The organism is Herbiconiux flava (assembly GCF_013409865.1).
Lineage (GTDB): Bacteria > Actinomycetota > Actinomycetes > Actinomycetales > Microbacteriaceae > Herbiconiux > Herbiconiux flava.
Map to the genome: position 1 here is coordinate 1,400,523 of NZ_JACCBM010000001.1, position 53,948 is coordinate 1,454,470.

Consider the following 53,948-nt stretch of genomic DNA (forward strand, 5'->3'; position numbering starts at 1 on the left):
GCCGCTCCCGTCAGAGCGCTGACGTCCGTGATGGGCGAGCTGAGTTCGGCTGGTAGTACGCGCCCTGTCGCGGACTACCAGCCGAGCGAAGTCGGGCAACACGGACGTCAATTGGCCTGGAGTGTTCTGGAGGTGGTCCATGCCGACGGTCAGTGATGTCTTCGAGCAATACCGTCCTCTTATCCTTGGGCGTATCAGCGCGGGAACTGCCAGGGCTTACATGGTCGCCTGGCGCCGACGAGTGCTTCCGTCGTTTGGCGACCGCGACGTTCAGCGAGTGACGACCCTCGATGTCGAGCTCGAATTTAGTTTGTGGACGGGGGCATTCTCGACTCGAGTAGATGCTCTTGCGATGCTTTCCGCAATATTTCGAGTTGCAGTCAAGGGCGGCCTCGTGAAGGCGAATCCGTGCATCGGTGTGGAGCGCCCGCGGATGCAGCACAATGATCCAACCTCCCGAGCGCTCAGCTTGGTTGAGATCGATCGCTTGTTCGCAGTGATTCCAGAAGAAGGTCCTTATCGACGGTTTATTGAGGCGATGTTGTACACGGGGTGTCGACTGGGGGAGATCGCTGGGCTCGTTTGCTCCGACATCGACCTCCAAGATCGCACAATACGTGTGAGCCGGACCGCCTCACCTGGGTTCAGTGGGGAACTGGTAGTGGGCCCGACCAAGGGGCGGCGCGTACGCACCGTGCCACTACCAGAACCGCTGATACCGTCCGTCGTTAGGGCAATGCGCGGTGGAGGGCCCCACGACATCCTGTTCCCTGGGCCACGAGGTGGAACCATCAATTCGAAGAACCTGTCGAGGGCGCTGAGGTGGTCACAGGTGCGTGAATCAGTAAAGACATTTCCGCCCGGTGAGCCGAAGTTGCACTGGCACGACCTTCGGCATACCGCTGCCACGATGATGTTTCGCGCTGGGCTCTCTGCGCCAGACGTGCAGGCCATCATGGGCCACAGCAATTTGACAGTGACGCAAATCTACGCCAGGGGAGGGGCGGACTCGGCACGGCGGGGAGCCGCTGCGCTTACCAACCTCTACGAGAATCGAATGGGTCAACCTGGCCCAGATATTCGGCGACCAGATTCCGCGAGTTCTGAATGAACTTTCCGGGCAAAATAAAGGCCCTTCCCCATGTAGAAGCTAGGGGAAGGGCCAGTGGCTCCGACGGGCGTCGATCCCGTGACCTCACGATTTTCAGTCGTGCGCTCTACCAACTGAGCTACAGAGCCGAAACGGCGGATTGCGCCGCTTCTAGCGAAAAGCCCTTCCGACTGGAAGGGCTTTCACGCCATGGCGACCCTGACGGGACTTGAACCCGCGACCTCCGCCGTGACAGGGCGGCACGCTAACCAACTGCGCTACAGGGCCTTACTTGTGTTCCTATTGTATGTGTTCTCGCACTGGAGCTTGTGACCCCAACGGGATTCGAACCCGTGCTACCGCCGTGAAAGGGCGACGTCCTAGGCCGCTAAACGATGGGGCCGCGGCGCGACAACTCGTCGAGTATGCCACATCTCCGGCACAGTCGCCAATTCGGCCGAAGTTGTCACATGCGCTCGTATGTGCCGAGCTCGCGCGAACGGCCGAGCTAGATTCAATGGGATGACTTCTCGCCCTCTCCCTACAGGCGTCATACGAGCTCGAAGCGCTCTCGTGGCAGCTCTCTCCGCCGTCGCCGTCGCCGCCGCGGTGGTCTTCGGCGCGGGTGTCGCTCCGGCGTTCGCCGACGACTACCCCACGTGGGACGACGTGAAGAACGCCCAGGCCGATGCCGAGGCGAAAGACCAGGAGGTCACGCGCATCCAGGGCCTCATCTCCGAGATGAACGCCCAGGTCTCCGCGGCCCAGCAGCTCGCCACCCAGCGCGGCAGCGAGTACCAGAAGGCGCAGGAGGCCTTCGACACGGCGAACTTCGTGGCGGCCGAGCTCGAGCAGCAGGCGACGGATGCTCGGAGCACCGCCGAGGCCTCGAACCGTCAAGCCGGCCAGCTCGCCGCGCAACTGGCGCGAACCGGGGGCAACGACCTCAGCCTCAACCTGCTGGTCGGCGGCGAGCAGCTCTCGAACGACCTGCTCTACCAGCTCAGCGCCATGTCGAAGCTGGCCGAGAAGACCTCGCAGATCTACGCGAGAGCTCAGCAGGACACGAACACCGCCACGGCCCTCACCGCCCAGGCCGAGGTCGCCCGCGACGAGCTGAAGGGCCTCGCCGACGAGGCGCTGCGTCTGCGCGACGAGGCGGTCGCCGCCCAGCAGCAGGCCGAGGCCGCGCTGCAGGAGCAGGAGGATCACCAGGTCGAGCTCCAGGCCCAGCTGCAGGTGCTCCAAGAGAACCGCACCGCCACCGAGGCCGACTACCAGAAGGGCGTCGACGCCCGGGCCGAGGCCGCTCGGGCGGCGGCGGCGGCGGGGCTGTCGACCCTGCCGTACATCGCGGCCAGCGGGTGGGCCAGCCCGTTCCCGGGGGCCTTCTCCTCCGACGAGTACGGCATGCGGGTGAACCCGGTGTCGGGCGCGTACATCCTGCACTCGGGCATCGACCTCGTCTACAACGGCGGAACCTGCGGCGCCACCGTCTACGCCGCCGCCGAGGGCATCGTGAACTACGCCGGCTGGAACGGCGGCTACGGCAACTTCATCCAGATCGATCACGGCGGCGGCATCGCCACCGCCTACGGCCACAACACCACGCTGCTCGTCGGCAACGGCACCTACGTCTCGGTCGGCCAGCCGATCGCCTACGCCGGCACCACGGGCAACTCCACCGGCTGCCACGTGCACTTCGAGGTGCGCCAGAACGGCACCGCCATCAACCCCCGCCCCTTCATGGCGGCGCAGGGCATCGAGTTCGGCTAGGCCGATCATGACCTGCGCGCGCCTCCGAGCCCACCGACGATTGAGCGAGTCCCGACGATGAGCACCGCGAACCCCACCCCGCCCCCCGCCCTCGCTGCAGCCCGCCGGGAGCGCCCCCGGGCGAGGCGGCCCGTGCACACCTGGGTCGCGGCCGTGGTGCTCGCGCTCGCGATCATCTGCGTCGAGGTGCTGCGCGGCGTCGAGCCCGCCTCGGCGATCGACTACCCCTCGTGGGAGGACGTGCTGGCCGCCCGCGGCAGCGAGTCGGCGAAGCAGGCCGAGGTGGAGCGCATCCAGGGTCTCGTCGCGCAGCTGCAGACCGAGGTCGAGGCGGCCCAGGCCTTCGCTGCCCAGAAGGCGGACGAGTACACGGCCGCTCAAGACGCCTACGACACCGCCACCTTCCGGGCCGACGAGCTCGACCGCCAGGCCGCCGAGGCCACCGGCCGCGCCGAGCAGTCCAACGGGCAGGCCGGGCAGCTGATCAGCCAGCTCTCCCGGGCCGGTGGCACCGACCTGACGCTCAATCTGATCGTCAGCGGTGACGCGTCCGGCGATCTGCTCTACCGTCTCGGCGCAATGAGCCAGCTCTCGGAGCAGACCGTGCGGCTCTACGAGCAGGCAGCCCAAGACCGCAACACGGCCAAGTCGCTCACCGACCAGGCCGTCGTCGCCCGAACCGAGCTCGAGGGGCTGAAGAACGCCGCCGAGGCTGCGCTGGCCGAGGCCCAGGAGGCTCAGGCGCAGCTCGAGGGCGCCCTCGCCGAGCAGGAGGCCCAGAGCATCGTGCTCGACGAGCAGCTGAAGGCGCTGCAGGAGAGCACGGCGAAGACCGTCGCCGACTACGAGGCCGGCGTCGCCGAGCGCAAGCGCCTCGAGGAGGAGGCGCGGGAGCGGGCCCGCCAGGAGGCGATCCGCCGCGCGCAGGAGGCCGCGGAGGCCGGCGGCGGCGGGGGAGGCCCGATCGCGTCCGTCGACGGGTGGACGAGCCCGCTGGCGAGCTGGCGCGTGTCCGACGAGTGGGGCCAGCGGTTCCACCCGATCTTCCACGAGTGGCGGCTGCACGCCGGCATCGACCTGGTGGCGCCCGGCGGCACCTGCGGCGTCCCGGTGTACGCGGCGGCGACCGGCACGGTGAGCCAGGCCAGCTACAACGGCGGCCTCGGCAACTCGGTCACGATCAACCACGGCGGCGGCCTCACCACCGTCTACGGCCACAACAGCTCGCTCAATGTGGGCCGCGGCCAAGACGTCGGGGTAGGCGAGCTCATCGCCTGGGCCGGCACCACGGGCTCCTCGACGGGCTGCCACGTGCACTTCGAGACCCGCGTCGGCGGCGTCTCGCAGAACCCTCGCAACTTCGTCGGCTTCTGACCCCGGCCGCAGGCGCCACCCGCCGCACCCCGCCGCGCGACCACCCCGCAAAGCAGAACGCCCCGCCACCTCGAACCGAGGGGCGGGGCGTTCTGCGTCAGAACGACGGGAAGGTCAGTGACCCTCCTCCGCGAGCTTGGTGATACCGGCCTGCACGATGGCGTCGGCCTCGGCGGCGTCGCCCCAGCCCTCGATCTTGACCCACTTGTTGGGCTCGAGGTCCTTGTAGCGGGCGAAGAAGTGCTCGATCTCCTTGCGGGTCTGCTCCGGAACGTCGGTGATGTCCTGGATGTGCGCCCACCGCGGGTCCTTGTGGGGAACCACCACGACCTTGGCGTCCGAGCCCGCCTCGTCGCTCATGTTCAGCACGCCGACAGGGCGCACCTTGACGCCCACACCGGGGAACACGGGGTACTCGAGCAGCACCAGCGCGTCGACGGGGTCGCCGTCGAGGCCGAGGGTGTTCTCGAAGTAGCCGTAGTCGGTGGGGTACACGAAGCTCGTGAAGAGCACGCGGTCGAGGTACACGCGACCGGTCTCGTGGTCGACTTCGTACTTGTTGCGGCTCCCCTTGGGGATCTCGACGACGACGTCGTACTCGGCCATGATCTGCTGCTCCCTCGTTGTGGACGACGGCGCCGGATGCGCGCCGCGAAACTGCAATAACGTTACTGGATGCAGACCGACGGCCGCCGACCGCGCCTCACCCCGGCCATCGCCGACGTGCGCCGGGCCGTGCGTGAAGGTCTCGCCGAGATCGCCGGCCGAGGCAGCGCGAGCACCGGCAGAGCGGATGCCCGAGCCGACCTCCTCGTCGCCCTCAGCGGTGGCCCCGACTCCCTGGCCCTCGCGGCGGCCACCGCCTTCGAGGCCCCCCGGGCGGGCCTCCGCGCCGGCGCCGTGATCGTCGACCACGCGCTCCAGGAGGGCTCCGCCGACGTCGCCGCCCGAGCCGCCCGCCAGGCGGAGGAGCTGGGTCTGGATCCGGTGATCGTCACGCGGGTGGAGGTCGAGGCGACCGGTGGCCCCGAGGCGGCCGCCCGCGGCGCCCGCTACGCCGCCATCGACGAGGCGCTCGCCGCGACCGGTGCCGCCGCCGTCCTCCTCGGTCACACGCTCGACGACCAGGCCGAGACGGTGCTGCTCGGCCTCGGCCGCGGATCGGGAGCGGTCAGCCTCCGCGGCATGGCGGCGGTCGCCGAGCAGCCGGGCGGAACGCGCATCCGCCCCCTGCTGGGCATCAGACGTCAGCAGACCCACGACTTCTGCCGCGACGCCGGGCTCGAGCCGTGGCACGATCCGCACAACGACAGCGCGGCGTACACGCGGGTGCGCGTGCGTCACGAGGCGCTGCCCCTGCTCGAGCGCGAGCTCGGCCCGGGCGTCGCCGAGGCGCTCGCCCGCACCGCGGAGCAGCTGCGCGAGGACGACGACACCCTGCACGCCATGGCGATCGAGACCATCGAAGACCTCGTGGAGCACGCCGAGGCCGGCATCGCCATCTCGGCACCGGCGCTCGAGGCGAATCCGGCGGCGCTGCGCAACCGGATCATCCGCTACGTGGTCGACAGCGAGTTCGGGGTGTCGCTCTCACGTGCCCAGACCCTCGCGGTCGCGGCCCTGGTGACCGACTGGCACGGCCAGAAGGGCGTCGATCTGCCAGGGATTAGAGTGGTGCGGCGGGGCGCGCTGCTCGAGTTCGCCCGCGCCTAGCACTCGCCCGCCGGCGTCCGAATCGGCACCGCGAGACCCGCAACACGAGACCCGCAACACGAGACCCGAGAGGATCTGCATGGACATCGACGACGTCCGCGACGACATCACCGAGGTGCTGCTCACCGAGGAGCAGATCGCCGAGAAGATCGCCGAGCTCGCCCGGCGCATCGAGGCCGACTACGACGACGATGACGACGTGCTGCTCGTCGGCGTGCTCCGCGGCGCCGTGATGGTCATGGCCGACCTCGCGCGCGAGCTGCGCCTGCAGCTCAACATGGACTGGATGGCCGTCTCGTCCTACGGCTCGGGCACGCAGTCGAGCGGTGTGGTGCGCATCCTGAAAGACCTCGACACCGACATCACGGGTCGCAAGGTGCTGATCGTCGAGGACATCATCGACTCCGGGCTCACCCTCTCCTGGCTGCTCGCGAACCTCCGCAGCCGCGGTGCCGCCTCGGTCGAGATCTGCGCGCTGCTCCGCAAGCCCGAGGCCGTCAAGGTGGAGATCGACGTGCGCTACGTCGGCTACGACATCCCGAACGCCTTCGTCGTGGGCTACGGCCTCGACTACGCCGAGCGGTACCGCAACCTCAAGTCGATCGGTGTGCTGGCTCCGCACATCTATTCCTGAGCAACACTCGATTTAAGCAAGCGGATGCGCTAGCCTCCTCACGGGTGGGCCGACGAAAGGCCGTCCCATGCGCTCACTGCTCAGAACCTCCCTCGCAGCCGCTCTCGCGCTGACCTGCCTCAGTGCCCTCGTGGCGGCCTCACCGGCGGCGGCCGAGACCACGTTCGCCGACCCCCGCACTCCGCACTGCGAATCCCTCACCGGGGTGCGCCAGGTCGTCGTGGTCGGTGAGTTCACGCCGCTCCTCACGCGCTGCTCCAGCCCCACCGGAGCCCCACTCGCCGTCACCACGCTGGTCGGTGAGGTCGTGCCGGTCTTCGGCACCCTCTACTACCGGGCCGACGAGGTCGGGCCGGGCTACGACAAGCTCACGGTCCATCTGGCGGGCGATCCGACCGGGCCGTCGGCCGTCATCCTGGTGGGCCTGGTCGAGCGATGAGGGCTGCTCGGCCCGGGTGGCGGGTGCTCGCGGTGCCCGTCGCCGCACTTCTGCTGGTGGGGGTGGGCCTGGGCGCGGCGCCGGGTCGGGCATCCGCTCTTCTGCCGTGGCCGACGTGCGAGACGACGGCCGACCCGCCGCAGAAGGTGGTGTCGCTGCTCACCACGCGGCTCTCGACGTGGTGCACGTCGATGATCCCGCGGCCGCTGCTGATGGTCGCCGAGCACGGCGACGCGATCATCGACGACCATGGACGGGTGAGCTATCGCTCGAATCCCGAATTCCTCGGCGTCGACACCATCTGGGCGGTGGTGACGATCGGGGGCCGCCCGTCGATGTACCGCACAGGCTTCGAGGTGGAGGTCGTCGCGCCCGCGGTGGCACGGGCCGACGCCTACGCCGTGCCCGCGGGAGCCCGGTTCGAGTCGCCGGTGGGCCTGCTCGCGAACGACGAGGTGCCGACGGAGGGCTGGCTGATCCAGCAGGGGACCACCCCGCCGGCGCTCGGCACGATCGAGATCGACACGGTCACGGGATCGTTCGTCTACACCCCGAGACCCGGCGCGGCGGGAGTCGACACCATCCGCTACCGGCTCACCGGGCCCGACGACGGCGCCTATTCGAACGCGGTGACGGTCACGCTGGAGGTGGGCTGAGGGCGGGTCGGGAGGGCGTTCGGGCACCGTTACGCCCACGGGGAACATGGAGGCGGCGCCCAGTCCGCGACGGGTACCCTTGCAGCACGACATAGGCATCGTGCCGCCGCCACCGGCACACCGAGCGTAGAAGAGTCATGAACGCGAAACGCATCCTTCGATCTCCCATTCCCTACATCCTGCTCGGCGCGATCGCGCTCTGGATCGGGTTCAGCCTCATCACCGGCGGCGGCTACCAGCAGGTCACCACGCAGGAGGGGCTCGGGTTCCTCTCGAGCGGCAAGGTCTCCGAGGCGACCATCATCGACGGCGAGCAGCGCGTCGACATGACGCTCGCGAACGCCGACGACAAGTACGGCACGAAGGTGCAGTTCTACTACGTCGCCCCGCGCGGTGAAGAGGTCGTCAACGCGGTCACCACCGCCGAGCCCGCCGACGGCTTCAACGACGAGGTGCCCCAGCCGAACTGGCTGCTGTCGGCCCTCGGTCTGCTGCTGCCGATCCTCCTGATCGGAGCCTTCTTCTGGTTCATGCTCTCGGGCATGCAGGGCGGCGGCAACAAGGTCATGCAGTTCGGCAAGTCGAAGGCGAAGCTCGTCTCGAAGGAGTCGCCGAAGGTCACCTTCGCCGACGTCGCCGGTGCCGAGGAGGCGCTGGAGGAGCTCGAGGAGATCAAGGACTTCCTGAAGGAGCCGGCCAAGTTCCTCGCGGTCGGCGCCCGCATCCCCAAGGGCGTGCTGCTGTACGGCCCTCCCGGAACCGGCAAGACCCTGCTCGCCCGCGCCGTCGCGGGTGAGGCCGGCGTGCCGTTCTACTCGATCTCCGGTTCCGACTTCGTCGAGATGTTCGTCGGTGTCGGCGCGAGCCGCGTGCGCGACCTGTTCCAGCAGGCGAAGGAGAACTCGCCCGCCATCATCTTCATCGACGAGATCGACGCCGTCGGCCGCCACCGCGGCGCCGGCATGGGCGGCGGTCACGACGAGCGCGAGCAGACGCTCAACCAGCTGCTGGTCGAGATGGACGGCTTCGACGTCAAGACGAACGTCATCCTGATCGCGGCGACCAACCGCCCCGACATCCTCGACCCCGCGCTGCTGCGCCCGGGCCGCTTCGACCGCCAGATCGGCGTCGACGCCCCCGACCTCAACGGCCGCAAGAAGATCCTCGAGGTGCACGGCCGCGGCAAGCCGCTGGCCGCCGGCGTCGACCTCGAGGTCGTCGCCCGCAAGACGCCCGGCTTCACCGGCGCCGACCTGGCGAACGTGCTGAACGAGGCCGCGCTGCTCACCGCGCGCAGCAACGCGCAGCTGATCGACAACCGCGCCCTCGACGAGGCGATCGACCGCGTCATCGCCGGCCCGCAGCGCCGCACCCGCATCATGCGCGACCAGGAGAAGCTGGTCACGGCCTACCACGAGGGCGGGCACGCCCTGGTGGCGGCGGCGATGAACAACACCGACCCGGTCACGAAGGTCACCATCCTTCCCCGTGGCCGCGCCCTCGGTTACACGATGGTGCTGCCGCTCGAAGACCGCTACTCGGTCAGCCGCAACGAGCTGCTCGACCAGCTCGCCTACGCCATGGGCGGCCGCGTCGCGGAGGAGGTCGTGTTCCACGACCCGACCACGGGCGCCTCGAACGACATCGAGAAGGCCACCGGCACGGCCAAGAAGATGGTGACCGAGTACGGCATGACCGCCTCGCTCGGCGCCGTGAAGCTCGGCAGCGCCTCGGGTGAGATGTTCCTCGGCCGCAACATGGGCCACGAGCGCGACTACTCCGAGAACCTCGCCCAGCAGGTCGACGCCGAGGTGCGCAACCTCATCGAGGCGGCGCACGACGAGGCGTGGCAGGTGCTGAACGCCAACCGCGAGATCCTCGACCGCCTGGCGGCAGAGCTGCTCGAGAAGGAGACGCTCGACCACGACCAGCTGGCCGAGATCTTCACCGGTATCAAGAAGCTCCCGGCGCGCCCGCAGTGGCTGTCGAGCCAGAACCGTCCCGTGTCGACGCTGCCGCCGGTGGCCTTCCCCACCGCGAAGGCCCCCATCGACGGCGGCGCCGTCGACGGCGGTGTCGACTCCGAGCCGGAACCGGAGTCGAAGTCGAAGCGCAGTCCGCGCATCAACCCCCGGCCCGCCACCGCCTAGGCGTCACGTGACCGTCGACCGCGGCAGGATCGAGGCCGCCGTCAGCGAGATCCTCGCCGCCATCGGAGACGATCCGGGCCGCGAGGGTCTCGTCGACACGCCTCGCCGCGTCGGGGAGCTGCTCGCCGAGCTCTACGCGGGCACGGGTCTCGACCCGGCCGACGCGCTCGGCACCACGTTCACCGCCGGTGAGGCGGGTGCGCCGGGCGGAGCGGGTGCATCAGGTGCACCGTCCGGGCGAGCGGATGCTCAGCCGTCCGGTCCCGTGCTCATCCGCGACATCGCCTTCCGCTCGGTCTGCGAGCACCACCTGCTGCCGTTCGAGGGCGTCGCCCACGTGGCGTACCTGCCCGGCGAGCAGGTCGCCGGCCTCGGCGGGGTCGTGCGCGTGGTCGAGTCGGCCGCCTCCCGCCCCCAGCTGCAGGAGCGCCTCACCGACGACATCGCGGATGCGCTGCAGCGCGGTCTCGGAGCCCGCGGGGTGCTCGTGGTGCTCGACGCCCGCCACGGCTGCGTCACGGCGCGCGGCCCCCGCCAGACCGGCAGCACCACCCTCACCCTCGCAGCCCGCGGAGAGCTCGCCGATCCGGCCGCCCGCGCCGAACTCACCGCGCTCATCGCGGCCCCGCGGCGGCCCGTCGAGGGCGGTCTCGCCGCGACGCCCTCCGAGCCGACAGGCGCCGGGACGGGGGCCGGCGCGTGACCAGCATCCTGGGCATCCTGAACGTCACACCCGACTCGTTCAGCGACGGCGGGCTCTGGATCGACCGTGACGCCGCCGTGAAGCACGCCCTCGGGATGGTCGCGCGCGGTGCCGACATCATCGACGTGGGCGGCGAATCGACCCGGCCGGGGGCGCAGCGGGTCGCGATCTCGGAGGAGCGACGGCGCGTGCTGCCGGTCGTGCGCGACCTCGTCGCCCAGGGCGTCACCGTGAGCGTCGACACGATGAACGCGTCCACCGCGGCCGCCGCCATCGAGGCCGGCGCGACGATCATCAACGACGTCTCGGGCGGTCTCGCCGACCCCGAGATGGACGATCTGATCGTCGGCAGCGACGCGCGCTTCGTCGTGATGCACTGGCGCGGGCCGAGCGACGGCATGAACGAACTCGCCCGCTACCGCGACGTGGTGGCGGAGGTGGTGTCGGAGCTCGAGCTGCGCGCCGCCCAGTTGATCGTGAAGGGCGTCGACCCCGAGCGGCTCATCCTCGACCCGGGGCTCGGCTTCGCGAAGAACGCCGACCACAACTGGGCCGTGCTCGGGCGGCTCGACCGCCTCGTCGGCCTCGGGCTGCCGGTGCTGATCGGGGCGTCGCGCAAGCGGTTCCTCGGCGAGCTCGTGCCCGGCGGGGCCACCGCGGTCGAGCGGGATCTGGCATCCTCGACGGTGGCGGCGCTCGCGGTGAACGCCGGGGCGTGGGGGGTTCGGGTGCACGACGTGTCGCTCACGCGGGGTGCGGTCGACGTGGCCGAGGCGTGGATCCGCGGACGGGACGGCGGCGCCGCGGCGGCTGCGACGGGCAGCACGGCCGAGCGGCCGGGATCGGGGCGGCGACGATGACGGCGGGGGAGGGCATCCTGGTTCACATGACGACGGAGCGGGTCACGCAGCCGACGATCGACGAGCTCGACGTGCTCACGCTGACGGGGCTCGAGGTGTTCGCGCACCACGGCGTCTTCGACTTCGAGCGCGAGAACGGTCAGCTGTTCCTGCTCGACGTGCAGCTGTGGCTCGACACCGCGGGTGCGGCCGGCGGCGACGACCTCGCGCAGACGGTGCACTACGGCGAGCTCGCCGAGGAGATCGCGGCCGCGGTGGCGGGCGACCCCGTCGACCTGATCGAGACGCTGGCCGAGCGGGTGGCCGGCGTGGTGCTCGCGCATCCGCCGGTGCGGCAGACGCGCGTGGTCGTGCACAAGCCCGACGCGCCCATCACGGTGCCCTTCGCCGACGTCAGCGTCACGATCACCCGCCGCCGCGTGCCCGTGCCACCGCCCGTGCCCGTGCCGCCGCCCGCCGCGGATGCCCGGACCGCGCCCGTTCCCACCGCGACGCCGCCCGAGGCCGCCCCGGCCGCCCCCACGCCCGCTCCCAGCCCCACGAGAACGGCCCCCGCATGAACCCCCGTCCCATCGGCAGCGTCGAGCGCCGCATCATCCGGCTGCCGGCGGTGCTCGCCTTCGGCAGCAACCTCGGTGACCGCGAGGCCACGATCCTCGCCGCGGTCGACGACCTCCGCGCCACCCCCGGCATCGTGGTCGAGAAGGTCTCGCGGCTCTACGAGACCGTCGCCGTGAAGCCCCAGGGCATCGACGTGGACGCGCCGGGCTACCTCAACGCCGCCGCCACCATCCGCACGAGCCTGCACCCCGAGGAGCTCCTCGGCGAGGTCAACCGCATCGAGCACGAGCACGGCCGCGTGCGCACCGAACGCTGGGGCGACCGCACCCTCGACGTCGACATCGTCACCTTCGCCTCGATCGTGCGCGACACCCCGCGCCTCACCCTTCCGCACCCGCGCGCGGCCGAGCGCGACTTCGTACTGGTCCCGTGGCTCGAGATCGACCCGAACGCCACCCTGCCCGGCATCGGTCGAGCGGATGCTCTGCTCACCTCCATCCCCCAGAACACCCTGCGCCCCTACGTGGGGGAGTCGCGGTGAGGCACACCCGTCCGCTCACCCTGGTGGCCTTCGCGGCCGTCGGGCTCGCCCTCGGCTTCGTGCTGGAGGTGGCGCTCGCGTCGGCGGGGCAGCCGGTGCTGATCCCGCCGTACACGCTCACGGTCACTCTCGTGGCGGCGGCAGCGATCGTGGTGGTGCTGGCGATCCCGATCGCGCGGGCGCTGCGCGGGCGGTCGACCACGCGCATCAATCCGTTCCGCGCCATGCGCACCGTCGTCCTGGCCAAGGCGTCGAGCCTCGTCGGCAGCCTGATCGCAGGGCTCTCGGCGGGCATCGTGATCTTCCTCACGACCCGTCCGGTCATCGCCGACGTCGGCTCGATCTGGCCGGGCATCGCCGCGGCGGTCTCGGGGGTCGCCCTGCTGGTGGCCGGCCTCGTCGCCGAGCGCCTCTGCACCCTCCCGCCCGACGAGCCCGACGACCCGGCCGAGGCGGGTGCCGCATGAGCCGACTGACGGCGGGCGACCCCGTCCCGCCCGACCCGGCTGCCGCCCCCGACCCCGCCACTGCGCCTGACGCCACCGCGCCGAACCCCACCGCGCCGAACCCCGCCGCGCCCGACGCGGCGCACGCGGGGGCAGACGCGATCGGCGACGGCTGGCGCGGCGTCAGCCCGAAGTTCGTGGGCGTCGAGCTCGTGTCGAGCCTCGTCGGCGGGCTGGTGCTCTGCGCCGTCACCGTGCCGTTCATCCTGCTGCGCACCTGGTTCGGCTGGCCGGCGCTCGCGGTCGCCGTCGTGATCACGATCGTCACACTGGCCCTCGCCCCGCGCCGGGTGCGGGCGATCGGCTACCGGCTGCGCGCCGACGACCTGGTCTTCCGCCGCGGCATCATGTTCCACCGCGTCGTCTCGGTGCCCTACGGACGCATGCAACTCATCGACATCAACCGCGGCCCCGTCGCCCGGGCCCTCGGCCTCGCCGAGCTCAAGTTCGTCACGGCGGCCGCCGCGACGGGCGTGGCGATCCCCGGGCTCGTCGCCGCCGACGCCGACGCGCTGCGCGACCGCCTGGTCGAGCTCGCCGAGTCGCGACGCGTCGGCCTGTGAGGCCGTGCCGATGACGGCTCCGGATGCGCGGCCCTCCGACCCCTCGGACGACACCACCCCGCCCGCCGTCGAGCCGGCCGCCGCCGCCGCGACCCCTCCCGCGGCCGAGCCCGACCGGCAGCGCACGGCCACCGAGCTCACCGACGGCGAGTGGCACCGCCTGCACCCCGCGACACCGCTGCTGCGGGGCGGCATCGTGCTGATCGCGATCCTCGGCTTCGTGCTCGCCAACTTCCGCGAGCGGCTCGTCGACTGGGTGTTCGGCGCCCCCGAGCTGCCGGGCGACCCTCTGCAGACCGCCTACGAGCGCGGCCAGATCGGCTGGCTCTCGCTGATCGCCGTCGTGGCGCTGGTGGTCGGCGTCGTCAGCTTCTACGTCTCCTGGCGGATGCACACCTTCCGCGTCGGCGACGACGTCGTCGAGGTGCGCAGCGGCGTGCTCTTCCGCACCCACCGCCGGGCCCGCCTCGACCGCATCCAGGGCGTCTCGATCTCGCGCCCGTTCTTCGCCCGCCTGTTCGGCGCCGCCCGCCTCGAGGTCAGCGTCGCCGGACAGGACGCCAAGGTCCAGCTCGCCTACCTCGGCAGCGCCCAGGCCGACGCCCTCCGCCGCGACGTGCTGCTGCTCGCGTCGGGCGCGCAGCTCGCCCGGGCGCAGGCGACGGGGGCGCCGATCGCGCTGCCGTTCGATCCGGCGGCGGTGGCCGCGGCCCAGGCGGCGGCCGGCGCGCCCGCGGGCACCGAGGGGGGCGCAGACCCGGGCGTCCAGGTCGACCCCGCTCACGAGGGGCCTCGCCCGGGCGGAGCGGCCGGCGCATCCGATCACCACCCCGGCCTGGTCAACCAGCGGATGCGCGAACTGCTCGCCCCCGAGCTCGACCCCGCCCTGGCCGCCCCCGAGTCGGTCGTGAAGATCCCGCCGGGCCGCCTGATCATGTCGCTCGTGCTGAGCGGGTTCACCGTGGTGCTGCTGATCGTCGCGGTGTTCATCGTGGTGAGCTCGATGCTCGGGCGGCGGGAGCTGTTCGTCGTCCTCATCGTGCCGGGGCTGGCCGCGGCGATCGGCTACTACTTCAACCGCTTCACGAAGTCGCTGCGCTACAGCATCGCGGGCACGCCCGACGGCGTGCGGGTCGGCTTCGGGCTGCTCTCCACGAGCAACGACACACTGCCGCCCGGGCGCATCCACGCGATCGAGGTCAGCCAGCCGCTGCTCTGGCGGCCGGCCGGCTGGTGGATGATCCGCATCAACCGCGCGGGCGCCGCCGGCGAGGGCTCGGCGCAGACCAGCACCACGATGCTCCCCGTGGGCACGCTCGACGACGTGCGCACGGTGCTCGGCCTGCTCCTCCCGTCCCTCGCGAAGCCCGCCGCCGATGCCGCGCCCACCGACGCCGACGCCGCGCCCACCGACGCCGATGCCGCGCCCACCGACGCCGACGCGTCGGCCCTCCCCGCCAGCACCCGCGACATCGTGCTCGCCGGCATCACCGCCCGCGCCGGAGAGGGCTTCACCGACGCCCCGCGCCGCGCCTGGCCGATCCGCCCGTTCTCGTGGCGCCGCACCGGATTCGCCGTCACCGACGACGCGATCCTGCTGCGCTCGGGCTTCGTCTGGCGCCACCTCTCGGTCGTCCCGCTGGCCCGCGTGCAGAGCCTCCGCATCACCCAGGGCCCCCTGCTCCGGATGCTCGACCTCGTCGACCTGGCCGTGCAGACCGTCGCGGGCCCCGTCCGCGCCACCGTCCCGGCGGCAGACCGCGTGGCGGGCACCGCCGCCTTCGAGCTCTGGGCCACCCGAGTCGTGGACGCCGCCTCCACCGACACCTCCCACCGCTGGGCCACCAGACCCATCGCCTCCCCTCCCACCCCCGAAGGAGACCCCCGATGAGACCCTCCGAGCGCACCGGCCGCCTCGGCGTCGGCATCATCGGCGCCGGCCGCGTCGGCCCCGTGCTCGGCGCCGCCCTCGCGAACGCCGGCCACGCGATCGTCGGCGTCTCCGCGATCTCCGACGCCAGCCGCGAGCGGGCCGAGGTGATGCTCCCCGGAGCCCCGATCCTCCCCATCCCCGAGCTCGTCGAGCGCAGCGAGCTGGTGCTCATCGCCGTCCCCTCGGCCGAGCTCCCCGCCCTCATCGCGGGCCTGGCGGAGACGGGTGCCTGGCAGATGGGACAGCTCGTGCTGCACACCGCCCCCGAGTTCGGCGCCGACGTGTTCGCCGCCGCGAGGGGGGCCGGCGTGATCCCGCTGGCCGTGCATCCGGCCATGTCGTTCACCGGCACCAGCGTCGACCTCGCCCGCCTCGCGGGAACCCACTTCGCCGTCACCGCCCCCACCCCCGTGCTGCCCATCGCGCAGGCCCTCGTGGTCGAGATGGGCGGCGAGCCGGTGATCGTCGCCGAGGCCGACCGCCCGGCCTACGCGGAGGCCGTCGAGACCGCCACGACCTTCTCGAGCGCCATCGTCGACCAGGCCGCCGGGCTGCTCGAGGCCATCGGCGTCGACGCCCCCGGGCGTGTGCTCGCCCCCCTCGTGCGCTCGGCCGTCGAGAACGCCCTCGCGCGGGCGGGCGGCGGCATCCCCCCGGTCTGAGCAGCTGAGCAGCCCGGGCCGGTGAGCAGCCCGGGCCGCAGAGCAGTGGGCCGCTGAGCGGCCCGGCCCAGGTAGCATCGTCGTGGCGGTCTGCGAGGCAGGCGGCCGACAGCGAAGGAGTTCCCCCGGTGACCCAGGCCGAAACCGCCGCCCTCGCCCCCCATCTCCCGGTCGTCGCCACGACGATCGACGACGTGCGGCGCCGGCTCGAGACGCTCGCGGGCGACGTCGCCGGCGCGGCGACGGATGCACGACCCCGCGTCGCCCTCGTGCCCACCATGGGCGCCCTGCACGAGGGCCACCTCGCCCTCGTCGACCGCGCGGCGGAGCTCGCCGACATCGTCGTGGTGTCGGTCTTCGTGAACCCGCTCCAGTTCACGGATCCCGCCGACCTCGAGCGCTACCCCCGCGACCTCGACGCCGACCTGGCGACCCTCGCCGGACACGGCGCCGACCTCGTCTTCGCCCCCGACGTGACCGAGATCTACCCCCGCGGCGACACCGCCACCCGCGTCACCGCCGGCAAGGTCGGCGGCCTGTTCGAGGGCCGCAGCCGCCCCGGACACTTCGACGGTGTGCTCACGGTCGTCGCGAAGCTGCTCAACATCGTCGGGCCGCAGTTCGTGCTCTTCGGTGAGAAGGATGCGCAGCAGGTCTTCCTCGTGCGCCGGATGATCGCCGACCTGAACCTCCCCGTCGCCGTCGAGGAGGTCGAGACCGTTCGCGACGACGACGGCCTGGCCCTGTCGAGCCGGAACCGCTTCCTGGACGCCCGGGAGCGCCGCGCCGCCGTCACCCTGCCGCACGTGCTCGAGGCCGCCGTCTCGGCGTCCGACCGCGGCATCGACGCCGTGCTCGCCGCCGCCCAGTCGGCGGCCATGGGCGAGCAGCTCGTCGCGATGGACTACCTCGCGGTCGTGCACCCCGACACCTTCCTCCCGGTCGACGACGACTACACGGGCCCGGCCCGCGCCATCGTCGCGGCCCGCGTCGGCGACACCCGCCTCATCGACAACGCCCCCCTCTACCTCGGCCGCTGACCCCGCCGGGGCGCCGTCTCAGGGGCCGTGCGGTGGGGTGAGCAGCCCGGTGAACGTCCAGTCGACGCCCTCGTCGACCGTGATGACGACCCGGTAGCTCGTCTTCGACTGCTCGATCAGGAAGTCGCTGCTCCCGCGCACCGAACACGTGCTGCTGCCCGTGAACGCGCCGGTGCCGGGGATGCGCACGTCGAACGGACCGTCGCCGGCGCACGAGAACGATACGTCCATCCCCATCCACTCGCGCCCCTCCACGATCGGGTAGTACGGGTTCTGCACCTCGACCTCGCCGGGGCCGGTGCCCGAGGCGCTGACGGGCGTGGCGGTCGGAGTGGGCGTCGCGGTGGGCGTGGGCGACGGGGAGGGAGCGGCTTCCGGGGCGGGCGACGCGGAGGTGCAGCTCGCGAGGAGGGCGGTGCCGAGGGCGGCCAGGAGGGCGGCGCCCGCGCGTCGGCGGGCCGTGGTGCGTGCGTCGAGCATCCGGTTCCCCCTGCCGGGTGCCCCCGCACCCCTGGCTCGACCCTAGCCGCCCCGTGCGGCCCGGTAAACTGGGGCCGACCTCGAGGAGACCCGTTCGAATGACTGACGCCCAGACGCCGCCCACCGAATCCGAGCTGACGGCCGCGGAGGCCGCCGCCGAGGCGAGCGAGCAGAAGGCCGTGCGCCTGGCCAAGCGCGAGAAGCTGATCGGGTCGGGTGCCGAGGCGTACCCCGTGTCGGTGCCGGTCACCACGACCATCCCCGCCGTGCGCGCCGCATGGGGCCACCTCGCCGCCGACGAGACCAGCGGCGAGATCGTCGGGCTCGCGGGCCGCATCGTGCACCTGCGCAACACCGGCAAGCTCTGCTTCGTGTCGCTGCAGTCGGGCGACGGCAGCCGCATCCAGGCCATGGTCTCGCAGGCGAACGTGGGCGAGGAGTCGCTCGCCGACTTCAAGGAGCTCGTCGACCTCGGCGACCACCTGTTCGTGAAGGGCGAGGTCATCTCCTCGCGCCGCGGCGAGCTGAGCGTCATGGTCACCGAGTGGCAGATCGCGTCGAAGGCCGTGCTGCCGCTGCCGAACCTGCACACCGAGCTCTCCGAGGAGACACGGATGCGCAGCCGCTACCTCGATCTCATCGTGCGCGACGGGGCGCGGCAGATGGTGCGCACCCGTGCGCTCACCAACGCGTCGCTGCGCAAGACGTTCGCCGAGCGCGACTTCCTCGAGGTCGAGACGCCGATGCTGCAGACGATCCACGGCGGAGCCGCGGCCCGCCCGTTCGTCACGCACTCCAACGCCTTCGACACCGAGCTGTACCTCCGCATCGCGCCCGAGCTGTTCCTCAAGCGCGCGGTGGTCGGCGGCATCGACCGGGTGTTCGAGATCAACCGCAACTTCCGCAACGAGGGTGCCGACTCCTCGCACTCGCCCGAGTTCGCGATGCTCGAGGCCTACGAGAGCTACGGCGACTACAACTCGATCGCCGAACTGACGCAGACGCTGGTGCAGAACGCGGCGCTCGCCGTGGCGGGCTCGCACGTCGTGACCTGGGCCGACGGCACCGAGTACGACCTCGGCGGCGAGTGGGATCGCATCAGCATGTACGGGTCGCTGAGCGCGGCGGCCGGCATCGAGATCACCCCGCAGACCTCGGTCGCCGAGCTGCAGAAGCTCGCCGACCGCGAGGGCGTCGAGGTGCACCTGGCGAACCACGGCAAGCTCGTCGAGGAGCTGTGGGAGCACTTCGTCAAGGCCGATCTGACGAGCCCCACCTTCGTCATGGACTTCCCGGTCGAGACCAGCCCGCTCACTCGCGCGCACCGCTCGATCGAGGGCGTCGTCGAGAAGTGGGACCTCTACATCAACGGCTTCGAGCTGGGCACCGGCTACTCCGAGCTGGTCGATCCGGTCATCCAGCGCGAGCGCTTCGTCGAGCAGGCGAAGCAGGCCGCCGCGGGCGACGTCGAGGCCATGCGCCTCGACGAGGAGTTCCTGCGCGCCCTCGAGTTCGGCATGCCCCCGTCCGGAGGCATGGGCATGGGCATCGACCGGCTGCTCATGGCGCTGACGGGCCTGGGCATCCGCGAGACCATCCTGTTCCCCCTGGTGAAGTAGAGGAGTCCGGCATGAGCATGTTCGGCGGCAAGAAGAACGATCCCCTCGAGCCCGGGAAGAGCGAGCGCGAGAACAACGAGGGCGGCCGCGGCGACGGCACCGGCGACCCGAACAAGCCAACGCCCACGCGCATCGCGATCTGGATCATCGTGGGCGGCGTCGGGCTCTACCTGGTGGGCTCGGGCATCTTCGGCATCCTCACGCACTGAGCCGCGACCGAGCACGTACCATGGAGGACATGGACGTCCTTCTGCCCGCGCTCTCCGCACTGGCCCCGACCGTACTGATCGGGCTCGTGTTCTGGTTCATCATGCGCGCGGTGCTCCGGGCCGACAAGTCCGAGCGTCGCGCCAAGGCGAAGATCGAGGCCGAGGAGCGCGCTCGGCTCGGCCTGCCGGCCAAGGCGTCCGCGGAGTAGCCGCCAGACCGATACGGTAGCTCTGAGGGCAACCGAGGAGGCCGCAGTGACAGGTGGAGACGTCGCGCTCATCGTCGCGCTCCTGCTCCTCCTGCTCGATCTCGCGATCCGCATCGGGTCGATCATCGTCATCCCGCGCAACCGCCGGCCGTCGACGGCCATCGCCTGGCTGATGACCATCTTCCTGATCCCCTACGTGGGCTTCCTGCTGTTCCTCCTGATCGGCTCGTACAAGCTGCCGAAGTCGCGGCGCGACAAGCAGCACGCCATCAACGAGTTCATCGTCGAGACCACCGAGGGCATCGAGCGCGTCAGCGAGAACACACCCTGGCCTCCGTGGTTCAAGAACGTCGTCGAACTGAACCGCACCCTCGGCGCGATGCCCCTCGTCGGCGGCAACAACGCCACCCTCGTGGGCGACTACGACGAGAGCATCCGTCAGATGACCGCCGACATCGACAAGGCGGGCCGCTACGTGCACGCCGAGTTCTACATCCTGTCGTATGACACGACAACGAAGCCCTTCTTCGAGGCGCTCGAGGCGGCCGTGAAGCGCGGCGTCACCGTGCGGGTGCTGCTCGACCACATCGCCTCGGTGCGCGCTCCCGGGCACAAGAAGACCGTGAAGATGCTCGACCGCATCGGGGTGAAGTGGCACTTCATGCTGCCGGTGCAGCCGCTGAAGGGTCGCTGGCAGCGCCCCGACCTGCGCAACCACCGCAAGATCCTCGTGATCGACGGTGACGTCGCCTACATGGGCTCGCAGAACGTGGTCGATCGCAGCTACAACAAGAAGAGCAACCTCCGCCGCGGGCTGATGTGGAAGGACCTGATGACCCGCCTCGAGGGCCCGATCGTCGCCGGCATCAACGCCATCTTCATCACCGACTGGTACAGCGAGTCGAACGAGCTGCTGCTCCGCGAGACGCGCGCCATCACCGACGAGATCATCGACGACGAGCCGGATGCCCTCGACATGCAGGTGGTCCCCTCGGGCCCCGGGTTCGACGGCGAGAACAACCTGCGCCTGTTCCTGGCGCTGCTCTACAACGCGCAGGAGCGCATCGTCATCACGAGCCCCTACTTCGTGCCCGACGACGCCATGCTCTACGCGATCACCACCGCCACCCAGCGCGGGGTCACGGTCGACCTCTTCGTCTCGGAGATCGGCGACCAGGCCCTCGTCTACCACGCCCAGCGCTCGTACTACGAGGTGCTGCTGCGCGCCGGCGTGCGCATCTACATGTACCAGTCGCCGTACATCCTGCACGCCAAGCACTTCACCATCGACGACGAGGTCGCGGTGATCGGCTCGAGCAACATGGACATGCGCTCCTTCAGCCTCAACATGGAGGTCTCGCTGATGGTGCGCGGCCGCGACTTCGTCACGGCGATGCGCGGCGTCGAGGACGGCTACCGAAAGGTCAGCCGCGAGCTCACCCTCGACGAGTGGCACAAGCAGCCGCTCCGCTCCACCGTCCTGGACAACCTCGCCCGCCTCACCTCGGGCCTGCAGTAGAGCCTTACGGGCGGGGCTGCAGGCGAACGGCGGGGAGGACGGGCGCCGGCAGCGGTGAGCCCTCGAAGTGGTGGTCACTCGCGCCGAAGCGCGGGCGGGCATCCGGATGCTCGGCGGCGGCCGGGGGCGACGACCCGTCAGGCTCGGCGGCACCCGACTCGCGCTGCCACGCCGCGCGGTAGGCGACGATCTCGTCGTGGCTGCGGCCGACGAAGTTCCACCACATCAGGATCTTCTCCCCGAGCGGCTCGCCGCCGATCAGCACGACGCGCACCGGCTCGTCGCCCGCGCGGAGCGACAGGGTGCTGCGCCCGACTCCGACGTAGGCGAGCTCGGTGCGGGTGGCGGTGACGCCGTCCACCGAGACGGGGCCGGCGTCGACGAGCACGCCGTGCTCGAAGGAGGGGTCGACGGGCAGCTCCACCGAGCCGCCTGCAGGCAGCATGATCTCGGCGGCGACGAGCGGGGTGAAGGTGGTGGCCGGAACGCCGGCGCCCGCGAGCTCACCGACGAAGACCTTGAGCCGGGCATCCGCCACCTGCACCTCGACGGCCTCGTGGCTCTCGAAGAACGGCTCGCTCTGGCGCGACGCCTCGGGCAGCGCCACCCAGAGCTGCACGCCGTGCAGCACCGTGGCGGCCGGCGTCGAGACCTCCGAGTGCGAGATGCCCCGGCCCGCGGTCATCAGGTTGAGCACGCCGGGCCGCACCATCGCGTGGCTGCCGACGCTGTCCCGGTGCTCGATCTCGCCCTCGAACAGCCAGCTCACCGTCTGCAGCCCGGTGTGCGGATGCGGCGGAACGACCATGCCGCCGGTCTCCGACACCGTCGACGGCCCGTAGTGGTCGGCGAAGCACCAGGCGCCCACCATCGTGCGCTGCTTGCTCGGCAGCGTGCGGTGCACGGTCATGGCACGGGGGCCGCCGAGCGGCACCTCGCGGGCGGTCACGATCTCGGGCGGAGCGGCGCTCGTGGCGGTGTCGCAGGCGGCCCAGGTCTCGTCGGGACGGCGCTCGAGGTTGCTCATGCTCGCATCCTACGTTCTGCCGTCACGCCCACGGCGAACAGGGGCTGTCTGGCCCTGCTTCGCTGGTTAGTCTCTTCCTATCGGTCGCCAACCACCGGCCCTGGCGACCAAGGAGACAGACATGTTTGAGAGATTCACCGACCGAGCCCGTCGCGTCGTCGTCTTGGCGCAAGAAGAAGCCAAGATGCTCAACCACAACTACATCGGCACCGAGCACATCCTGCTCGGTCTCATCCACGAGGGCGAGGGTGTCGCCGCCAAGGCGCTCGAGTCGCTGAACATCTCGCTCGACGCCGTGCGCGAGCAGGTGCAGGACATCATCGGCCAGGGCCAGCAGCAGCCCACCGGGCACATCCCCTTCACGCCCCGCGCGAAGAAGGTGCTCGAGCTCTCGCTCCGCGAGGCGCTGCAGCTCGGCCACAACTACATCGGCACCGAGCACATCCTGCTCGGGCTCATCCGCGAGGGCGAGGGCGTCGCAGCCCAGGTGCTCGTGAAGCTGGGCGCCGACCTCAACCGGGTGCGCCAGCAGGTCATCCAGCTGCTGTCGGGCTACCAGGGCAAGGAGCAGGTCGCGGTCGGCGGCAACGACCAGGCCCCCGACAAGGGCTCGCAGATCCTCGACCAGTTCGGGCGCAACCTCACACAGGCTGCGCGCGACAACAAGCTCGATCCCGTGATCGGCCGCGAGAAGGAGATCGAGCGGGTCATGCAGATCCTCTCGCGCCGCTCCAAGAACAACCCCGTGCTGATCGGTGAGCCCGGCGTCGGCAAGACCGCCGTCGTCGAGGGCCTCGCCCAGGCGATCGTGCGCGGCGACGTGCCCGAGACGCTGAAGGACAAGCAGCTCTACACGCTCGACCTCGGCTCGCTCATCGCCGGTTCCCGCTACCGCGGTGACTTCGAGGAGCGCCTGAAGAAGGTCACGAAAGAGATCCGCACCCGCGGCGACATCATCACGTTCATCGACGAGATCCACACCCTGGTGGGTGCGGGTGCGGCCGAGGGCGCGATCGACGCGGCGAGCATCCTGAAGCCGCTGCTCGCCCGTGGTGAGCTGCAGACCATCGGTGCCACGACGCTCGACGAGTACCGCAAGCACTTCGAGAAGGACGCGGCGCTCGAGCGCCGGTTCCAGCCCATCCAGGTGGCCGAGCCGTCGCTGCCCCACGCGATCAACATCCTGAAGGGGCTGCGCGACAAGTACGAGGCGTTCCACAAGGTCTCGATCACCGATGGCGCCATCGTCGCCGCGGCGAACCTGGCCGACCGCTACGTGCAGGACCGTTTCCTCCCCGACAAGGCGATCGACCTGATCGACGAGGCGGGCGCACGCCTTCGCCTCTCGATCCTGTCCGCCCCGCCGGAGCTGCGCGAGTTCGACGAGCGCATCGCCGCCGTGCGCGGCCAGAAGGAGGCCGCGATCGAGGATCAGGACTTCGAGAAGGCCGCCTCGCTCCGCGACGAGGAGAAGAACCTGCTCGGCGAACGTCTGCGACTCGAGAAGCAGTGGAAGGCCGGCGAGGTGCAGACCTCCGGCATCGTCGACGAGGGACTGATCGCCGAGGTGCTGGCCCAGGCCACGGGCATCCCGGTGTTCAAGCTCACCGAGGAGGAGTCGGCTCGCCTCGTGTTCATGGAGAAGGCCCTGCACCAGCGGGTCATCGGCCAGAACGAGGCCATCGCCGCCCTGTCCCGCACGATCCGCCGCACCCGCGCCGGGCTCAAGGACCCGAAGCGCCCCTCGGGCTCGTTCATCTTCGCCGGCCCCACGGGTGTCGGAAAGACCGAGCTCGCCAAGGCGCTCGCCGAGTTCCTGTTCGACGACGAGAACGCGCTGATCTCCCTCGACATGTCGGAGTACGGCGAGAAGCACACAGTCTCGCGACTGTTCGGTGCCCCTCCCGGGTTCGTCGGCTTCGAGGAGGGCGGCCAGCTCACCGAGAAGGTGCGCCGCAAGCCCTTCTCCGTGGTGCTGTTCGACGAGATCGAGAAGGCCCACCCCGACATCTTCAACTCGCTGCTGCAGGTTCTGGAGGAGGGACGCCTGACCGACGGTCAGGGTCGCGTCGTCGACTTCAAGAACACGGTCATCATCATGACGACCAACCTCGGCACGAAGGACATCACGGGCGCGCCGATCGGCTTCCAGGCCACCGGCAACACCGCGACGTCCTACGAGCGCATGAAGGGCAAGGTCTCCGAGGAGCTGAAGAAGAACTTCAAGCCCGAGTTCCTGAACCGCGTCGACGACACCATCGTGTTCCCTCAGCTCGACAAGGAGGAGCTGCTGCAGATCGTCGATCTGTTCATCAAGCGCCTCCGCGACCGCCTGCTCGACCGCGACCTCACGATCGAGCTCACGCTCGCCGCGAAGGAGCGCCTGATCGAGGTCGGCTTCGACCCCTCGCTCGGTGCGCGCCCGCTGCGCCGCGCGATGCAGCACGAGGTGGAGGACCAGCTGTCCGAGCGCATCCTGCAGGGTGAGCTCAACGCGGGCGACCACGTGCACGTCGACTTCGAGAACGGTGCCTTCACCTTCGTCACGACGTCGCGCGAGCCCGTCGCGATCGGTGCGGGCGCAGACGCCTCGGCCTCCTCGGCCGCGGCGGCCGCCGCTCTCGGCGACCTCGACTAGTCACCCCCTCGAAGGGCCGGACACCTCACGGTGCCCGGCCCTTCGTCGTTCCCGGCACGCCCCGCACCGCCAGGAGGTTACGCTGGTCGGATGCCAGAGCAGAAGACGCCCGTGACCGTGCGGCGGGCGCGCACCAGTGACGTCCCGTGGATCCAAGGTCTCGTGGAGCCCCTGGTGCAGCGACGAATCCTGCTCGGCAAGGACGCCGTCGTGTTCTACGAGGCCGTGCAGGAGTTCCGCATCGCGGTGGCTCCCGACGGCACACCCGTGGGCTGTGGCGCCCTGCACGTGTTCTGGGAGGACCTCGGCGAGGTGCGCACCCTAGCCGTCGACGACGGCTGGCTCGGCCAGGGTGTCGGCAGTGCCCTGCTGCAGCAGCTCGAGGCCGACGCACTCGACCTCGGCCTCTCGAAGCTGTTCTGCCTCACCTTCGAGGTGCCCTTCTTCGAGCGCAACGGCTACACCGCGTCGCCGCTCTCGCTCGTCGACCCCGAGGTCTACGCCGAGCTCGTGCGCTCTCCCGACGAGGGTGTCGCCGAGTTCCTCGACCTCGCCCGCGTGAAGCCGAACACCCTCGGCAACACCCGCATGCTGAAGCACCTGAGGTGATGAGATGAGCGAGCGCGGGCCTGACGGCGACGACCGCGGCAGCGACGACTCCGGCAGCGTCGGTGACGAGCGGATGCGCGGCGACACCGACCCCGCCGACCACCGCAGCTTCAACCAGCGGCTGCGCGACCGTTTCTACGGCCGGCGCCCGGCCGGCGAGACCGGCGCCGATGAGGGCCCGGCCGCATCCGCTCGGCCGAAGGTGAACCAGATGGGCTTCTTCGGGCGCGTGCAGCGACCGGGCGGCTTCGACGAGCCGCCCGAGGAGCCGGTCGAGCTCGAGGGCGAGCTGCCGTGGGAGCTCGGCGGGGAGAAGCGGGCCGACTGAGGGCCTGCGCACCCGGCTCGGCCTGACGTGGCAGATGGCTCGCGGCTGACGGCTCGCGGCAGACGGCTCGCGGCTGACCGTTCAGAGGCGCGAGGCGCACTCGACGCAGAGCGACGCCGTGGGCCGCGCCTCGAGGCGGCCCGGCGCGATCGGGCGATGGCAGACCAGGCACACGCCGTAGCTGCCGTCGTCGACGCGGGCGAGCGCCGCATCCGTCTCACCGAGGCGCAGCTCGGCGGCGAGCAGCAGGCCCCGGATGCGCGACCACTCGCTCGACAGCGTCGGCCCCTCGGGGTCGTGCTCGTCGTCGTCGGGCGACGTCTCCCGCGTGCTGCGGAGCGTCGCCATCGTCTCGGTCAGCTCGGTGATGTCGGCGCGCGCCGCGTCGTGCGCGCGCTCGAGACGGGCCCGGACGTCGTCGCTCGTGATCGCGTCCGGTCGTCAGCCCGCGGGCGCGGGACCGTCGGCGGGCTCGGCGTCGCCGATGAACTCCTTGAACTCCTGCTCGAGGTTCTCGTCGAAGGAGTCGGGCTCATCGCTCTCGTCGCCGTTCGCGCGAGCGGCCACGTTCTCGGAGTCCAGGGCCTCGGCCTCGGTGACGTCGACCTCGGGCTTCTGGCCGTTGTGCTCGAAGGACTCGGGCTCGGTGGGTTCGATGAAGGTGCTCATGCGCTCGAGCGTACGCCCGAAACATTCCGAACACATGGGCGGGATACGATCCACGGGTGTCTCCCGTCTCGCCCTACCAGGTCTGCGTCGCGTTCCTCACGCGCGCGGGTGCCGACGGCCGCACCGAGGTGCTGCTCGGTCGAAAGAAGACGGGCCTCGGCTCGGGCAACATCGTCGGTCTCGGCGGCAAGCTCGAGCCCGGCGAGACCGCGCTCGAGGCGATCGTGCGGGAGATCGAGGAGGAGTCCGGCCTCCTGGTCGAACCCGGCGACCTGACCGAGATGGGCCTGGTGAAGTTCGCGTTCCCGTACCGGGAGAACTGGAGCCAGGACTCGACCGTCTTCGTCGCCTCGCGCTTCTCCGGTGAGCCGCAGGAGTCGGACGAGGTCTCGCCCGACTGGTTCCCGATCGACGAGCTGCCGCTTCATGCGATGTGGGACGACGCGAAGTACTGGCTGCCCGCGGTGCTCGCGGGGGAGCGGGTGCTCGGCGACTTCACCTTCGGGGAGGACTGCGCCACCGTCAGCTCCCACGAACTGCACGACCCGGCGTACCACGGCCGCTGAGCCCGTACAATCGCGTGTGCCCTCCACGACCGACCTGACCGATTCCGCCGCCTCTCCGGAGGCCATCGACCCGGCCGAGCTCGCGATCGCCCTGAAGGTGCTCGCCGACATGGTGGAGCTCGACGAGGACCACCCCGACTTCGTGACCGTGCGCCGGGCGACGGCGAAGATGGTGAAGGCGGTCAAGCACAAGCGGCGCCGCGAGATCCGGGCCGAGATCGCCCAGGCCGACCGCATCGTCGTGGCCGCCACGGCCACCGGCGCCCCCGACCGCATCGACGACGAGACCCGGGGCCTGGCCATCGGCGGGTCGAGAACGGCGGCCACGGCGGGCACGCTGCTGAAGGCGCGCAAGTGCTACATCTGCAAGCAGCCGTACACGCTCGTCGACGGTTTCTACCACCAGCTCTGCCCCTCCTGCGCAGCCCTCAGCCACGCCAAACGGGAGGCCCGCACCGACCTCACCGGCCGGCGCGCCCTGCTCACCGGCGGCCGCGCCAAGATCGGCATGCACATCGCCCTCCGGCTGCTCCGCGACGGCGCCCACACCACCATCACCACCCGCTTCCCCCGCGACGCGGTGCGCCGCTTCGCGAGTCTGCCCGATGCGTCCGAGTGGATGCACCGACTGACCGTCGTCGGCATCGACCTCCGTGACCCGGCCCAGGTGATCGGGCTCGCCGACCAGGTCGCCGCCGCCGGGCCGCTCGACATCCTGATCAACAACGCCACTCAGACCGTGCGGCGGTCGCCGGGTGCGTATCAGCCCCTCGTCGACGCCGAGCTCGCCCCGCTGCCCGACGGGCCCCTCCCCGAGCTGGTGACCTTCGGCCACACCAACGACCAGCACCCCCAGGCGCTGGCCCGCTCGGTGAGCGCGCATCCGATCCTCGCCGCGGCCGCGGCGCAGGCCGACGGGCTCACCGCGGCGGCCGATGCGATCAGCGCCCGGGCCGGGCTGCTTGCGGCGCGGGCCGACGATCTCACGGCGCAGGCGCTGGCACCCGGATCGAGCTCGCTGGCTCGGCACGCGGCGGGCACCGCGATCGACGCGGGCGGGCTCGTGCCCGACCTGCACGACGTCAACTCCTGGACCCAGCGCGTGGACGAGGTCGACCCGCTCGAGATGCTCGAGGTGCAGCTGGCCAACACCACGGCGCCGTTCATCCTGATCTCCCGGCTGCGGCCGGCCCTCGCGGCGAGCCCGGCCCGGCGGAGCTACGTGGTCAACGTGAGCGCCATGGAGGGCGTGTTCGCCCGCGGGTACAAGGGGCCGGGGCATCCGCACACCAACATGGCGAAGGCGGCGGTGAACATGCTCACCCGCACGAGCTCGCGGGAGATGTTCGAGAGCGACCGCATCCTGATGACGAGCGTCGACACCGGGTGGATCACCGACGAGCGACCCCACCCCACCAAGGTGCGCCTCGCCGAGGAGGGGTTCCACGCCCCGCTGGATCTCGTCGACGGCGCCGCGCGGGTCTACGACCCGATCGTGCGCGGCGAGGCGGGCGACGACCTGTTCGGCGTCTTCCTGAAGGACTACGCGCCCGCCGCCTGGTGATGCGGCCCGGCCTCGCCGCCACACGAATGGGCGCGGGCCCGGGCGGGGCCGGGTGTCAGTCGGCGGAGGACGTCGCCGAGGCGAACTGCGCCTCGTAGAGCGCCGCGTAGGCGCCGCCCGCCGCGAGCAGCTCGGTGTGGCTGCCCTGCTCCACGATCGAGCCCGACTCCATCACGAGGATGAGGTCGGCGTCGCGGATGGTCGACAGCCGGTGCGCGATCACGAAGCTCGTGCGGTCGGCCCGGAGCGCCGACATGGCCTTCTGCACGAGCTGCTCGGTGCGGGTGTCGACCGAGGAGGTCGCCTCGTCGAGGATCAGCACGCTCGGCTTCGCGAGGAACGCCCGCGCGATGGTGAGCAGCTGCTTCTCACCGGCGCTCACGTTCGAGGCCTCGTCGTCGAGCACGGTGTCGTAGCCCTCGGGCAGCGAATGCACGAAGCGGTCGACGTAGGTGGCCCGCGCCGCGTCGAGGATCTCCTCCTCGCTCGCCGAGGGGTCGCCGTAGGCGATGTTGTCGCGGATGGTGCCGCCGAAGAGCCAGGTGTCCTGCAGCACCATGCCGGTGCGCGAGCGCAGGTCGCGCCGGGTCATCTGCGCGATGTCGACGCCGTCGAGCGTGATGCGCCCGGCGTCGAGCTCGTAGAAGCGCATGATCAGGTTGACCAGCGTCGTCTTGCCGGCTCCGGTGGGGCCGACGATCGCGACCGTCTGGCCCGGCTCCGCCACGAGCGAGAGGTGCTCGATCAGCGGCTTGTCGGGCAGGTAGCGGAACGAGACGTCGTCGAACACCAGCCGCCCGCGGTTCTCGGACGGAGAGAGGGCGGGCACGGCATCCGGAACCTGCTCCTCGGCGTCGAGCAGCTCGAAGACGCGCTCGGCCGAGGCGACCCCCGACTGCAGGAGGTTCACCATCGAGCCCAGCTGGGTGAGCGGCTGGGTGAACTGGCGCGAGTACTGGATGAACGCCTGCACGGCGCCGATGCTGAGCGCACCGGTGGCGACCTGCAGGCCACCGACGACGGCGATCACGACGTAGACCAGGTTCCCGACGAACATCATGGCGGGCATGATGATGCCCGAGACGAACTGGGCCCCGAACGACGCCCGGTAGAGCTCGTCGTTCTTCGCCCGGAAGGCCGCCTCGGTCTCGCGCTGACGGCCGAACACCTTGACGAGGGCGTGGCCGGTGAAGTTCTCTTCGACCTGGGCGTTCAGCTGCCCCGTGCTCGCCCACTGGGCGACGAAGAGCTTCTGGGAGCGCTTGGCGATGACCGTGGTGATCACGATCGTGAGGGGGATGGTGACGAGCGAGATCACGGCGAGCAGCGGTGAGGTGACGAACATCATGACGAGGATGCCGACGACGGTCAGGATGCTCGTCAGCAGCTGGGAGAGCGTCTGCTGCAGGCTCTGGGCCACGTTGTCCATGTCGTTGGTGACGCGGCTCAGCAGCTCACCCCGGGGCATGCGGTCGAAGTAGCCGAGCGGCAGCCTGTTGATCTTCGTCTCGACCTCCTCCCGCAGGGAGTAGGTGGTGCGCTGCACGATGGTGTTGAGCAGGCGGCCCTGCACCCAGGAGAAGATCGAGGCGGCGACGTAGAGCACCAGCACGAGCCCGAGCACCATGGCGAGGCGGTCGAAGTCGATGCCCTGGCCGGGCACCAGGTCGATGCCCGAGAGCAGGTCGGCCTGGCTCTGGTCGCCGCTCGCGCGGAGGCCCTCGACGATCTGCTCCTTGGTGGAGCCGGCGGGCAGGCCCTTGCCGAAGGCGCCCGCGAAGATGATGTTGGTGCCCTGACCGAGCAGCCACGGGCCGAGCACGGTGGCGACGACGCTGATGATGCCGAGCACGATCACGACCAGCACCGGCACGCGGTGCGGAGCGAGCCGTCGGATCAGCCGCTTCGCGGACGGACCGAAGGTCATCGACTTCTCGGTGGGCAGGCCCGCTCCGCCGAAGGGTCCGCCCCCGCCGGGACCGCCGCGACGCACCGGGCCGCGCTGGGCGCCGTTCCCCGAGCCGCTCATGCCGCCTCCTCCGCCGTCAGCTGCGACGAGACGATCTCGGCGTAGGTCTCGTTCGATTCGAGCAGTTCGTCGTGGGTGCCGCGGCCGACGATGACGCCGTCGTCGAGCACGACGATCTGGTCGGCGTCGACGATGGTCGACACCCGCTGCGCCACGATGACCATGGTCGCTCCTCTCACGTCGGCTCGGAGGGCCTGCCGCAGCCGCGCATCCGTCGCCAGGTCGAGTGCCGAGAACGAGTCGTCGAAGACGTAGATCTCGGGGCGCTTCACGAGGGCCCGGGCGATCGCGAGCCGCTGCCGCTGCCCGCCCGAGACGGTGGTGCCGCCCTGGGCGACGGGGGCGTCGAGACCCCCGTCCATCTCCCGCACGAAGTCGGCGGCCTGGGCCACCTCGAGCGCGTGCCAGAGCTCCTCGTCGGTGGCGTCGGGCTTGCCGTAGCGGAGGTTGGAGGCGACGGTGCCCGAGAACAGGTAGGGCTTCTGCGGCACCAGGCCGATGCGCGACCACAGCAGGTCGGGGTCGAGCTGCCGCACGTCGACGCCGTCCACGAGCACCTGACCGCCGGTGGCGTCGAACAGCCTCGGCAGCAGGTTGATCAGCGTGGTCTTGCCCGCGCCCGTCGAGCCGATGATCGCGAGGGTCTGGCCCGGCTCGATCGTGATGTCGAGATCGCGCAGCACCGGCTGCTCGGCGCCCGGGTAGGAGAACGAGGCTCCGCGCAGCTCGACCGTGCCGTGGCCGCGCAGCTCGTGCATCGGGTTCGCCGGCCGGGTGACCGACGTCTCGGTCTCCAGCACCTCGGTGATGCGATCGGCGCAGACCGAGGCGCGCGGGATCATCATGGCCATGAACGTGGCCATCATCACCGCCATCAGGATCTGCACGAGGTAGCTGAGGAAGGCGATCAGCGTGCCGACCTGCATCGAGCCCTCGTCGATGCGGAACGCGCCGAACCAGATCACCGCGACGCTCGACACGTTCAGGATGAGCATGACGGTCGGGAACATCAGCGCCATCAGCCGGCCGGCCCGCAGGGCGGAATCGGTGACGGCCGCGTTGGCCTCGGCGAAGCGCTCGGTCTCGATGCCCTCGCGCACGAAGGCACGCACCACGCGGATGCCCGTCAGCTGCTCCCGCAGCACCCGGTTCAGCGTGTCGATGCGGGTCTGCATGCGCCGGAACTGGGGCACCATGCGCACGATGATCGCGCCCAGCGAGACGAGCAGCACGGGCACGCTGACCGCGATGATCCAGCTCAGCTCGAGGTCTTGGTGGAGGGCGAGGACGATGCCGCCGATCGCGAGGATGGGGGCGGAGACGAGCAGGGTGAACGTCATCAGCGCGAGCATCTGCACCTGCTGCACGTCGTTCGTGGAGCGGGTGATGAGCGAGGGGGCGCCGAACTTCGACACCTCGCGCTCGCTGAACTCTCCGACGCGGTGGAAGATCGCTCCGCGCAGGTCGCGGCCGAGCGCCATGGCGACCTTCGCGCCGAAGTAGACGGCGGTGATCGCGGCGGCGACCTGCACGACCGTGATGCCGAGCATCCACAGCCCCGTCGAGAGGATGTAGGCCGTGTCTCCCCGGGCCACGCCCTGGTCGATGATGTCGGCGTTCAGCGTCGGCAGGTAGAGCGACGCGACCGACTGCACGAGCTGGAAGAACACGACCAGCACGATCGGCCGCCAGTGCGGCCGCAGGTAGCGGCCGAGAAGACGCAGGAGGGTCACGCGCGGTGCCTTTCGGTGGGGACGGGGGCCGAGGTGGGCGACGAGCCGGCGGGGGCGGCCGCCGAGACGGAGGTAGGAGTGGCGGCGGACGGCGCGGCCAGCACGCCGTACGTCATCAGCGCCGCGAGCTCCTCGACGGTGAACGGGGTGTCGACGGCGGCGATGTCGGGGATGGAGCTCGCGAACGACACGAGGCGCGCGAGGTGGATGATGCGGGACGGCGGCCACGCCAGCCGCTCGGCATCGGGGGCGAAGATCGCCGCGACGATGCGCTCGAGCTCCTCCGGGTCGCCCGTGGAGGACGGGCGCTCGCCGCCGAGGATCGGCATGACCTTCATCGCCCCGGTGAACCGGGCCCTCATCAGCCGAAGGATCGCGGCCAGCTTCACCTCGACCGGGTCGTCGGGATCGATGCCCCGCAGCCCGTTCCAGACCGTCTGGCCGTCGAAGAAGCGCTCGGCGGCGGCCTTCAGCAGCGACTCCTTGTCGCCGAACGCGCGGAACACCGTGCCCTCGGCGATGCCGGCGGCCTCGGCGATCTGGCGCGAGGTGACGTCACGCCCGTGCTCGACCAGCAATGGCACCACGGCGTCGATGATCATCTCGCGCCGGTCGGCCAGCGGAAGTGCCGGCGCCCGGCGCGCGATCGCCTCGAGCGGTGACGTGTCCATGCACCGACCCTACCTGAGTGAGCACTCACTCGGCAAGAGTCACTCGACCCGCGCGCCTCCCGAACGCCATCGGGTCTGCTTCGCCCGGTTGCCGCAGATCGCCATCGAGCACCACTGGCCGGTGCGCGAGCGCGAGTGGTCGTAGAACCCCCACCGGCAGGCGTCGTTGCGGCACGCCTTCAGTCGCGACCACGTGCCGTCGGCCAGAGCGCGTGCCGTGGCCGCGACGACGAGCGCGACCACGCCGTCGAGCCCGTCGCTCGTTCCCGCGTACTCGACGCCGTCGGCGCCGAACCGCAGCTGCACCCGGGAGCGCCGCGCCGCCGCGGTGAGGGCTGAGGCCGTCGAGGCGGGCAGGGGCTCCCGGTCGTGGTTCGCGAGCAGGCCGAGGCGGAGCTCCTCGCGGAGCGCCCGGGCGCGGGCGAGGGTCGCCGGCCCGGCCGGGGCGCCGTCCAGCCCCTGGGCGCCGGCCCACTCGCGCCAGGACGCGTCGTCGCGCAGTGCGTCGACCCCCGTCTCGAGGTCGACGCTGTTCACGAAGGCGCGAACCGACTCGAGCTCCCCCGGAGCCTGCGGGCCGGTCGTCGTCATGGCTCTATATAACCATCATTGCCCTCACGATGGTGCCGTAGTAACCTCCCAGAGCATGACGACGGTTAGCAGCGCGTGGCGGTCCAAGCCCTTCCGGCGGGTCTGGACGGCCGGCGCCGTCTCCGGCCTCGGCAGCGAGATCGGCGAACTGGCCGTGCCGGTGCTCGCGGTGGTGACGCTCGCGGCCTCCGCCGCCGAGCTGTCGCTGGTGCGGGCGGCCCTGCTCGTGCCGTACCTGCTGCTGACGCTCTGGCTCGGCGTGATCGTCGACCGCCGCGCCCGCCGTCCGCTGCTGGTCGCCGCCGACCTCGGGCGGGGGCTGCTGCTGGCGGTGGTGTGCGGTCTCGCCCTGACCGGGTGGCTGAGCATCCCGCTGCTCGTCGCCGCAGCCGCACTGCTCGGTTCGCTCGCCGTGCTGTCGACCCTCGCCGAGTTCTCGTTCGTGCCCCAGGTGGTCGAGGAGCACCAGCTGATCGACGCGAACGCCCGCATCACCGCGGCGCAGTCCGCGATCGGTGTGGCCGGGGCCGGGGCGGGCGGACTGCTGGTGCAGCTCGTGACCGCACCGTTCGCGCTGCTGCTGAACGCGGCGGGGTTCCTCGTCTCGGGTGTCCTCCTGCTGCGGCTCCGCGTGGTCGAGAGCGTGCCGGCCCGCCGGGCGGGCCCCCGGTCGGCCGTGCGGGAGGCGCGGGAGGGCATCGTCGTGCTGCTCCGCCACCGCGTGCTCCGGGCGCTGCTGTCCGAGGCCACCGTCTGGAATCTCGGCAACGAGATCTTCATGCTCGCGCTCGCGCTGCTGGTGCTCCGCAGCTACGGCTTCGGCCCGGCCGCGCTCGGCCTGGTGCTGATGGCGGGCGGCGTCGGCGCATTCGCCGGCAGTCTGTTCAGCGCACGCCTGACGGCACGGTTCGGCTACGGCCGCTCGCTCGTCGCGGCCATGCTGGTCGGCAACTCGGCCCCGGTGCTGGCGCTGCTCGCGGCGGGCTCCGCATCCGTCGCCTCGCTCGTGGTGCTGACGGCCGGCTTCGTGCTCTCGGGGCTCGGCATCGGGGTGGCCAACTCGCAGGCGGTGAGTCTGCGGCAGCTCGCGGTGGAGCCGACGCTGCGCGGGCGGGCGAACGCGGGCTACCGGCTCGTGTCGTGGGGCGCCCTGTCGATCGGGGCGCTGGCCGGGGGAGTGCTCGTCACGGCGCTCGGGCCCTGGGCGGCCGGGATGCTCGGTGCCGGGCTGATGGCGCTCGCGACGGTCCCCGTGGGGCTCTCACCCGTGCGACGGATGCGACGGATCGAGGAGGTGCAGGAGGTGCAGAACCTGCCGGCGGGGCGAGCGGTGCAGGATGCGGGACCGGAGCCCGCCTAGAATCCGAGGATGCAGCAGACCCACCCCGAACCCGGCATCTACCAGCACTTCAAGGGTGCCCGCTACGAGGTGGTCGGCGTCGGCCGGCACAGTGAGACCGAGGAGCAGCTGGTCTTCTACCGCAAGCTCTACGACGACTACTCCTTCTGGGTGCGGCCGCTCGCGATGTTCACCGAGCACGTCGACCGCGACGGCTACAGCGGCCCGCGGTTCGCCCGCATCGCCTAGGCGTTCGAAGCGGTGGAACGCACACGGGAGCAGGCTGGAGGCAGACCTGAGGAGGCCTTATGCCCATCACCGAGAGCGCCGTGCTCTTCGACGTCGACGGAACGCTCGTCGACTCCAACTACCAGCACGTCGGCGCCTGGGTGCGCGCGTTCGTGGAGGTGGGGCATCCTGTGCCGGCCTGGCGCATTCACCAGGCACTCGGCATGGACTCGAGCAAGCTGCTCGACGAGCTGCTGGGCGACGCGGTCGGCGAGCTCGGCGACCGCGCCAAAGAGCTGCACGCGCAGTACTACAAGGAGTCGGCCGACCAGCTCCACCCGCTCCCCGGCGCCCGCGAGCTGCTCCGCACCCTGCACGACGAGGGCAAGACGATCGTGCTCGCCACCTCCGCTCCCGCTGACGAGCTCGATATCCTGCGCGGGGTGCTCGACGCCGACGAGTGGGTCGACGCCACGACGAACGCCGACGACGTCGAGACGGCGAAGCCCGAGCCCGACATCCTGCAGGTCGCGCTCGAGCGTGCCGGGGTCGACGCCTCCGACGCGGTGATGGTGGGGGATGCCCGGTGGGACATGGTCGCGGCCGGGCGGTCGGGCATCCGGGGCATCGGGCTGCTCAGCGGCGGTGTCGATCGGCAGGCGCTGATCGACGCAGGCGCGACCGAGACCTACGACGACGCGGAGGCGCTGCGCGCCGCACTCTGAGCGGCCGCCCTAGTACCCGGCCGTGTACGTGACAAACGAGCCGCCCCCCGGCATCCCGTCGGCCCCGGCCCCGGCCTCGCCCGAATCCGAGCCCGACGGCGTCCCGAGCAGGCTCCGCGTCAGCCGCGATCGGTCGTCGAGCAACCCGTCCAGCGCCGCGGCCAGGTCGTCGTCGGTCACCTCCCGGCCCGCCTCGGCCGCGGTGAGCACGGCGCGCCGCACCAGCTCCTTCGCGAACGACCCGGTGGTGCCCTCGGCCCGATCGGCCGCGGCCTCGACGGCGGCCGAACCGAAGGGCAGACCATCGGCGTAGCGGGCGAACAGCCGCCGCCGCGACTCCAGGTCGGGCAGCGCGATCTCGACCGCGAGGTCGACGCGACCCGGCCGGTCGGCGAGAGCCCGCTCGAGCACGTCGACCCGGTTCGTGGTGAGCACGAAGGCCACGTCGGCGTCGCCGTCGAGGCCGTCCAGAGCATCGAGCACCTCGAACAGCAGCGGCTGCGGCCCGTGGTGCATCATGCGGTCGCTCGCCACGAGGTCGACGTCCTCCAGCACCACCAGGGCGGGCTGCATCGCCCGCGCCAGTTCGGCGGCCTCGGTGACGAAGCGGATGCCCGAACCGGTCAGCAGCACCGCCGTGGTGCCCGGAGTGCGGGCGAGCAGGTGCCGCACGGTCAGCGTCTTGCCGGTGCCGGGAGGCCCGTACAGCAGCACCCCGCGTTTGAGGTGCTGGTGCTGCGCCCGCAGCCGTTCGCGCTGCTCGCCCACCCCCACCACGTGCCGCACCACGCTGTCGAGCACGCCCGGTGCCAGCACGACGTCGTCGGCCGCGACCGTGGGGCGCGGCAGGAAGGTGGCCCCGGCCGCGCTCTGCCCGTACTCGTTGCCGGTGAAGGAGAGCACCTGCCCGCGCAGCACCGAGAGGGCGAGCATCCGCCGGCCGAACTCGGCGATGAACGCGTCGGCGGTCGCCGGGTCGGCCGTCAGCACCTCGAGGCTCGCGGCGGCGCGGCCGCGCTCGGGGTTGGCGGCGCGCTGCAGCGCCACCAGGGGCGTGCCCTGGAAGGTGAGCAGGTGCATCCCGAACGACATCACGCGCCGGGTGCTCGCGGGCCCGCTCGGCACCGAGACGTAGTCGATCGGGCCGGTGCGGTAGGGGAAGCGGTGCGGCGGCGCGACCAGCTCCGCCAGCGACGACTGCTCGCGCATCTGGCCGCCCGACACCCCCATGGGCTCCGAGCCGCTCTCAGCCGCGAGGTCGGCGAGGGCGACGTCGGCGTCGACCAGCCGGTGGGCCGCGATCGGGTGCGTGACGACCGGCAACGCCGCCACCTCGGCGCCGAGGAACTCCTGCAGCTGCACGCCGAGCGGCGACAGCGTCGTGCCGCCCTCCGGCTCCCGGTGCACGATCTCCTCGAGGAAGCGGCGGAACAGCTCGGCGAAATCCTGGGTCTGGCGGTCCATGGGTCCTTCCGGGGTGGTGCGGGAGGGCGTCGGGCCGCCGGGAGGTGTCCCCTCCACCGTAGAGGGAGGAAGGCTGACGGGTCACCCCGAGCTCTGGATTCGCCGGCGCCCGCGGGGGATACTGTCAGCGATCGACGACGATTGGCGGTGCGATGACGAGCCCCTGGCTGGCGCTCCCGGGTGAGACCGGCCGCCGCCGTCCGCGCCGGGTCGTCAGCGAGTCGTGGGAGCGGGCCCGCCGGCGCGCGCTCGACCCCGAGCATCTGCTGCCCGCCCTGGAGGTGGGCGAGGACGTGCTGGCGGAGTTCCGGCACGCGCATCCGCTCGACCCGGTGCTGCCGGTCATCCGGTCGCTGCTCGTGCGCGACGCCGAGGGCTCGGGCCTGCTCGTCGCGGTCGGCGACGAGATGGGCCGGCTGCTCTGGGTCGAGGGCGACAGCGCCGCCAAGCGCGCCGCCGAGGACATGCGCTTCGTCGAGGGCGCCGGCTGGGCCGAGACCCGGGTCGGCACCTCAGCACCCGGAACGGCGCTCGAACTCGACCACGGCATCCAGATCCACGAGTCCGAGCACTTCAACAAGCTCGTGCACGGGTGGAGCTGCACCGCCGTGCCCGTGCACGACCCCGAGACCCGGCGCATCCTCGGCGTGATCGATCTCACCGGCGACGCCCGCGCGGTCGACCCGCACACCCTCCCGCTGATCGAGGCCACCGCCGCGGCCGTCGAGGCCGAGCTGATGGTGCTGCGGCTGAAGGCCCAGCGCGACCGGGGTTCGGGGCCGGGCGAGCGGATGCGCGTGACCGGCTTCCCCGGGGCGCCCACCTCCCCGCGCCGCCCGGCCGCCGCTCCGGGCGCGGCACCCCGCCCCGCCGCACCCCGCCCCGCCGCCCTGCACGTGCTCGGCCGCGACACGGGCGAGCTCGTCGCCCCGGGCGCGGCGCTCGAGCTGAGCCCCCGGCACGCCGAGCTGCTCGCCTGGCATCGCGAGGGTCTCTCGGCGGCCCGGCTCGCGCAGCTCGCCCATGGTGACGAGGCGGCCGTCGTCACCGTGCGGGCCGAGATCGTGCGCTTGCGGAAGCTGCTGCACACGGCTCCGTCGCTCGGCGTCGCCGTCGAGTCACGGCCCTACCGCCTCAGCGGGCCGGTCGAGCTCGACGCGCAGCGCGTGCTCTCGCTGCTTGACCGAGGGGCTCACCGGGTGGCGCTCGCCGCGCATCCGGGGCCCCTTCTCCCGGGGTCGGATGCGCCGGGCATCGCGGCGATCAGGGAGACCGTGCGGCTCAGGATGCGCGAGGCCATGCTCGCGGACGCCGCCGTCGACGTGCTGCTCGCCTACGCCGCCACCGCCGAGGGGCAGCACGACGCCGAGATCTGGACGGCGGCCCTGCAGCGGCTGCCCGCGCGCTCGCCGAAGCGGGCCGGGATCGTCACGCACCTCGAGGCGCTTCTCGGCTCGTGAGCGGCCGCGCTCCCGGCGGCCATGCCCTTGCGACGCCGCCCTCGTCGGCCGCAACCGTCTGCAACCTCCCCCGGCGTACCGTGCGAGCATCCGACACCGTCGTCGAGAAGGAGCACTCATGACCATCATCGATCGCCCAGAAACCGAGACCGAGACCGCGCCCGCCACGAGCGGCCCGTCGGTCTACGCCAACCCCGGCTCGCCCGGCTCCGTGATGAGCTACAAGCCGCGCTACGACAACTACATCGGCGGGCGGTACGTGCCGCCGGCGAACGGCCAGTACTTCCAGAACCCGACCCCGATCACGGGCCAGACCTTCACCGAGGTGGCCCGCGGCACCGCCGCCGACGTCGACGCCGCGGTCGACGCGGGGTGGAAGGCGTTCGAGGCCTGGGGGAAGACGAGCGTGGCCGAGCGGGCGGTCATCCTGAACAAGATCGCCGACCGGATGGAGGCGAACCTCGAGCTGCTCGCGGTCGCCGAGACCTGGGAGAACGGCAAGCCGGTGCGTGAGACGCTGGCCGCCGACATCCCGCTCGCGATCGACCACTTCCGTTACTTCGCCGGCTGCATCCGGGCGCAGGAGGGCGGCATCTCGGAGATCGACCATGACACGATCGCCTATCACTTCCACGAGCCGCTGGGCGTGGTGGGGCAGATCATCCCGTGGAACTTCCCCATCCTGATGGCCGTGTGGAAGCTCGCGCCGGCGCTCGCCGCGGGCAACTGCGTGGTGCTGAAGCCGGCCGAGCAGACGCCGGCGTCGATCCACGTGCTGCTCGGGCTGATCGAGGACCTGCTGCCCGCGGGTGTGCTGAACATCGTCAACGGCTTCGGCATCGAGGCCGGGGCGCCGCTGGCGTCGCACCCGCGCATCCGCAAGATCGCCTTCACCGGCGAGACCACGACCGGCCGGCTGATCATGCAGTACGCGAGCGAGAACCTCATCCCGGTGACGCTCGAGCTCGGCGGAAAGAGCCCGAACGTGTTCTTCGCCGACGTCGCCGACCAGAAGGACTCGTTCTACGACAAGGCGCTCGAGGGATTCACCTTCTTCGCGCTGAACCAGGGCGAGGTGTGCACCTGCCCGTCGCGGGCGCTGGTGCAGCGCTCGATCTACGACGGCTTCGTGGCCGACGGGCTCGACCGCGTGGCGAAGGTGAAGCAGGGCAACCCGCTCGACCCCACCACGATGATCGGGGCGCAGGCGTCGAACGACCAGCTCGAGAAGATCCTCAGCTACATGGACATCGGAAAGCAGGAGGGCGCCACGCTCTTGACCGGCGGCGAGCGGGCCGACCTCGGCGGCGAGCTCTCGGGCGGCTTCTACGTGCAGCCGACGGTGTTCGAGGGGCGCAACGACATGCGCATCTTCCAGGAGGAGATCTTCGGACCGGTGCTCGCCCTGACGAGTTTCGAGGACTATGACGACGCCATCTCCATCGCCAACGACACCCTCTACGGGCTCGGCGCCGGCGTCTGGTCGCGGAGCGGCTCGCAGCTCTACCGGGCCGGCCGGGCCATCGAGGCGGGGCGGGTGTGGTCGAACACCTACCACCAGTACCCGGCGCACGCGGCGTTCGGCGGGTACAAGCAGTCGGGCATCGGGCGGGAGAACCACCGGATGATGCTCGACCACTACCAGCAGACGAAGAACCTGCTGGTGTCGTACGCCGACGGGCCGATGGGGTTCTTCTGATGCCGTCTGACTCGGTCGTGGCGGGCTCGGTCGTGGCGGGCTCGGCTCCGGCCGGGCCCGCCGGGCCGGCGGCGCCCGCGCCCATCTCGCGGGTCGACGTGACGGGTGCCGCAGCCGACATGCTGCGGCACCTCGCCGCCACCAACGGCCCGCTGATGTTCCACCAGTCGGGCGGCTGCTGCGACGGGTCGAGCCCGATGTGCTACCCGGTCGGCATGTTCCGCACGGGCGGTTCCGACATCCACATCGGCACCCTGGCCGTCGACGGCATCGACCCCGTCGAGGTCTACATGTCGCGCTCGCAGTTCGAGTACTGGAAGTATACGCACCTCACCATCGACCTCGTCGACGGCCGGGGCAGCGGCTTCTCGATCGAGGCGCCCGAGGGCAAGCGGTTCCTGATCCGGTCGCGGATGCTCGACGACGGCGAACTCGCAGCCCTCGGTCTCGTGACTCGCGACACGGTCTCGTGACTTGCGGCGCGGTGTTGTGACTCGCGGCGCATCCGCCCCGTGATCGGGGCATCCGCTCGTTAGATTGAGGACATGTCGACGCTCAGGCATCCCGTGGGTCCGCAGCCGAAGAAGGTCTACTGGCGGCGAAGGCTCCTCGTGCTGCTCATACTCGCCGCGATCATCGCGGTCGTGGTGCTGATCGTGGTGCGCCCGGGCTCGGGTGCGGCCGAGACCGGGGGCACACCCACTTCGTCGCCGGCGCCCACCACGGCGGGCCAGGCTCCGGATGCTGCCGCCACCCCCGGCTCGGTCGACACCGGTGCCGACGCCGGCGCCGCTGCGCCGGGTGACGTCGTGGCCTGTGCGGGCGGCAACATCCAGGTGACCCCGGTCACGGACGCCGACACCTACGACGCCTCGGCCAAGCCCCAGCTCTCCTTCACTATCACGAACACCGGTGCGGAGCCCTGCTCGATCAACGCAGGCACCTCGCAGCAGATCTACACGATCACGAGCGGCAGCGAGACCTACTGGGTCTCGACCGACTGCCAGACCGACCCCTCCGACACCCAGGCCGTCCTCCAGCCCGGCGTCGCGGTCTCGTCGACGCCCTTCACCTGGGACCGCACCCGCTCGTCCGCCGACACCTGCTCCTCGCCCGACCGCCCCCTCGTCCCGGGCGCCGGCGCCTCCTACCACCTCGACGTCTCGGTCGCGGGCATCGCCTCGTCCGACTCGAAGCAGTTCATCCTCAACTGACGGCTCGACGGCCGCGACGGCTCACCGGCCTCGGCGGGTGTCGCTCGTGGAAGCTCGGCAGCTCGGCAGCTCGCTCGCCCGGGCGCACCAGTCGCCCGGGAGTAGGGTCCCGTTCATGGGGGACGGTGAGACGGGCAGGGATGCGGGGGCGTGGCGCGGGTTCCTGCTGCTCGCCGGGTTGGTCGCGTTTCCCGCGATCGGCGCCACCATCGCTGCCACCCTCGAGGGCGGTCCGATCCGGTGGATCCTCGCTGCTCTCCTCACGGCCGCAACCATCGTCCTCGTCGTCATCACGGTGCGCCTGTACCGGCGGGACAAGGCGGACCTCGATGCTGTCGACGGCGCGGGTAGTGCCACGCAGACAGGTGGGTCGGGCCAGGCGCGGGACTGGCTCGATCGGATCGCGCCGGTCGGGCAGGGTTCCTATCGAGAAGCGGGTGGCGGGCTCATCCTGTTCGGGGTGGTCACCCTCGGTGGCGGGGTGTGGCTGCTGCTCGCGATGCCGTTCTGGCATCAGCTGCGGCATCTGCCGGCGGGCCCGCTCGGGATCCTGGCGGTGATCGCGGGGGTCTACTTCCTGCTGCTGGCCGTCAACGTCGTCCGGAGGACACCGAAGTGAGGGGGATCAGGGTCATGGCCCCACGCAGGTGGATCGCCGTGCTGCTCGCGGTGATCTGCGGGCTCGCGTCGCTGCTGTTCGTCGCGGCCGCCGCCGTCGCCGACCAGTGGTGGGTCATCACGATGGCCGTGGTATTCGGGGTCGGCGCGGTCGTCTTCGCGCGCCATGCCGCATCGTTCGGCCGCGTGCGGCGGCGTCGTAGGTGAGTCGCCGCGGCTCTAGCCGAAGACGTGGAGGAAGAAGTTGGCGATGAGGAGGGCCGCGCCGGTGAGTTGGAGGGCGATCATGAGCTTGCGCTTGTGCGTCCAGGGCTGACCCTTGGTCGGCGGGTTCCTCATGGTCCAGATACCCGTCGGGAGGAACAGGGCCAGACCCGCCCCCAGGAGGAGCCAGTTGAGCGGCTGCATCACTGATCGCGCGGCGGAGCGGCGTCCGGCGGCGGAGCGGCGTCCCGACGCGGGGCGGCGTCGGGGGTGGTGGCCTCCGCGACCGCCTGCTGGACGGCGGCCAGGAGCCAGGGGTGCGCCGACCAGGTCTTGTCGGGGTTCTGCTTGTAGAGCACGTCCTCGACGCCCTTCCGCACCGCCGTGCGGATGACGCCCGCCAGCACGATGAAGCCCACGACCACCACCACGATCGCGAGCACGAGACTCGACAACGGGTCCATCGGATTCCCCTCAGCTTGGCGGAGGACTCCCCGCCGGCGTCGTTTGGGGCTCGGCCGGCGGGGAGTCTGCACCGGCGGCCCTCGGGAGTGGGTGCTCCCTCGATGGGCCTCGGTCATCTCGACCGCCGGCGGTGCCGGGTCGGACCCGCCGACACTATCGGGGCGGGTGCCTTGGCGACAACCGTCGGACTACTGAGAGTCCGACTACTGTGTCGAGGTGGCGGGCGCGAGATGCGCCGCAAAGCCGGTGGCGGGGCCGTCCCCAAACCGCACCCCGCCACCTGCGCTCACCGTACCGCTCGGCCGGTGCAGGAGGAGATCGCGACGCTCCGGTGACGCCCGATGTCGCTCAGACGACGCTCCGAGTTCGCTCAGGGGATGGCGGCGGATGAGCGGCAGATGAGCAGCGCATGAGCGGCGGATGAGCGGCAGACGAGCAGCAGAGCGGCCCCGTTCACACCGTCCGGCTACGATGCCGGGGTGGAGGAAGCGCTGCAGATCGACGTCACCGGCGGCCGCGTCCGCGGTGCCGAACGGCGCGGGCTGCGCTGGTGGCGCGGCATCCCGTTCGCCGCGGCACCCGCGGGCGAGTGGCGCTTCCGGGCTCCGCAGCCCGTGCCGGAGTGGACGGGCATCCGCGACGCCCGCGATTTCGGCCCGGTGGCGATGCAATCGCGTGACGGCGCGTTCGTCGGGGCCGCCCGAACCACCCCCATGGCCGAGGACTGCCTCAGCATCAACGTGCTGCGCCCCGCCGACGACCGCGATGGCCTGCCCGTGATGATGTTCGTGCACGGGGGCGCCTACAGTGTCGGATCCTCCGCCGAGCATCCGCGCGACGGCGAGACGCTCGTGCGCGAGGGCGGCATCGTGTACGTCAGCTTCAACTACCGCCTCGGCGCGCTCGGCTACCTCGACTTCCGCCGCTACGCGACACCCGAGCGCCCGATCGAGGCGAACCTGGGGCTCCGCGACCAGGTGGCGGCGCTCGAGTGGGTGCGGGCGAACATCCGGAACTTCGGCGGCGACCCCGAGAACGTGACCCTGTTCGGCGAATCGGCCGGCGGCAACGCGGTGACGACGCTGATGGCGACCCCTGCCGCGCACGGCCTGTTCGCGCGCGCGATCGCCCAGAGCTCGCCGCCGAACGCCGTCTACCTGCCCGAGACCACCGCGATCTGGGCCGAGGAGTTCGTCGAGCTGCTCTTGGAGTCGATCGACACCGACGGGGTCGAGTCCGCGTCCGACGACCTCGCCGGGCAGGTGCTCGTCGACGCGACCGCCGATGAGCTGGTGGCCGCGGCCGTGGCCCTGACGCTGCGCACGCCCGACGCGCATCCGGGCACCATCGCCCTATCGCCGGTGATCGACGGCGACGTGCTGCCCGAGCGCCCGCTCGACGCCTTCAAGGAGGGGCGGGCCGCGCGGGTGCCGCTGATCATCGGTACGAACGACCGCGAGGGCTCGCTGTTCACGGGGCGGCTCGACATCCTCGCGACGACGCCGAAACGTATCCGGGCGATCTTCAAGCGCACCAAGAAGAGCGCGCGCAAGGCGATCAAGGCCGAGTACCCGGGGCTGCCGGCCAAGCGCCCCGCGGCCGACTTCGGGGGAGACTACGCCTTCTGGTATCCGACCGTGAAGGTCGCCGAGCGGCACTCCCGCTTCGCCCCCGTGCACTTCTACCGCTTCGACATCGCGCCCCGGCTCGTGCGCCTGGCCGGCTTCGATGCCACCCACGGCCTCGAGCTGTTCGCCGTGTTCGACCGGCTCGGCGGGTGGTTCGGGCGCACGATGACGGTGCTGGGCGGGCGCCGCGCGTTCCTTCGAGCAGGCAAGCGGATGCGCGGCCACTGGCTCCGCTTCGCCCACGACGGCTCGGTCGACCCCTCGGCCTGGCCCGCCTACGACGAGTCGCAACGGCTGACGCTGATCATCGACGCCGTCGATCGCGTCGAGGCCGACCCGCGGGCGCCGCGGCGCATCGCGTGGCAGGCGTTCGTGCCGCACGTCTGACGCGCCCGGCGAGTGCCCGTGCGCGGGCGGAGCGGCGACGGCGAAGCCGTGCGGCTGCGGGGCGGGCGTCGCGGTGGCGTTGCTACCATGGCCTCGCCCGGCGGGTGCCGGCCCAGCGGTGAAGCGAGGTCGGCGTGAGTCTGAGATCCCGGATGCTCGTGGTCGTCGTCGCGGCCCTCGTCGCCGCTCTGGCGTGGCTGATCTCGGGCGTCGTGACCATCGACCTGCTCGGCAAGGAGCGGCTGCTGCCGCTCTGGTGGGTCGCCGGCGGGGCGATCCCGGGAGTCGCGCTTGTGTTCCTCGTGCGGGCCGCGGTCGCCGATGACCGGCGACTGGCCACCGGATCGCTGCGCGCCCTGGCGTTCGGCGGTGCGGTCGCGATCGCGCTGGCGGCGCCGCTGAACGGGCTGCTCATCCCCGACGGATCGGGCATCTGGTGGGTGGGCCTGACCGAGGAGTCGAGCAAGCTCGCGGCCGCGCTGCTGTTCTCGATCGGGGTCGGCCGCACGGCCCGGTCGGGGCTCGTCCTCGGAGCCTCGGTCGGGGCGGGGTTCGCCGTCTGGGAGAACGCCGGCTACGTCTTCGGCGTCTACGCCGACGCGGGGTCGGCCGCCGCCTCGGTGACGCTGGCGGTGCAGCGCGACCTGGTGGGGCTGCCGCTGCACGTGCTCTTCGCGGCTTTCGTGGCGTGCGCGGTGTTCCGGGCGGTGCGGCGTCCGTCGGCGCCGCGGATCGCCGCCGCGGTCGCGGTGTTCGAGGTGGTCGCGGCGGCGCACTCGGCCTACGACTGGACGCAGCTCGTGCTGCCCGACCGCGCCGTGCTCGGCCTCGCGCTCACGGACTGGGTGGCGGGCCTCCTCGTGCTCGCCCTCGTGACGACCTGGGTCGTCGTGCTCCGCGGGCTGCGCCGCGCGCGGACGGTCGAGGTCGGTGCTGTCGCTGATGGCCGTCGGTAGTCTGCTGGTGACCACGCCGTCGTGATGGATCGGAGCGAGCATGCGAGAACTCACCTACTACGTCGCCGTCAGCCTCGACGGCTTCATCGCCGGGCCCGAGGGGCAGTTCGACGCCTTCCCGGTCGAGGGTGACCACATGGAGGCGATCACCGAGCGCTTCCCCGACACGGTGCCGACCGACATCGCCGCGGCGTCGGGCATCGATCAGTCGGGCGGGCGCTTCGACACGGTGCTGATGGGCTGGAACACCTACGCCGTCGGGCTGGCGTTCGGGGTCACGAGCCCGTACCGTCACCTCGAGCAGATCGTGTTCACCCGGGCGCACGTCGACGAGGCGCAGGGCGTGGACGGGCATCCGCTCATCACCGACGCCGACCCCGTCGACATCGTGCGCGAACTCAAGCAGCGCGAGGGCCGTGGCATCTGGCTCTGCGGCGGCGGGCGGCTCGCGACCGAGCTCGCGGGTGAGATCGACCGGCTGGTGCTGAAGCGCAACCCGGTGCTGCTCGGCGCGGGCATCCCGCTGTTCGAACCGGGCGCCTATGACCCGCGCCAGTTCGACGTGGAGGAGACGACCGCGTTCCGCTCGGGGGTCGTGCTCGGCGAGTACGTGCGCCGCGCGGCCGTCTGACCGCCCGCCGCCGTGAATCAGCCGATCAGCGGCCGCCGAAGGCGCGGGAGAGGGCGCGGGTGAGCTGGCGCGCCTCGTCGTCGATGATCGTGGTGAAGCCGAGGCGTTTGGCTTCGGCAGCGCGGGTGCGGCTGGAGGCCACCGGCCGCACCTCGCCCGCGAGCGAGATCTCGCCGAAGGCCGCGAGGTCGTGCGCCAGCGGGCGGTCGTTGGCGGCCGACGCGAGAGCCAGTGCGATGGCGAGGTCGGCGCCGGGCTCCGTGAGCTTCACCCCGCCCACCGTGGAGACGTAGACGTCCTTGTCGTTGAGAGCGATGTGCGCGCGCCGCTCGAGCACCGCCAGGATCATCGCCACGCGCGAGGAGTCGACCCCGTTCGTGACCCGGCGCGGGTTGGGTGACGGCGTCTTCACGATCAGGGCCTGCACCTCGACCGGCAGGGCCCGCCGGCCCTCGAGCGCGACGGTGACGCAGGTGCCGGACACCGCATCGGACCCCCGGGAGAGGAACAGCCCGCTCGGGTCGGGCACCTCGGCGATGCCGTCGGCGCTCATCTCGAAGCAGCCGACCTCGTCGGTGGGCCCGAAGCGGTTCTTCAGCGCCCGCACGAACCGCAGCGCGGTCTGCCGGTCGCCCTCGAACTGGCAGACGACGTCGACGAGGTGCTCGAGCACGCGGGGACCTGCGATCGAGCCGTCTTTCGTGACGTGGCCGACGAGCAGGAGCGGGATCGAGCGCTCCTTCGCCACCCGGATGAGCGACGACGCCACCTCCCGCACCTGGGTGGGGCTGCCCGCCGCGCTGTCGAGAGACGAGCTCGACACGGTCTGCACGGAGTCGACGACGACGAGGTGGGGCTGCACCGCGTCGATCTGGCCGAGCACGGTGGCGAGGTCGGTCTCGGCCGCGAGCATGAGCGTGGGGGAGAGGGAGTGCGTGCGCTCGGCGCGCAGCTTCACCTGTGAGACCGACTCCTCGGCCGAGACGTAGAGCACGCGCAGGTGCTCTTCGGCGGCCTTCGCGGCGACCTCGAGCAGGAGGGTCGACTTGCCGACGCCGGGCTCGCCCGAGAGCAGGATCGCCGCACCGGGCACCAGGCCACCGCCGAGCACCCGGTCGAACTCGCCGATGCCGGTGGCCCAGTGGGCGGCCACGTCGGAGGAGATCTCGGTGATCGGCCGGGCGATGCGGGCCGCGTCGAGCACCGTCGCGCGCACGGCGCGGCCGATGCCCTCGTTCTCGGCGGATGAGACGACCGTGCCCCAGGACTGGCACTCGCCGCAGCGGCCGACCCACTTCGGGGTCTGCCAGCCGCACTCGGTGCAGCGGTACGCGCTCGCGGACTTGGTGGCCATGCTCACACCCTAGAGGCGGCCACCGACACCGCCCCTAGTCCTCGTCGTCGACCCAGGCCCCGCGCCCCTGCGCCGCGAGCGTCGCCGCACGCTCCGCGAGCCGCCGCCGGACATCCGCCTGAGCCTCCTGCACGAACGCCGGATCGAGCGGCGCCGTCGCCGCGTGCGGTGAACCGTGCTTGGCCGCGATGTAGGCGTCGAGCTCGGGCCCCGACTCGTAGGACGTGATGAGGCAGTAGCGCGGCTCGGGCCCCTTCTGCCAGACCGCGTGCCAGAACCGCTGCGTGTCGACGATCAGCTGCGCCCCGGCCGGCAGTGCGATCCGCACCTCGGTCTCGGGGTCGAAGCGGTCCTCGCGCAGGATGAGGAACGAGTCCTTGTCGTCGGAGAGGTTGAAGAAGCCGCGCACGATCCACCCGGTGCCGTCGGGGTTCAGACGATTGTTGTCGTCCTGGTGCAGGTTGTAGAGCGCCGTGGCGTAGCTGTTGGGCTGAAGCTCGATCACGCGGCAGCGCCCGATGTTCGCCCCGGGCTCCTCGGCGCGCGCCTTGAGGATCGGCGCCTTGGCGACGTTGGCGGGCACCCACACCCCGTCCTTGTCGGTGCGCGGCGGCGTGTGGTTCCAGAACCCGTTGCACTCCATCTCGCCGGCCGCGCTGGCGAGCGGGGCGAACCGCGTGTCGCCCGACGACTTCCAGGCCACGTACTCGAGGTCGAGCCACTCCTTCGGGTCTTTCGACTGGTCGTAGGAGTCGAGAACGACGTAGCCGGTCTCCTCGAGTGCCGCGGATCGGATGTAGCTCATCGGGGAATGGGCCCTTTCGTTCAGGGAACTCGACCGCAGAGCGCCGCGCCGACGGCCGGCGGATCTACTTAGGCAAGGCTAACACGCGGTCCGTTCAGCATCCGGGCGTAAACTGGCGCCACTGGTGATGCAGGCAGGAGACCCCACCCCACGACCAGCACCGACACTCTCGACCTAGGAGGCGACTTTGAGCGATGACGTATCCGGAGCCCCCCACCTCGAAACCGTGCTGCGCCGTGCCAGCAAGCACCCCATCGCGCTCGACCGCGACGACCTCGTGCTCCGCAAAGGTCAGCTGACCCTCCTCAACGGCCATTCGACGCCGCGGGAGTCGATGATCGACGACCTGTTCTTCGTCGCCGACGCCCTCGATGCGGCGCACATCCCGTTCCTGCTCGTCCGCGGCAACGACGAGCGCCCGGTGCTCGCGGTGATGTGGGGCGACCGCAAGCGCGCCAAGGCGGCCCTGATCGAGCGGATGAGCAGCGAGCCCTTCTACTCCAAGGCCCCCGGCGCCCCGGCGGTGCTCGTCGCCGACGGCCGGCTCTCGCGCGACCCCAAGGCCCGCGTGCTCCGTCTCTACCGGCCCCGCATCGAGCCCATCGGCCGCCTGCGCTACGGGGCGTCATCCGCTGTGCAGCTGGAGTTCTGGAAGCGCGAGGGCGACGTCGTCGAGGCGCCGGTCGAGAACTCGCTGACCCGCCGCACCATCCCGATCGACGAGATGGTCGAGACGACGGTCGAGATCTACGGCCGCACCTGGACGACGATCGAGGGCATGTTCAACGAGCTCGCCAGCGACGTCGACTTCGACATCGACATGGTCTTCTCCTGGGTCGACGGCACGGCCATCGAGTTCCAGCGCGCCCGCGCCCGCCGCATGGCGAACTACGTGGTGGGCGAGGGCGACGACTCCGAGGCCCGCTACCGGCAGATCGACGAGCTGAAGTACGCCCTCCGCAGCGTTTACATGTTCGCGCCGTGGGTGCGCAACATCTACATCGCGACCGACTCGCCGAAGCCCGACTGGCTGGGCGACGACCCGCGCGTCACGATCATGCCGAGCGAGGCTTTCTTCAAAGACCTGTCGAACCTGCCGACCCACAACTCGCACGCGGTCGAGGCGCAGCTGCACCACATCCCGGGGATCAGCGAGCACTTCCTCTACTCCAACGACGACATGTTCTTCGGCCGTCCGGTCAGCCCCGACCTGTTCTTCTCGCCCGGTGGCATCACCAAGTTCGTCGAGGCCGACACCCGCATCGGGCTCGGCGCGAACGCCCTGCACCGCAGCGGCTTCGAGAACGCCGCCCGGGTAAATCGCGAGCTGCTGCAGCAGCGCTTCGGCCGCATCACCACGCGCCACCTCGAGCACTGCGCCGCGCCGCTGCGCAAGAGCGTGCTGTTCGAGATGGAGGAGGAGTTCTCCGACGCCTTCGCCCGCACCGCGGCGAGCCCGTTCCGCTCGGCCACCGACATCTCGGTGACCAACTCGTTCTACCACTACTACGCGCTGCTCACCGGCCGCGCGGTCGTGCAGACGGATGCGCGGGTGCGCTACATCGAGACGACCCTGTTCTCGGCGCTGAAGGAGATGGACACGCTGCTGAAGAAGCGGTCGATGGACATGTTCTGCCTGAACGACGGCTCGAACCCCGAGATCGACGTCGAGACGCGCACGAGCGCGGTCATCTCGTTCCTCGAGCGCTACTTCCCGTTCCCCGCCCCGTGGGAGAAGGCGGCGAGCGAGCCGGTCACGCTCCCGTCGGAAGAAGGATCGGCATCGTCATCGGCGGCTCTGGCGAGACCCGCGAGCTGACCGCGTCGGCGATCACGATGCCCTGGGCGTCGAGCCGGCGGCGCGTCTCCTCGGCCGTGATGTGGTCGAGCGTCGGGTAGCTGCCGACTGGCACCACCGAGTGCAGCACGGTGTGCTCGTAGACGTGCACCAGGTTGAAGGCCTGGGCGCCCGCGCGCCCCTTGGTGCCACCGGGCTCGACGTTGAGGTCCTGCGTGTAGCAGGTGGCCGAGGCGACCGAGACGGGGATGCCCGCGAAGGTCGCGTTGGTGGAGTAGTGCAGGTGGCCGGCGATGATCGAGCGCACGTCGGAGCCCTCGAGCACCTCGGCGAGCCCGCGCTGGTCGCGCAGCTCGACCGAGACCGCCAGGTCGAGCACGCTCGGCACGGGCGGGTGGTGCATGGCGAGGATGGTGCCGTGCGGCACCGGGAAGGCGAGTTCCTCGGCGAGCCAGTCGAGCTGGTCGTTCGAGACCTCGCCGTGGTGGTGGCCGGGAACCGTGGAGTCGAGCGTGATGATGCGGAGCCCGTTCACGTCGTAGACGCGGTCGACGCTGCGATCGGTCGGCACCTCGCCGAACAGGCCCTCGCGGAAGGACGCCCGGTCGTCGTGGTTGCCCATCACCCAGATGACCTCGGCCCCGAGCCGCGCGGCGGCCGGTTCGACGATCGCGCGGAGCCGGCTGTAGGCATCCGGCTCGCCCTTGTCGGCCAGGTCGCCGGTGAAGATGATGGCCTCGGGCCGCCCACCCGACGCCTCGAGCTCGTCGAAGACCTCGCGCAGGTGGCGCTCGCTGTCGACGACTCCGTAGAGCTTGTTCCCCCCTGCCAGCAGATGGGTGTCGCTCAGGTGCAGGAGGAAATGGTTCGGCCTCGGGTACTCGGCCGTTCTGTAGGTCACAGGGACTTCCATTCGGTGAGGTGCGGGCCTCCGGGGTGAGGTCCGTCCGTCGTGCAATCCGACTCAAGCACGCCAATCTGAACGCGAAGCGAACATCCGGCAGTGAGTCGGAGATCGATTCTCCCCACGCAGGTGGACGACCGCCAGCCCCCTCGGCGGGGGTCAGTCGCTGCTCTCCCGATCGTGGTGCTGCTTCAGGATGCGCTCATTGAGGTACGAGACGACGGTGGCGGTGGTCACCCCCACGATCACGACGCCCCCGAACATCAGGGTCACGGCGAGCACCCGCCCCGTCGCCGTGACCGGGTAGACGTCGCCGTAGCCGACCGTCGCGATGGTCACGCAGGCCCACCAGACCGCGTCGCCGAAGGTGGTGATCGTCGCCCCCGGGGCTGCGCGCTCGGCCTGCAGCACCGCGAGCGAGATCGAGTAGACGAACAGCGCCACGAACAGCGCGGCGTGCAGCGCCACCGTCGTGCGCACGGCGCTGCCGCTGCGCCGGTGGAAGAACGGCACGTCCTTCAGCTTGCGAAGCAGGATGAGCGGCCGCAGCACCGGCACCACCACGTAGAGCAGATCGGGCAGCGAGGTGCGAACGAAGGCGCCCTTCCGCCGGGCGAGGGCGAAGCGGATGGCGTAGTCGCCGAGGAACACGGCCCAGGTGCCCGCGATCACCAGGTTCAGCGCGGCCACCGCACCGCGGGGCAGCCCGGTCGCGAGCACCAGCACGGAGTACGCGACGAGGAACAGCAGCGACAGGCCGGCCAGGGGCGCGGACGTGGTCGTCTCCCAGCGGCGCCGCCGCGCATCCTCACCGCCCCTTGGCTGATCGTGCCGCCCCTGGTCGACCATGCCGCCCCCTCGTCGCCGTCTGGGCCCCAGGATGGCACGCGCCGGCCCCGATTGGCGAGACGCGGCGCGCTCGCGTACACTCGTCCCCGGTACCGTGTCCGAGCGGCCGAAGGTGCAACTCTCGAAAAGTTGTGTGGGGGAGACTCCACCGTGGGTTCAAATCCCACCGGTACCGCCACCGAAAGCCCCTGCTGAGCAGGGGCTTTCGTCATGTCCGGGGGTCGCGCTGCCCCGGGCCGGTGGCGGCAGCGGTTGCCGCGGCGGCGGCTCGGACTCTTTCGGTGTGGCGCCGGACGCGGTTGCGGTTGCCGCAGTCGGCGGCGACGCACCACCGGCGGTTGTGCCGGGGGGAGCCGTCGATGAAGACCCAGCCGCACTCCTCGTCGGCACACTGGCGGACGGCGTCCGAGGGGGTGCCGGTCAGGACGTCGACGGCGGCGAGGGCCAGGCGGCGGCGGGGGAGAGCGAGGTCGACGTCGAACTGCCAGCCGCTCGGAGGTTCGAGGCGGGCCGAGGCGATCGCCTCCGTGTACTGCGCGGCGACGGCGGCGGCGGCTTGCGCGTCGGGACCGCCGTCTGCCGGCAGTGCCGCGTGGTAGAGCTGCTCGCGGAGATCCCGCACTTTCCGGAACTCTCGATCGGCGCCCGCCGGGTCGGCGTCTGCCAGCGCGATCAGGGTCTGTCGGGCGGTCTCGTCGGCGAAGCCGAACTGCCCCGCCCAGGCCAGCACGTCGTCGTAGTCGTCGAGGTGGTCGATCCGTCGATCGTCACTCAGCCGCCAGCTGACCGTGTTGATCAGGTCGAGAGCGGGATGCCCGGCGATGGCCGAGTAGGGCCGCCGGCGTGAGGGAGGAGATTCGCCCATGCTCCATGCTAACGCGTCCTTGGCTTGTCGCCCGTTAGGGAGTTGTGCCAGTCTGAAATGTATGAATAGGCGATCACGCATTAGCGAGCCGTGGCGCTCCGATTTCCGGCGATTCTGGTCGGCGGAGGCGACGTCGCTCACGGGGGAGCAGATCCGTGAGTTCGCGGTGCCTCTCCTGGCCATCACGGTGCTCGGGGCATCCGCCGCTGATCTGGGCGTGATCGGCCTCGTGCAATGGCTGCCCTTTCTGCTGCTCGCGTTGCCGCTCGGCGTGATCGCCGACCGGAGCCGACGCCGACGCCTGATCATCCTCAGCCAGTGGTCGCGCGCGGTTCTGATGCTGACGGTCGTCGTCGCCGCGGTGCTCGGCGGGCTCACCCTCCCGCTGTTGATCGCCCTGGTGGCCGCGCTCGGAGGCTTCGCGGTGCTCTACGAGGTCTGCTACCAATCGGTGGTGCCGTCGCTGGTGCCGCAGCCGGCGCTCCAGGGTGCGAACGCGCGGTTGCAGGCCACCGCCTCGGCCGCCGAGATCGGCGGGCCGGGCATCGCCGGCGTGCTCGCTCAGGCGTTCGGCGCGCCGGCCGCCCTGGTGGCGACCACGATCGGGTACGTCGTGTCGGGGAGCGCGGTGGCGAGCATCCGCACCCCGGAGCCTTCGCCTGAGACCCTCTCGGACTCGGAGTCGCGCCGAGG

The 53,948-nt window shown here is 71.1% G+C and carries 58 protein-coding genes and 4 tRNA genes (2 of these 62 cut by a window edge); 42 read left to right on the top strand and 20 right to left on the bottom strand.

Annotated elements, in window-relative coordinates; all coding sequences use genetic code 11:
• Together BJ984_RS06685 and BJ984_RS19195 are read left to right on the top strand one after the other, a co-directional pair.
• Window positions 1-22, top strand: partial view of a hypothetical protein gene (locus BJ984_RS06685; protein ID WP_179547364.1) — the 3' end only. It extends 302 nt beyond the left edge of the window; 22 of the gene's 324 nt are visible here — the last part of the coding sequence; the start codon falls outside the window, past its left edge; its stop codon occupies window positions 20-22.
• A gap of 411 nt (window positions 23-433) precedes the next feature.
• Entirely contained in the window at window positions 434-1,111 is a 678-nt protein-coding gene (locus BJ984_RS19195) for a tyrosine-type recombinase/integrase (RefSeq protein WP_373877411.1), read from the top strand.
• A 55-nt stretch (window positions 1,112-1,166) separates the two neighbouring features.
• Here the strand turns inward: BJ984_RS19195 and BJ984_RS06695 are convergent.
• From BJ984_RS06695 to BJ984_RS06705, 3 genes are all read right to left on the bottom strand, one after another.
• A tRNA-Phe gene (locus tag BJ984_RS06695) sits at window positions 1,167-1,239 on the bottom strand.
• Between the two features lie 62 nt (window positions 1,240-1,301).
• A tRNA-Asp gene (locus BJ984_RS06700) sits at window positions 1,302-1,378 on the bottom strand.
• A gap of 42 nt (window positions 1,379-1,420) precedes the next feature.
• Window positions 1,421-1,493: transfer RNA gene (locus BJ984_RS06705), tRNA-Glu, on the bottom strand.
• A 170-nt stretch (window positions 1,494-1,663) separates the two neighbouring features.
• Between BJ984_RS06705 and BJ984_RS19050 the strand changes: the two genes are divergently transcribed.
• On the top strand, window positions 1,664-2,866 hold the full coding sequence (locus BJ984_RS19050; RefSeq protein WP_179547366.1) for a M23 family metallopeptidase: 1,203 nt from the start codon (window positions 1,664-1,666) through the stop codon (window positions 2,864-2,866).
• A 57-nt stretch (window positions 2,867-2,923) separates the two neighbouring features.
• Window positions 2,924-4,240, top strand: coding sequence for a peptidoglycan DD-metalloendopeptidase family protein (locus tag BJ984_RS06715; RefSeq protein ID WP_179547367.1), 1,317 nt, complete (start codon window positions 2,924-2,926; stop codon window positions 4,238-4,240).
• A 114-nt stretch (window positions 4,241-4,354) separates the two neighbouring features.
• Here BJ984_RS06715 and ppa read toward each other — a convergent pair whose 3' ends face one another.
• Window positions 4,355-4,846, bottom strand: coding sequence for an inorganic diphosphatase (gene ppa, locus BJ984_RS06720; protein ID WP_173183245.1), 492 nt, complete (start codon window positions 4,844-4,846; stop codon window positions 4,355-4,357).
• Between the two features lie 69 nt (window positions 4,847-4,915).
• Between ppa and tilS the strand changes: the two genes are divergently transcribed.
• The 14 genes from tilS (at window position 4,916) to panC (ending at window position 17,201) form a co-directional block, all read left to right on the top strand.
• Window positions 4,916-5,953, top strand: coding sequence for a tRNA lysidine(34) synthetase TilS (gene tilS, locus BJ984_RS06725; protein WP_179547368.1), 1,038 nt, complete (start codon window positions 4,916-4,918; stop codon window positions 5,951-5,953).
• A 79-nt stretch (window positions 5,954-6,032) separates the two neighbouring features.
• Complete coding sequence (hpt, locus tag BJ984_RS06730; RefSeq protein WP_179547369.1) at window positions 6,033-6,587, top strand: hypoxanthine phosphoribosyltransferase; 555 nt, start codon at window positions 6,033-6,035, stop codon at window positions 6,585-6,587.
• A gap of 67 nt (window positions 6,588-6,654) precedes the next feature.
• The gene (locus BJ984_RS06735) at window positions 6,655-7,026 is read left to right on the top strand and encodes a hypothetical protein (RefSeq protein ID WP_179547370.1); all 372 of its coding nucleotides are present in this window, start codon (window positions 6,655-6,657) and stop codon (window positions 7,024-7,026) included.
• Window positions 7,023-7,682, top strand: coding sequence for an Ig-like domain-containing protein (locus BJ984_RS06740; protein ID WP_179547371.1), 660 nt, complete (start codon window positions 7,023-7,025; stop codon window positions 7,680-7,682). The genes BJ984_RS06735 and BJ984_RS06740 overlap by 4 nt, the downstream gene beginning before the upstream one ends.
• A 137-nt stretch (window positions 7,683-7,819) precedes the next feature.
• A complete protein-coding gene (gene ftsH / locus BJ984_RS06745; RefSeq protein WP_179547372.1) occupies window positions 7,820-9,832 on the top strand; it encodes an ATP-dependent zinc metalloprotease FtsH in 2,013 nt (670 codons plus the stop codon).
• Window positions 9,833-9,839: 7 nt separating this feature from the next.
• Window positions 9,840-10,535 carry a GTP cyclohydrolase I gene (gene folE, locus BJ984_RS06750; protein ID WP_179547373.1) on the top strand — a complete coding sequence of 232 codons (696 nt, stop codon included), beginning with the start codon at window positions 9,840-9,842 and terminating at the stop codon, window positions 10,533-10,535.
• Window positions 10,532-11,395: a dihydropteroate synthase gene (folP, locus tag BJ984_RS06755; protein WP_179547374.1), complete on the top strand. Its 864-nt coding sequence runs from the start codon at window positions 10,532-10,534 to the stop codon at window positions 11,393-11,395. Before folE ends, folP begins: the two co-directional genes overlap by 4 nt.
• A gap of 26 nt (window positions 11,396-11,421) precedes the next feature.
• Window positions 11,422-11,955 (top strand): dihydroneopterin aldolase, encoded by a 534-nt coding sequence (folB, locus tag BJ984_RS06760; protein ID WP_179547375.1) that lies wholly within the window; start codon window positions 11,422-11,424, stop codon window positions 11,953-11,955.
• On the top strand, window positions 11,952-12,497 hold the full coding sequence (gene folK / locus BJ984_RS06765; RefSeq protein WP_179547376.1) for a 2-amino-4-hydroxy-6-hydroxymethyldihydropteridine diphosphokinase: 546 nt from the start codon (window positions 11,952-11,954) through the stop codon (window positions 12,495-12,497). Before folB ends, folK begins: the two co-directional genes overlap by 4 nt.
• Entirely contained in the window at window positions 12,494-12,964 is a 471-nt protein-coding gene (locus BJ984_RS06770; protein WP_179547377.1) for a DUF3180 domain-containing protein, read from the top strand. Before folK ends, BJ984_RS06770 begins: the two co-directional genes overlap by 4 nt.
• Complete coding sequence (locus BJ984_RS06775) at window positions 12,961-13,566, top strand: PH domain-containing protein (RefSeq protein ID WP_179547378.1); 606 nt, start codon at window positions 12,961-12,963, stop codon at window positions 13,564-13,566. Before BJ984_RS06770 ends, BJ984_RS06775 begins: the two co-directional genes overlap by 4 nt.
• Before the next feature lie 10 nt (window positions 13,567-13,576).
• Window positions 13,577-15,457, top strand: a complete 1,881-nt coding sequence (locus tag BJ984_RS06780) for a PH domain-containing protein (RefSeq protein WP_179547379.1) — start codon at window positions 13,577-13,579, stop codon at window positions 15,455-15,457.
• Window positions 15,454-16,161: a Rossmann-like and DUF2520 domain-containing protein gene (locus BJ984_RS06785; protein WP_179547380.1), complete on the top strand. Its 708-nt coding sequence runs from the start codon at window positions 15,454-15,456 to the stop codon at window positions 16,159-16,161. The genes BJ984_RS06780 and BJ984_RS06785 overlap by 4 nt, the downstream gene beginning before the upstream one ends.
• A 128-nt stretch (window positions 16,162-16,289) precedes the next feature.
• The gene (gene panC / locus BJ984_RS06790; RefSeq protein ID WP_179547381.1) at window positions 16,290-17,201 is read left to right on the top strand and encodes a pantoate--beta-alanine ligase; all 912 of its coding nucleotides are present in this window, start codon (window positions 16,290-16,292) and stop codon (window positions 17,199-17,201) included.
• 18 nt (window positions 17,202-17,219) lie between these two features.
• Here panC and BJ984_RS06795 read toward each other — a convergent pair whose 3' ends face one another.
• Window positions 17,220-17,681, bottom strand: a complete 462-nt coding sequence (locus BJ984_RS06795; protein ID WP_179547382.1) for a hypothetical protein — start codon at window positions 17,679-17,681, stop codon at window positions 17,220-17,222.
• A 98-nt stretch (window positions 17,682-17,779) separates the two neighbouring features.
• On the opposite strand from BJ984_RS06795, the gene lysS reads away from it, so the two are divergent.
• Genes lysS through cls form a run of 4 tightly spaced genes read left to right on the top strand, consistent with a single transcriptional unit; the run spans window position 17,780 to window position 21,237 of the window.
• A complete protein-coding gene (lysS, locus tag BJ984_RS06800) occupies window positions 17,780-19,300 on the top strand; it encodes a lysine--tRNA ligase (RefSeq protein ID WP_179547383.1) in 1,521 nt (506 codons plus the stop codon).
• 11 nt (window positions 19,301-19,311) lie between these two features.
• On the top strand, window positions 19,312-19,509 hold the full coding sequence (locus BJ984_RS06805; protein ID WP_179547384.1) for a hypothetical protein: 198 nt from the start codon (window positions 19,312-19,314) through the stop codon (window positions 19,507-19,509).
• Between the two features lie 29 nt (window positions 19,510-19,538).
• Window positions 19,539-19,718, top strand: a complete 180-nt coding sequence (locus BJ984_RS06810) for a hypothetical protein (protein ID WP_228507631.1) — start codon at window positions 19,539-19,541, stop codon at window positions 19,716-19,718.
• A gap of 46 nt (window positions 19,719-19,764) precedes the next feature.
• Window positions 19,765-21,237 (top strand): cardiolipin synthase, encoded by a 1,473-nt coding sequence (gene cls, locus BJ984_RS06815; protein WP_179547385.1) that lies wholly within the window; start codon window positions 19,765-19,767, stop codon window positions 21,235-21,237.
• A gap of 4 nt (window positions 21,238-21,241) precedes the next feature.
• Here the strand turns inward: cls and BJ984_RS06820 are convergent, their stop codons facing one another.
• Window positions 21,242-22,264 carry a pirin family protein gene (locus BJ984_RS06820; RefSeq protein ID WP_179547386.1) on the bottom strand — a complete coding sequence of 341 codons (1,023 nt, stop codon included), beginning with the start codon at window positions 22,262-22,264 and terminating at the stop codon, window positions 21,242-21,244.
• A gap of 121 nt (window positions 22,265-22,385) precedes the next feature.
• Here BJ984_RS06820 and BJ984_RS06825 point away from each other — a divergent pair, with 121 nt between their 5' ends.
• From BJ984_RS06825 to BJ984_RS06835, 3 genes are all read left to right on the top strand, one after another.
• Window positions 22,386-24,902, top strand: coding sequence for an ATP-dependent Clp protease ATP-binding subunit (locus BJ984_RS06825; RefSeq protein ID WP_179547387.1), 2,517 nt, complete (start codon window positions 22,386-22,388; stop codon window positions 24,900-24,902).
• A gap of 90 nt (window positions 24,903-24,992) precedes the next feature.
• On the top strand, window positions 24,993-25,511 hold the full coding sequence (locus BJ984_RS06830) for an amino-acid N-acetyltransferase (protein WP_173183266.1): 519 nt from the start codon (window positions 24,993-24,995) through the stop codon (window positions 25,509-25,511).
• Between the two features lie 4 nt (window positions 25,512-25,515).
• On the top strand, window positions 25,516-25,839 hold the full coding sequence (locus BJ984_RS06835; protein ID WP_179547388.1) for a hypothetical protein: 324 nt from the start codon (window positions 25,516-25,518) through the stop codon (window positions 25,837-25,839).
• 81 nt (window positions 25,840-25,920) lie between these two features.
• Here BJ984_RS06835 and BJ984_RS06840 read toward each other — a convergent pair whose 3' ends face one another.
• Window positions 25,921-26,187, bottom strand: coding sequence for a TraR/DksA family transcriptional regulator (locus BJ984_RS06840; RefSeq protein WP_179547389.1), 267 nt, complete (start codon window positions 26,185-26,187; stop codon window positions 25,921-25,923).
• A 93-nt stretch (window positions 26,188-26,280) separates the two neighbouring features.
• Window positions 26,281-26,508, bottom strand: coding sequence for a hypothetical protein (locus BJ984_RS06845; RefSeq protein ID WP_179547390.1), 228 nt, complete (start codon window positions 26,506-26,508; stop codon window positions 26,281-26,283).
• 56 nt (window positions 26,509-26,564) lie between these two features.
• On the opposite strand from BJ984_RS06845, the gene BJ984_RS06850 reads away from it, so the two are divergent.
• Window positions 26,565-27,074, top strand: coding sequence for an 8-oxo-dGTP diphosphatase (locus tag BJ984_RS06850; protein WP_179547391.1), 510 nt, complete (start codon window positions 26,565-26,567; stop codon window positions 27,072-27,074).
• A gap of 16 nt (window positions 27,075-27,090) precedes the next feature.
• Window positions 27,091-28,638: an SDR family NAD(P)-dependent oxidoreductase gene (locus BJ984_RS06855; RefSeq protein WP_271206435.1), complete on the top strand. Its 1,548-nt coding sequence runs from the start codon at window positions 27,091-27,093 to the stop codon at window positions 28,636-28,638.
• Between the two features lie 55 nt (window positions 28,639-28,693).
• On the opposite strand, the gene BJ984_RS06860 is transcribed toward BJ984_RS06855, so the two are convergent.
• Genes BJ984_RS06860 through BJ984_RS06875 form a run of 4 tightly spaced genes read right to left on the bottom strand, consistent with a single transcriptional unit; the run spans window position 28,694 to window position 33,662 of the window.
• The gene (locus tag BJ984_RS06860) at window positions 28,694-30,667 is read right to left on the bottom strand and encodes an ABC transporter ATP-binding protein (RefSeq protein ID WP_179547392.1); all 1,974 of its coding nucleotides are present in this window, start codon (window positions 30,665-30,667) and stop codon (window positions 28,694-28,696) included.
• The gene (locus BJ984_RS06865) at window positions 30,664-32,400 is read right to left on the bottom strand and encodes an ABC transporter ATP-binding protein (protein WP_179547393.1); all 1,737 of its coding nucleotides are present in this window, start codon (window positions 32,398-32,400) and stop codon (window positions 30,664-30,666) included. The genes BJ984_RS06860 and BJ984_RS06865 overlap by 4 nt, the downstream gene beginning before the upstream one ends.
• Window positions 32,397-33,071, bottom strand: coding sequence for a TetR/AcrR family transcriptional regulator (locus BJ984_RS06870; RefSeq protein WP_179547394.1), 675 nt, complete (start codon window positions 33,069-33,071; stop codon window positions 32,397-32,399). The genes BJ984_RS06865 and BJ984_RS06870 overlap by 4 nt, the downstream gene beginning before the upstream one ends.
• A gap of 39 nt (window positions 33,072-33,110) precedes the next feature.
• Window positions 33,111-33,662 (bottom strand): CGNR zinc finger domain-containing protein, encoded by a 552-nt coding sequence (locus BJ984_RS06875; protein WP_179547395.1) that lies wholly within the window; start codon window positions 33,660-33,662, stop codon window positions 33,111-33,113.
• 55 nt (window positions 33,663-33,717) lie between these two features.
• On the opposite strand from BJ984_RS06875, the gene BJ984_RS06880 reads away from it, so the two are divergent.
• From BJ984_RS06880 to BJ984_RS06890, 3 genes are read left to right on the top strand one after another with little or no spacing between them, the layout of a single operon-like run.
• Window positions 33,718-35,022, top strand: a complete 1,305-nt coding sequence (locus BJ984_RS06880) for an MFS transporter (RefSeq protein WP_179547396.1) — start codon at window positions 33,718-33,720, stop codon at window positions 35,020-35,022.
• A gap of 9 nt (window positions 35,023-35,031) precedes the next feature.
• A complete protein-coding gene (locus BJ984_RS06885) occupies window positions 35,032-35,250 on the top strand; it encodes a DUF1653 domain-containing protein (protein WP_179547397.1) in 219 nt (72 codons plus the stop codon).
• Window positions 35,251-35,309: 59 nt separating this feature from the next.
• Window positions 35,310-35,954, top strand: a complete 645-nt coding sequence (locus BJ984_RS06890; protein WP_179547398.1) for an HAD family hydrolase — start codon at window positions 35,310-35,312, stop codon at window positions 35,952-35,954.
• A gap of 9 nt (window positions 35,955-35,963) precedes the next feature.
• Here BJ984_RS06890 and BJ984_RS06895 read toward each other — a convergent pair whose 3' ends face one another.
• A complete protein-coding gene (locus tag BJ984_RS06895) occupies window positions 35,964-37,418 on the bottom strand; it encodes an AAA family ATPase (RefSeq protein WP_179547399.1) in 1,455 nt (484 codons plus the stop codon).
• 152 nt (window positions 37,419-37,570) lie between these two features.
• Here BJ984_RS06895 and BJ984_RS06900 point away from each other — a divergent pair, with 152 nt between their 5' ends.
• From BJ984_RS06900 to BJ984_RS06925, 6 genes are all read left to right on the top strand, one after another.
• On the top strand, window positions 37,571-38,878 hold the full coding sequence (locus BJ984_RS06900) for a GAF domain-containing protein (RefSeq protein ID WP_179547400.1): 1,308 nt from the start codon (window positions 37,571-37,573) through the stop codon (window positions 38,876-38,878).
• Between the two features lie 118 nt (window positions 38,879-38,996).
• Window positions 38,997-40,577 carry an acetaldehyde dehydrogenase ExaC gene (gene exaC, locus BJ984_RS06905; RefSeq protein WP_271206436.1) on the top strand — a complete coding sequence of 527 codons (1,581 nt, stop codon included), beginning with the start codon at window positions 38,997-38,999 and terminating at the stop codon, window positions 40,575-40,577.
• A gap of 119 nt (window positions 40,578-40,696) precedes the next feature.
• On the top strand, window positions 40,697-41,050 hold the full coding sequence (locus BJ984_RS06910) for a DUF779 domain-containing protein (protein WP_246306632.1): 354 nt from the start codon (window positions 40,697-40,699) through the stop codon (window positions 41,048-41,050).
• A 72-nt stretch (window positions 41,051-41,122) separates the two neighbouring features.
• Complete coding sequence (locus BJ984_RS06915) at window positions 41,123-41,791, top strand: hypothetical protein (protein WP_179547402.1); 669 nt, start codon at window positions 41,123-41,125, stop codon at window positions 41,789-41,791.
• 115 nt (window positions 41,792-41,906) lie between these two features.
• A complete protein-coding gene (locus tag BJ984_RS06920) occupies window positions 41,907-42,410 on the top strand; it encodes a hypothetical protein (RefSeq protein ID WP_179547403.1) in 504 nt (167 codons plus the stop codon).
• A gap of 14 nt (window positions 42,411-42,424) precedes the next feature.
• Window positions 42,425-42,616 carry a hypothetical protein gene (locus BJ984_RS06925; RefSeq protein ID WP_179547404.1) on the top strand — a complete coding sequence of 64 codons (192 nt, stop codon included), beginning with the start codon at window positions 42,425-42,427 and terminating at the stop codon, window positions 42,614-42,616.
• A 12-nt stretch (window positions 42,617-42,628) separates the two neighbouring features.
• Here the strand turns inward: BJ984_RS06925 and BJ984_RS06930 are convergent, their stop codons facing one another.
• Window positions 42,629-42,817 (bottom strand): hypothetical protein, encoded by a 189-nt coding sequence (locus tag BJ984_RS06930; protein ID WP_179547405.1) that lies wholly within the window; start codon window positions 42,815-42,817, stop codon window positions 42,629-42,631.
• A complete protein-coding gene (locus BJ984_RS06935) occupies window positions 42,817-43,077 on the bottom strand; it encodes a hypothetical protein (RefSeq protein WP_179547406.1) in 261 nt (86 codons plus the stop codon). The genes BJ984_RS06930 and BJ984_RS06935 overlap by 1 nt, the downstream gene beginning before the upstream one ends.
• Window positions 43,078-43,557: 480 nt before the next feature.
• On the opposite strand from BJ984_RS06935, the gene BJ984_RS06940 reads away from it, so the two are divergent.
• The 3 genes from BJ984_RS06940 (at window position 43,558) to BJ984_RS06950 (ending at window position 46,680) form a co-directional block, all read left to right on the top strand.
• Entirely contained in the window at window positions 43,558-45,093 is a 1,536-nt protein-coding gene (locus BJ984_RS06940) for a carboxylesterase/lipase family protein (RefSeq protein ID WP_179547407.1), read from the top strand.
• 134 nt (window positions 45,094-45,227) lie between these two features.
• Entirely contained in the window at window positions 45,228-46,049 is an 822-nt protein-coding gene (locus BJ984_RS06945) for a PrsW family glutamic-type intramembrane protease (RefSeq protein ID WP_179547408.1), read from the top strand.
• 40 nt (window positions 46,050-46,089) lie between these two features.
• Window positions 46,090-46,680 carry a dihydrofolate reductase family protein gene (locus tag BJ984_RS06950; protein WP_179547409.1) on the top strand — a complete coding sequence of 197 codons (591 nt, stop codon included), beginning with the start codon at window positions 46,090-46,092 and terminating at the stop codon, window positions 46,678-46,680.
• Between the two features lie 25 nt (window positions 46,681-46,705).
• Here the strand turns inward: BJ984_RS06950 and radA are convergent, their stop codons facing one another.
• Both radA and BJ984_RS06960 read right to left on the bottom strand, forming a co-directional pair.
• On the bottom strand, window positions 46,706-48,034 hold the full coding sequence (gene radA / locus BJ984_RS06955) for a DNA repair protein RadA (protein ID WP_179547410.1): 1,329 nt from the start codon (window positions 48,032-48,034) through the stop codon (window positions 46,706-46,708).
• A gap of 34 nt (window positions 48,035-48,068) precedes the next feature.
• On the bottom strand, window positions 48,069-48,839 hold the full coding sequence (locus tag BJ984_RS06960) for a hypothetical protein (RefSeq protein WP_179547411.1): 771 nt from the start codon (window positions 48,837-48,839) through the stop codon (window positions 48,069-48,071).
• Between the two features lie 226 nt (window positions 48,840-49,065).
• On the opposite strand from BJ984_RS06960, the gene BJ984_RS06965 reads away from it, so the two are divergent.
• The gene (locus BJ984_RS06965) at window positions 49,066-50,658 is read left to right on the top strand and encodes a stealth family protein (RefSeq protein WP_271206500.1); all 1,593 of its coding nucleotides are present in this window, start codon (window positions 49,066-49,068) and stop codon (window positions 50,656-50,658) included.
• On the opposite strand, the gene BJ984_RS06970 is transcribed toward BJ984_RS06965, so the two are convergent.
• Window positions 50,594-51,538, bottom strand: coding sequence for a phosphodiesterase (locus tag BJ984_RS06970; protein WP_271206437.1), 945 nt, complete (start codon window positions 51,536-51,538; stop codon window positions 50,594-50,596). The genes BJ984_RS06965 and BJ984_RS06970 overlap by 65 nt on opposite strands.
• Window positions 51,539-51,700: 162 nt before the next feature.
• Window positions 51,701-52,390, bottom strand: a complete 690-nt coding sequence (locus BJ984_RS06975; RefSeq protein ID WP_179547413.1) for a potassium channel family protein — start codon at window positions 52,388-52,390, stop codon at window positions 51,701-51,703.
• Window positions 52,391-52,478: 88 nt separating this feature from the next.
• On the opposite strand from BJ984_RS06975, the gene BJ984_RS06980 reads away from it, so the two are divergent.
• Window positions 52,479-52,568, top strand: a tRNA-Ser gene (locus tag BJ984_RS06980).
• Between the two features lie 30 nt (window positions 52,569-52,598).
• On the opposite strand, the gene BJ984_RS06985 is transcribed toward BJ984_RS06980, so the two are convergent.
• Window positions 52,599-53,255, bottom strand: coding sequence for a CGNR zinc finger domain-containing protein (locus BJ984_RS06985; RefSeq protein WP_179547414.1), 657 nt, complete (start codon window positions 53,253-53,255; stop codon window positions 52,599-52,601).
• A gap of 61 nt (window positions 53,256-53,316) precedes the next feature.
• On the opposite strand from BJ984_RS06985, the gene BJ984_RS06990 reads away from it, so the two are divergent.
• Window positions 53,317-53,948, top strand: the beginning of a protein-coding gene (locus BJ984_RS06990) for an MFS transporter (RefSeq protein WP_179547415.1). The gene runs 658 nt beyond the window's last position; the window shows 632 of its 1,290 coding nt (coding positions 1-632); it begins with the start codon at window positions 53,317-53,319; the stop codon falls past the right edge of the window.

Bases quoted from the DNA above. Each gene is read 5' to 3' on its own strand.
- BJ984_RS19195 (WP_373877411.1), top strand. From the start codon at position 434: ATGCAGCACAATGATCCAACCTCCCGAGCGCTCAGCTTGGTTGAGATC.
- BJ984_RS06715 (WP_179547367.1), top strand. From the start codon at position 2,924: ATGAGCACCGCGAACCCCACCCCGCCCCCCGCCCTCGCTGCAGCCCGC.
- ppa (WP_173183245.1), bottom strand. From the start codon at position 4,846: ATGGCCGAGTACGACGTCGTCGTCGAGATCCCCAAGGGGAGCCGCAAC.
- tilS (WP_179547368.1), top strand. From the start codon at position 4,916: ATGCAGACCGACGGCCGCCGACCGCGCCTCACCCCGGCCATCGCCGAC.
- hpt (WP_179547369.1), top strand. From the start codon at position 6,033: ATGGACATCGACGACGTCCGCGACGACATCACCGAGGTGCTGCTCACC.
- BJ984_RS06735 (WP_179547370.1), top strand. From the start codon at position 6,655: ATGCGCTCACTGCTCAGAACCTCCCTCGCAGCCGCTCTCGCGCTGACC.
- BJ984_RS06740 (WP_179547371.1), top strand. From the start codon at position 7,023: ATGAGGGCTGCTCGGCCCGGGTGGCGGGTGCTCGCGGTGCCCGTCGCC.
- ftsH (WP_179547372.1), top strand. From the start codon at position 7,820: ATGAACGCGAAACGCATCCTTCGATCTCCCATTCCCTACATCCTGCTC.
- folB (WP_179547375.1), top strand. From the start codon at position 11,422: ATGACGACGGAGCGGGTCACGCAGCCGACGATCGACGAGCTCGACGTG.
- folK (WP_179547376.1), top strand. From the start codon at position 11,952: ATGAACCCCCGTCCCATCGGCAGCGTCGAGCGCCGCATCATCCGGCTG.
- BJ984_RS06775 (WP_179547378.1), top strand. From the start codon at position 12,961: ATGAGCCGACTGACGGCGGGCGACCCCGTCCCGCCCGACCCGGCTGCC.
- BJ984_RS06780 (WP_179547379.1), top strand. From the start codon at position 13,577: ATGACGGCTCCGGATGCGCGGCCCTCCGACCCCTCGGACGACACCACC.
- BJ984_RS06785 (WP_179547380.1), top strand. From the start codon at position 15,454: ATGAGACCCTCCGAGCGCACCGGCCGCCTCGGCGTCGGCATCATCGGC.
- BJ984_RS06795 (WP_179547382.1), bottom strand. From the start codon at position 17,681: ATGCTCGACGCACGCACCACGGCCCGCCGACGCGCGGGCGCCGCCCTC.
- lysS (WP_179547383.1), top strand. From the start codon at position 17,780: ATGACTGACGCCCAGACGCCGCCCACCGAATCCGAGCTGACGGCCGCG.
- BJ984_RS06805 (WP_179547384.1), top strand. From the start codon at position 19,312: ATGAGCATGTTCGGCGGCAAGAAGAACGATCCCCTCGAGCCCGGGAAG.
- BJ984_RS06810 (WP_228507631.1), top strand. From the start codon at position 19,539: ATGGACGTCCTTCTGCCCGCGCTCTCCGCACTGGCCCCGACCGTACTG.
- BJ984_RS06820 (WP_179547386.1), bottom strand. From the start codon at position 22,264: ATGAGCAACCTCGAGCGCCGTCCCGACGAGACCTGGGCCGCCTGCGAC.
- BJ984_RS06825 (WP_179547387.1), top strand. From the start codon at position 22,386: ATGTTTGAGAGATTCACCGACCGAGCCCGTCGCGTCGTCGTCTTGGCG.
- BJ984_RS06830 (WP_173183266.1), top strand. From the start codon at position 24,993: ATGCCAGAGCAGAAGACGCCCGTGACCGTGCGGCGGGCGCGCACCAGT.
- BJ984_RS06835 (WP_179547388.1), top strand. From the start codon at position 25,516: ATGAGCGAGCGCGGGCCTGACGGCGACGACCGCGGCAGCGACGACTCC.
- BJ984_RS06840 (WP_179547389.1), bottom strand. From the start codon at position 26,187: ATGGCGACGCTCCGCAGCACGCGGGAGACGTCGCCCGACGACGACGAG.
- BJ984_RS06845 (WP_179547390.1), bottom strand. From the start codon at position 26,508: ATGAGCACCTTCATCGAACCCACCGAGCCCGAGTCCTTCGAGCACAAC.
- BJ984_RS06860 (WP_179547392.1), bottom strand. From the start codon at position 30,667: ATGAGCGGCTCGGGGAACGGCGCCCAGCGCGGCCCGGTGCGTCGCGGC.
- BJ984_RS06870 (WP_179547394.1), bottom strand. From the start codon at position 33,071: ATGGACACGTCACCGCTCGAGGCGATCGCGCGCCGGGCGCCGGCACTT.
- BJ984_RS06875 (WP_179547395.1), bottom strand. From the start codon at position 33,662: ATGACGACGACCGGCCCGCAGGCTCCGGGGGAGCTCGAGTCGGTTCGC.
- BJ984_RS06880 (WP_179547396.1), top strand. From the start codon at position 33,718: ATGACGACGGTTAGCAGCGCGTGGCGGTCCAAGCCCTTCCGGCGGGTC.
- BJ984_RS06885 (WP_179547397.1), top strand. From the start codon at position 35,032: ATGCAGCAGACCCACCCCGAACCCGGCATCTACCAGCACTTCAAGGGT.
- BJ984_RS06890 (WP_179547398.1), top strand. From the start codon at position 35,310: ATGCCCATCACCGAGAGCGCCGTGCTCTTCGACGTCGACGGAACGCTC.
- BJ984_RS06895 (WP_179547399.1), bottom strand. From the start codon at position 37,418: ATGGACCGCCAGACCCAGGATTTCGCCGAGCTGTTCCGCCGCTTCCTC.
- BJ984_RS06900 (WP_179547400.1), top strand. From the start codon at position 37,571: ATGACGAGCCCCTGGCTGGCGCTCCCGGGTGAGACCGGCCGCCGCCGT.
- exaC (WP_271206436.1), top strand. From the start codon at position 38,997: ATGACCATCATCGATCGCCCAGAAACCGAGACCGAGACCGCGCCCGCC.
- BJ984_RS06910 (WP_246306632.1), top strand. From the start codon at position 40,697: ATGCTGCGGCACCTCGCCGCCACCAACGGCCCGCTGATGTTCCACCAG.
- BJ984_RS06915 (WP_179547402.1), top strand. From the start codon at position 41,123: ATGTCGACGCTCAGGCATCCCGTGGGTCCGCAGCCGAAGAAGGTCTAC.
- BJ984_RS06920 (WP_179547403.1), top strand. From the start codon at position 41,907: ATGGGGGACGGTGAGACGGGCAGGGATGCGGGGGCGTGGCGCGGGTTC.
- BJ984_RS06925 (WP_179547404.1), top strand. From the start codon at position 42,425: ATGGCCCCACGCAGGTGGATCGCCGTGCTGCTCGCGGTGATCTGCGGG.
- BJ984_RS06930 (WP_179547405.1), bottom strand. From the start codon at position 42,817: ATGCAGCCGCTCAACTGGCTCCTCCTGGGGGCGGGTCTGGCCCTGTTC.
- BJ984_RS06935 (WP_179547406.1), bottom strand. From the start codon at position 43,077: ATGGACCCGTTGTCGAGTCTCGTGCTCGCGATCGTGGTGGTGGTCGTG.
- BJ984_RS06950 (WP_179547409.1), top strand. From the start codon at position 46,090: ATGCGAGAACTCACCTACTACGTCGCCGTCAGCCTCGACGGCTTCATC.
- radA (WP_179547410.1), bottom strand. From the start codon at position 48,034: ATGGCCACCAAGTCCGCGAGCGCGTACCGCTGCACCGAGTGCGGCTGG.
- BJ984_RS06960 (WP_179547411.1), bottom strand. From the start codon at position 48,839: ATGAGCTACATCCGATCCGCGGCACTCGAGGAGACCGGCTACGTCGTT.
- BJ984_RS06975 (WP_179547413.1), bottom strand. From the start codon at position 52,390: ATGGTCGACCAGGGGCGGCACGATCAGCCAAGGGGCGGTGAGGATGCG.
- BJ984_RS06985 (WP_179547414.1), bottom strand. From the start codon at position 53,255: ATGGGCGAATCTCCTCCCTCACGCCGGCGGCCCTACTCGGCCATCGCC.